Annotated in this window: 53 protein-coding genes (1 of these 53 only partly in view); 20 read left to right on the plus strand and 33 right to left on the minus strand. The window is 63.0% G+C overall.

The genetic code is table 11. The features are described from left to right. The 6 genes from R1T44_RS12745 to R1T44_RS12770 form a co-directional block, all read left to right on the plus strand. Positions 1 to 441, plus strand: the end of a protein-coding gene (locus R1T44_RS12745) for a TauD/TfdA family dioxygenase (protein WP_054556214.1). Its footprint begins 729 nt before the window's first position; the window shows 441 of its 1,170 coding nt (coding positions 730-1,170); its start codon lies beyond the left edge, outside the window; its stop codon occupies positions 439 to 441. Then, positions 441 to 1,040: an HD domain-containing protein gene (locus R1T44_RS12750; protein ID WP_054556215.1), complete on the plus strand. Its 600-nt coding sequence runs from the start codon at positions 441 to 443 to the stop codon at positions 1,038 to 1,040. The genes R1T44_RS12745 and R1T44_RS12750 overlap by 1 nt, the downstream gene beginning before the upstream one ends. 255 nt (positions 1,041 to 1,295) lie before the next feature. Next, on the plus strand, positions 1,296 to 1,622 hold the full coding sequence (locus R1T44_RS12755; RefSeq protein WP_317292136.1) for a gamma-glutamylcyclotransferase family protein: 327 nt from the start codon (positions 1,296 to 1,298) through the stop codon (positions 1,620 to 1,622). A 177-nt stretch (positions 1,623 to 1,799) separates the two neighbouring features. Beyond that, positions 1,800 to 2,276 (plus strand): GFA family protein, encoded by a 477-nt coding sequence (locus tag R1T44_RS12760; RefSeq protein WP_317292137.1) that lies wholly within the window; start codon positions 1,800 to 1,802, stop codon positions 2,274 to 2,276. 285 nt (positions 2,277 to 2,561) lie between these two features. Then, on the plus strand, positions 2,562 to 3,545 hold the full coding sequence (locus tag R1T44_RS12765) for a LysR substrate-binding domain-containing protein (RefSeq protein WP_165873978.1): 984 nt from the start codon (positions 2,562 to 2,564) through the stop codon (positions 3,543 to 3,545). 76 nt (positions 3,546 to 3,621) lie between these two features. Next, complete coding sequence (locus tag R1T44_RS12770; RefSeq protein ID WP_215823137.1) at positions 3,622 to 3,951, plus strand: gamma-glutamylcyclotransferase family protein; 330 nt, start codon at positions 3,622 to 3,624, stop codon at positions 3,949 to 3,951. 133 nt (positions 3,952 to 4,084) lie between these two features. On the opposite strand, the gene R1T44_RS12775 is transcribed toward R1T44_RS12770, so the two are convergent. Next, positions 4,085 to 4,960 carry a LysR family transcriptional regulator gene (locus R1T44_RS12775; RefSeq protein WP_317292138.1) on the minus strand — a complete coding sequence of 292 codons (876 nt, stop codon included), beginning with the start codon at positions 4,958 to 4,960 and terminating at the stop codon, positions 4,085 to 4,087. A 257-nt stretch (positions 4,961 to 5,217) separates the two neighbouring features. On the opposite strand from R1T44_RS12775, the gene R1T44_RS12780 reads away from it, so the two are divergent. After that, a complete protein-coding gene (locus tag R1T44_RS12780; RefSeq protein ID WP_043333918.1) occupies positions 5,218 to 5,733 on the plus strand; it encodes a lactoylglutathione lyase family protein in 516 nt (171 codons plus the stop codon). Between the two features lie 156 nt (positions 5,734 to 5,889). Here the strand turns inward: R1T44_RS12780 and R1T44_RS12785 are convergent, their stop codons facing one another. Further along, positions 5,890 to 6,135, minus strand: coding sequence for a hypothetical protein (locus tag R1T44_RS12785; protein WP_043333917.1), 246 nt, complete (start codon positions 6,133 to 6,135; stop codon positions 5,890 to 5,892). A gap of 447 nt (positions 6,136 to 6,582) precedes the next feature. Continuing rightward, on the minus strand, positions 6,583 to 6,708 hold the full coding sequence (locus tag R1T44_RS12790; protein ID WP_263643033.1) for a hypothetical protein: 126 nt from the start codon (positions 6,706 to 6,708) through the stop codon (positions 6,583 to 6,585). 350 nt (positions 6,709 to 7,058) lie between these two features. On the opposite strand from R1T44_RS12790, the gene R1T44_RS12795 reads away from it, so the two are divergent. Next, positions 7,059 to 7,754 carry a haloacid dehalogenase type II gene (locus R1T44_RS12795; protein WP_213114751.1) on the plus strand — a complete coding sequence of 232 codons (696 nt, stop codon included), beginning with the start codon at positions 7,059 to 7,061 and terminating at the stop codon, positions 7,752 to 7,754. 224 nt (positions 7,755 to 7,978) lie between these two features. Here R1T44_RS12795 and R1T44_RS12800 read toward each other — a convergent pair whose 3' ends face one another. Further along, a complete protein-coding gene (locus R1T44_RS12800) occupies positions 7,979 to 8,728 on the minus strand; it encodes an IclR family transcriptional regulator (RefSeq protein WP_197738678.1) in 750 nt (249 codons plus the stop codon). A gap of 118 nt (positions 8,729 to 8,846) precedes the next feature. Between R1T44_RS12800 and R1T44_RS12805 the strand changes: the two genes are divergently transcribed. The 4 genes from R1T44_RS12805 (at position 8,847) to R1T44_RS12820 (ending at position 12,805) form a co-directional block, all read left to right on the plus strand. Beyond that, the gene (locus R1T44_RS12805) at positions 8,847 to 10,439 is read left to right on the plus strand and encodes an MFS transporter (RefSeq protein ID WP_317292139.1); all 1,593 of its coding nucleotides are present in this window, start codon (positions 8,847 to 8,849) and stop codon (positions 10,437 to 10,439) included. A gap of 87 nt (positions 10,440 to 10,526) precedes the next feature. Then, complete coding sequence (locus tag R1T44_RS12810) at positions 10,527 to 11,555, plus strand: HlyD family secretion protein (protein ID WP_317292140.1); 1,029 nt, start codon at positions 10,527 to 10,529, stop codon at positions 11,553 to 11,555. A gap of 156 nt (positions 11,556 to 11,711) precedes the next feature. After that, positions 11,712 to 12,302 (plus strand): alcohol dehydrogenase catalytic domain-containing protein, encoded by a 591-nt coding sequence (locus tag R1T44_RS12815; RefSeq protein WP_317292141.1) that lies wholly within the window; start codon positions 11,712 to 11,714, stop codon positions 12,300 to 12,302. An 8-nt stretch (positions 12,303 to 12,310) separates the two neighbouring features. Next, the gene (locus R1T44_RS12820) at positions 12,311 to 12,805 is read left to right on the plus strand and encodes a zinc-binding dehydrogenase (RefSeq protein ID WP_317292142.1); all 495 of its coding nucleotides are present in this window, start codon (positions 12,311 to 12,313) and stop codon (positions 12,803 to 12,805) included. Between the two features lie 109 nt (positions 12,806 to 12,914). Here R1T44_RS12820 and R1T44_RS12825 read toward each other — a convergent pair whose 3' ends face one another. The 6 genes from R1T44_RS12825 to R1T44_RS12850 all read right to left on the minus strand — a co-directional run bounded on the left by R1T44_RS12825 (position 12,915) and on the right by R1T44_RS12850 (position 17,258). Then, positions 12,915 to 13,283 carry a Lin0512 family protein gene (locus R1T44_RS12825; RefSeq protein ID WP_317292143.1) on the minus strand — a complete coding sequence of 123 codons (369 nt, stop codon included), beginning with the start codon at positions 13,281 to 13,283 and terminating at the stop codon, positions 12,915 to 12,917. Beyond that, positions 13,280 to 13,693 (minus strand): Lin0512 family protein, encoded by a 414-nt coding sequence (locus tag R1T44_RS12830; protein ID WP_317292144.1) that lies wholly within the window; start codon positions 13,691 to 13,693, stop codon positions 13,280 to 13,282. Before R1T44_RS12830 ends, R1T44_RS12825 begins: the two co-directional genes overlap by 4 nt. 51 nt (positions 13,694 to 13,744) lie before the next feature. After that, positions 13,745 to 13,915: a hypothetical protein gene (locus R1T44_RS12835; RefSeq protein ID WP_317292145.1), complete on the minus strand. Its 171-nt coding sequence runs from the start codon at positions 13,913 to 13,915 to the stop codon at positions 13,745 to 13,747. 192 nt (positions 13,916 to 14,107) lie between these two features. Continuing rightward, positions 14,108 to 15,331, minus strand: a complete 1,224-nt coding sequence (locus tag R1T44_RS12840) for an ABC transporter substrate-binding protein (RefSeq protein WP_317292146.1) — start codon at positions 15,329 to 15,331, stop codon at positions 14,108 to 14,110. After that, positions 15,328 to 16,179: an ABC transporter ATP-binding protein gene (locus R1T44_RS12845; protein WP_153636179.1), complete on the minus strand. Its 852-nt coding sequence runs from the start codon at positions 16,177 to 16,179 to the stop codon at positions 15,328 to 15,330. Before R1T44_RS12845 ends, R1T44_RS12840 begins: the two co-directional genes overlap by 4 nt. After that, complete coding sequence (locus tag R1T44_RS12850; protein WP_317292147.1) at positions 16,176 to 17,258, minus strand: FecCD family ABC transporter permease; 1,083 nt, start codon at positions 17,256 to 17,258, stop codon at positions 16,176 to 16,178. Before R1T44_RS12850 ends, R1T44_RS12845 begins: the two co-directional genes overlap by 4 nt. A 457-nt stretch (positions 17,259 to 17,715) precedes the next feature. On the opposite strand from R1T44_RS12850, the gene yghX reads away from it, so the two are divergent. Then, positions 17,716 to 18,603 carry a YghX family hydrolase gene (yghX, locus tag R1T44_RS12855; RefSeq protein WP_317292148.1) on the plus strand — a complete coding sequence of 296 codons (888 nt, stop codon included), beginning with the start codon at positions 17,716 to 17,718 and terminating at the stop codon, positions 18,601 to 18,603. 190 nt (positions 18,604 to 18,793) lie between these two features. Here yghX and R1T44_RS12860 read toward each other — a convergent pair whose 3' ends face one another. Then, a complete protein-coding gene (locus R1T44_RS12860; RefSeq protein WP_317292149.1) occupies positions 18,794 to 19,879 on the minus strand; it encodes an endonuclease/exonuclease/phosphatase family protein in 1,086 nt (361 codons plus the stop codon). A gap of 379 nt (positions 19,880 to 20,258) precedes the next feature. Between R1T44_RS12860 and thiM the strand changes: the two genes are divergently transcribed. After that, positions 20,259 to 21,086, plus strand: a complete 828-nt coding sequence (thiM, locus tag R1T44_RS12865; protein ID WP_317292150.1) for a hydroxyethylthiazole kinase — start codon at positions 20,259 to 20,261, stop codon at positions 21,084 to 21,086. Then, complete coding sequence (thiE, locus tag R1T44_RS12870) at positions 21,076 to 21,699, plus strand: thiamine phosphate synthase (protein WP_317292151.1); 624 nt, start codon at positions 21,076 to 21,078, stop codon at positions 21,697 to 21,699. The genes thiM and thiE overlap by 11 nt, the downstream gene beginning before the upstream one ends. Positions 21,700 to 21,828: 129 nt before the next feature. On the opposite strand, the gene eat is transcribed toward thiE, so the two are convergent. From eat to R1T44_RS12890, 4 genes are all read right to left on the minus strand, one after another. Beyond that, complete coding sequence (gene eat / locus R1T44_RS12875; RefSeq protein WP_024952616.1) at positions 21,829 to 23,247, minus strand: ethanolamine permease; 1,419 nt, start codon at positions 23,245 to 23,247, stop codon at positions 21,829 to 21,831. A gap of 73 nt (positions 23,248 to 23,320) precedes the next feature. After that, entirely contained in the window at positions 23,321 to 24,181 is an 861-nt protein-coding gene (gene eutC, locus R1T44_RS12880) for an ethanolamine ammonia-lyase subunit EutC (RefSeq protein ID WP_317292152.1), read from the minus strand. Next, positions 24,178 to 25,584, minus strand: coding sequence for an ethanolamine ammonia-lyase subunit EutB (locus R1T44_RS12885; RefSeq protein ID WP_317292153.1), 1,407 nt, complete (start codon positions 25,582 to 25,584; stop codon positions 24,178 to 24,180). The genes eutC and R1T44_RS12885 overlap by 4 nt, the downstream gene beginning before the upstream one ends. 177 nt (positions 25,585 to 25,761) lie before the next feature. Beyond that, positions 25,762 to 26,694, minus strand: coding sequence for a MurR/RpiR family transcriptional regulator (locus R1T44_RS12890; RefSeq protein ID WP_317292154.1), 933 nt, complete (start codon positions 26,692 to 26,694; stop codon positions 25,762 to 25,764). A gap of 166 nt (positions 26,695 to 26,860) precedes the next feature. Between R1T44_RS12890 and R1T44_RS12895 the strand changes: the two genes are divergently transcribed. The 3 genes from R1T44_RS12895 (at position 26,861) to R1T44_RS12905 (ending at position 30,369) form a co-directional block, all read left to right on the plus strand. Next, positions 26,861 to 28,189, plus strand: a complete 1,329-nt coding sequence (locus R1T44_RS12895; RefSeq protein WP_317292155.1) for an aspartate aminotransferase family protein — start codon at positions 26,861 to 26,863, stop codon at positions 28,187 to 28,189. A gap of 65 nt (positions 28,190 to 28,254) precedes the next feature. Continuing rightward, positions 28,255 to 28,827 (plus strand): carboxymuconolactone decarboxylase family protein, encoded by a 573-nt coding sequence (locus R1T44_RS12900; RefSeq protein WP_317292156.1) that lies wholly within the window; start codon positions 28,255 to 28,257, stop codon positions 28,825 to 28,827. A gap of 285 nt (positions 28,828 to 29,112) precedes the next feature. Further along, positions 29,113 to 30,369 carry an NAD(P)/FAD-dependent oxidoreductase gene (locus R1T44_RS12905; RefSeq protein WP_317292157.1) on the plus strand — a complete coding sequence of 419 codons (1,257 nt, stop codon included), beginning with the start codon at positions 29,113 to 29,115 and terminating at the stop codon, positions 30,367 to 30,369. A gap of 14 nt (positions 30,370 to 30,383) precedes the next feature. On the opposite strand, the gene R1T44_RS12910 is transcribed toward R1T44_RS12905, so the two are convergent. From R1T44_RS12910 to R1T44_RS12985, 16 genes are all read right to left on the minus strand, one after another. Continuing rightward, entirely contained in the window at positions 30,384 to 31,490 is a 1,107-nt protein-coding gene (locus R1T44_RS12910) for a glycosyltransferase family 4 protein (RefSeq protein ID WP_317292158.1), read from the minus strand. 660 nt (positions 31,491 to 32,150) lie between these two features. Continuing rightward, positions 32,151 to 32,630: a hypothetical protein gene (locus tag R1T44_RS12915; protein ID WP_317292159.1), complete on the minus strand. Its 480-nt coding sequence runs from the start codon at positions 32,628 to 32,630 to the stop codon at positions 32,151 to 32,153. 17 nt (positions 32,631 to 32,647) lie between these two features. After that, on the minus strand, positions 32,648 to 33,814 hold the full coding sequence (locus R1T44_RS12920; RefSeq protein WP_303595465.1) for a glycosyltransferase family 4 protein: 1,167 nt from the start codon (positions 33,812 to 33,814) through the stop codon (positions 32,648 to 32,650). 193 nt (positions 33,815 to 34,007) lie between these two features. Continuing rightward, complete coding sequence (locus R1T44_RS12925) at positions 34,008 to 35,126, minus strand: hypothetical protein (protein ID WP_052384903.1); 1,119 nt, start codon at positions 35,124 to 35,126, stop codon at positions 34,008 to 34,010. A gap of 8 nt (positions 35,127 to 35,134) precedes the next feature. Further along, complete coding sequence (locus R1T44_RS12930; RefSeq protein ID WP_317292160.1) at positions 35,135 to 35,932, minus strand: glycosyltransferase family 4 protein; 798 nt, start codon at positions 35,930 to 35,932, stop codon at positions 35,135 to 35,137. Positions 35,933 to 36,046: 114 nt separating this feature from the next. Beyond that, the gene (locus R1T44_RS12935; RefSeq protein ID WP_131432407.1) at positions 36,047 to 37,036 is read right to left on the minus strand and encodes a phosphoribosyltransferase family protein; all 990 of its coding nucleotides are present in this window, start codon (positions 37,034 to 37,036) and stop codon (positions 36,047 to 36,049) included. Positions 37,037 to 37,179: 143 nt separating this feature from the next. Further along, complete coding sequence (locus tag R1T44_RS12940; RefSeq protein ID WP_107336372.1) at positions 37,180 to 38,304, minus strand: glycosyltransferase family 2 protein; 1,125 nt, start codon at positions 38,302 to 38,304, stop codon at positions 37,180 to 37,182. Further along, entirely contained in the window at positions 38,298 to 39,767 is a 1,470-nt protein-coding gene (locus tag R1T44_RS12945; protein WP_284892063.1) for a lipopolysaccharide biosynthesis protein, read from the minus strand. The genes R1T44_RS12940 and R1T44_RS12945 overlap by 7 nt, the downstream gene beginning before the upstream one ends. Then, positions 39,758 to 40,597 carry a WbqC family protein gene (locus R1T44_RS12950; protein ID WP_317292161.1) on the minus strand — a complete coding sequence of 280 codons (840 nt, stop codon included), beginning with the start codon at positions 40,595 to 40,597 and terminating at the stop codon, positions 39,758 to 39,760. Before R1T44_RS12950 ends, R1T44_RS12945 begins: the two co-directional genes overlap by 10 nt. A gap of 2 nt (positions 40,598 to 40,599) precedes the next feature. Then, positions 40,600 to 41,742 (minus strand): DegT/DnrJ/EryC1/StrS family aminotransferase, encoded by a 1,143-nt coding sequence (locus R1T44_RS12955; protein ID WP_054556247.1) that lies wholly within the window; start codon positions 41,740 to 41,742, stop codon positions 40,600 to 40,602. Between the two features lie 178 nt (positions 41,743 to 41,920). Beyond that, on the minus strand, positions 41,921 to 43,231 hold the full coding sequence (locus R1T44_RS12960; protein WP_225996327.1) for an exopolysaccharide biosynthesis polyprenyl glycosylphosphotransferase: 1,311 nt from the start codon (positions 43,229 to 43,231) through the stop codon (positions 41,921 to 41,923). A 55-nt stretch (positions 43,232 to 43,286) separates the two neighbouring features. Further along, positions 43,287 to 45,506 (minus strand): polysaccharide biosynthesis tyrosine autokinase, encoded by a 2,220-nt coding sequence (locus R1T44_RS12965; RefSeq protein ID WP_317292162.1) that lies wholly within the window; start codon positions 45,504 to 45,506, stop codon positions 43,287 to 43,289. A gap of 90 nt (positions 45,507 to 45,596) precedes the next feature. Further along, positions 45,597 to 46,715, minus strand: a complete 1,119-nt coding sequence (locus R1T44_RS12970) for a polysaccharide export protein (RefSeq protein WP_054556249.1) — start codon at positions 46,713 to 46,715, stop codon at positions 45,597 to 45,599. Positions 46,716 to 48,350: 1,635 nt separating this feature from the next. Continuing rightward, the gene (locus R1T44_RS12975; protein WP_317292945.1) at positions 48,351 to 49,460 is read right to left on the minus strand and encodes a glycosyltransferase family 4 protein; all 1,110 of its coding nucleotides are present in this window, start codon (positions 49,458 to 49,460) and stop codon (positions 48,351 to 48,353) included. A 119-nt stretch (positions 49,461 to 49,579) separates the two neighbouring features. After that, entirely contained in the window at positions 49,580 to 50,761 is a 1,182-nt protein-coding gene (locus R1T44_RS12980) for a glycosyltransferase family 4 protein (RefSeq protein ID WP_317292163.1), read from the minus strand. Beyond that, positions 50,758 to 51,810 carry a glycosyltransferase family 2 protein gene (locus R1T44_RS12985; RefSeq protein ID WP_317292164.1) on the minus strand — a complete coding sequence of 351 codons (1,053 nt, stop codon included), beginning with the start codon at positions 51,808 to 51,810 and terminating at the stop codon, positions 50,758 to 50,760. The genes R1T44_RS12980 and R1T44_RS12985 overlap by 4 nt, the downstream gene beginning before the upstream one ends. 700 nt (positions 51,811 to 52,510) lie before the next feature. Here R1T44_RS12985 and R1T44_RS12990 point away from each other — a divergent pair. Further along, positions 52,511 to 53,272, plus strand: a complete 762-nt coding sequence (locus tag R1T44_RS12990) for a sulfite exporter TauE/SafE family protein (RefSeq protein ID WP_054556253.1) — start codon at positions 52,511 to 52,513, stop codon at positions 53,270 to 53,272. After that, a complete protein-coding gene (locus R1T44_RS12995; RefSeq protein ID WP_317292165.1) occupies positions 53,272 to 53,598 on the plus strand; it encodes a hypothetical protein in 327 nt (108 codons plus the stop codon). The genes R1T44_RS12990 and R1T44_RS12995 overlap by 1 nt, the downstream gene beginning before the upstream one ends. Before the next feature lie 125 nt (positions 53,599 to 53,723). Here the strand turns inward: R1T44_RS12995 and glmS are convergent, their stop codons facing one another. Both glmS and R1T44_RS13005 read right to left on the minus strand, forming a co-directional pair. After that, a complete protein-coding gene (gene glmS, locus R1T44_RS13000) occupies positions 53,724 to 55,670 on the minus strand; it encodes a glutamine--fructose-6-phosphate transaminase (isomerizing) (RefSeq protein ID WP_317292166.1) in 1,947 nt (648 codons plus the stop codon). Positions 55,671 to 55,877: 207 nt separating this feature from the next. Continuing rightward, positions 55,878 to 57,224, minus strand: a complete 1,347-nt coding sequence (locus R1T44_RS13005; RefSeq protein WP_153636201.1) for a UDP-glucose dehydrogenase family protein — start codon at positions 57,222 to 57,224, stop codon at positions 55,878 to 55,880. Positions 57,225 to 57,671: the final 447 nt, after the last annotated feature.

A 57,671-nucleotide genomic window follows, 5' to 3' on the forward strand; every position in this document is an offset into this window, starting at 1 on the left:
GAAGGCTATGAACTGCTGCGCACCACGCCGGTCGGCTTCCGCTTCCTGGATGCCGGCACCGAGCTGACCACGCGTCGCTGCGTGATTCGCGAGAATTCCGATGGTGAGCCCATCGGCGTCAACTACAGCCCGCGCCTCGATCATCTGCCGCACATGTCGCTGGAAAACACTCGCCGCTACCATCAGGCCCGCCAGCGTCTGGGGCAGCTGTTCCAGGACCCGGCCAACGAGATTCGCTTCCAACTCGAATCCGGAGAGCTGATGATGTTCGACAACACCCGCGTGCTGCATGGCCGTACGGCGTTCGACACCAATGAGGGGCACCGCCACCTGCAGGGCTGCTACATGGACAGCGACGGCCCGCGTGAGCGCTTCGCCACGACCCTGATGCGTCAGCGTCAGCAGCAGGCACAACAAGAAAACCGTGAGGAAATGGCGTAATGGATCAGGTTTCATTCACCCAGATGAAGGACGGCACCGCAGAAGACTATGCGTTGCTCGAGCGTCTTGAAGACCAGTTCAATGAAGGGCTGGTGGAGCGTCTCAAGCTTGCCCTGCGCAAGCTCGATGATGGCCTGAGCGGCTACAAGGTCAGCCGTCTGGAGCATTCCCTACAGTCAGCGGCGCGCGCCGAAGCCGATGGCGCCGATGACGACCTGGTCGTCGCCACCCTGCTGCATGATCTCGGCGATGAGCTGGCGCCCTACAATCACTCGCAGCTGGCCGCCGCCATCATTCGCCCGTACGTGCGTGCCGAAGTGACCTGGATCATCCATCACCACGGCCTGTTCCAGAAGTTCTACTACGGTCACTTCTACGGCGAGGACCGCAACGAGCGCGAGATCTACAAGGACCATCCCTGGTATCAGAAGTGCGTGGATTTCTGCGAGCGTTATGATCAGGCGGCCTTCGATCCCGACTACCCGACCCCGCCGCTGGAGCACTTCGAACCGGCACTGCGTCGCGTCTTCGCGCGCAAGCCCTTCGATCCGGACGTGATCGGCGAAGAGCCGGCCGGCGGTTTCGACAGCCGCGTCTGAGCGTGTGAAGGCGGGGGCGTGAAACGCGTCTGACCTGCTCCGCCCCCCGCTTGACCATTGCCCTCACTGGCCCGCCCAGTGGGGGCAATCTGGTTTATGGGCGTTGCGTTGAGTGCTTCACGTCAACAAGGGGTTGAACCTCGCCACTCAACCTTCATCATCATTGGCTAACGTCAGCGTCAATGAAGACGGTGCCGGTACGGCCGTCTTTCCCTCGCGGATCATCCCCCCTTCCCCAACCCGACAGGCAGACGCATGGAACATCTCTTCATCTACGGTCCACTGGGCCCCGGCGGCCTAAACGAACATGTCATCGCCAATATCGATGGCGAATGGAGCCCGGCCTATCTACGCGGCCGACTGGAAAACACCGATCACGGCGATGAGCACAACTTCCCGGGGCTGGTCGTCGACAACACGGGCCAGGTGATACGCGGCCACGTGTTCTCCTCGGCGCAATTGCCCGAGCATTGGGATGCTCTCGATGACTTCGAGGGCCCCATCTATCAGCGCACCGTCACCACCGTCATTCTCGATGACAACCGTGAACTCGAGGCCTATGTCTACGCCCTGCCGCAGTGAGACTCAAGCGCGGCAGGGATAGCGATTACTGGCTCGTGGCAAGAGATGGATGGATCGTGGCAAGTGATGAATGACGGCCCGCCGCCTTGCGCCCGGATGGAGTAACATTGCCCTTCGGGCGATGCATGGCCAGTCAGCGCCAGCGCCCTCATTCATGCATCACAAGGGAGATTCCTCATGCAGCTTGAAGGTTCCTGCCACTGCAAGGCCGTCACATTCCAGCTCGAATCGCCGCACCCCTATCCGTATCAGCGCTGCTATTGCTCGATCTGTCGCAAGACGGCGGGCAGCGGTGGCTACGCGATCAATCTGGCGGGCGATGCCAACACCCTGAAGGTGGAAGGCCGGGACAATCTCTCCATCTATCACGCGGTGACCAACGGGGTCGAAAGTCCGGCGGAACGCCACTTCTGCAAGCGCTGCGGCAGTGCGCTGTGGCTCTACGATGCCCGCTGGCCGGAGCTGATCCATCCTCAGGCGGGGGCGATCGACACCCCGCTGCCAGTGCCGCCGGAACATGTCCACATCATGCTCGACAGCAAGGCCAACTGGGTGGAAGTCGCGCACGAAGCGCGTGATGCTCATCATGCCGAGTATCCCGAAGAGAGCATTGCCGCCTGGCATGCGCGGGTTGCCGAGCGCGATACCGACTGATATCAGCCGCGCGTCAATCAGGACCAGCGAAGCCTCGATCAGGATCCGATGCGACGCTGGTCAGGATCCGTTGCGACCTCATGACCTGATCCGCCGGGCTGAGCGTTGATGTCATTCGCTGCGTCGCGTATAAGTGCCGCCTATACAAGGCGGCACTCCTGTTCGTATCCGGTGGTTGCTGGCTGATGCCCTCTCATGTCATCACTCGGACAGTCTCCCGAGCCATCAGCCAGGCCGGACAGTACGACAGGAGCGCCGCGACAGCGCATCACAGTGAGGACTCTCGTGCCGGCCCGAAAGACAAGCTCCCCAGCGCCGCTGGAAAGCGCAAGCCCTCTGGATGACCTACCCTCCCTGCGCGGGCTGGTCGCCTTTGACGTGACGGTCCGTCTGGGGTCGATGACGGCCGCCGCCAGTGAGCTGGATACCACCCAGCCCACCATCTCCCAGCGCATCCGCGCGCTGGAGGAGCACCTGGGCCATCCGCTGTTCGATCGCCAGGGCGGCCGGCTGATCCTTAACCACTACGGCGAGAGCTTCCATGCCGAACTGGCAGGCGGGCTTGGCAAGGTATGCAGCGCCGTCACGGAAGCACGCCGCAAGGTGCACAAGCCGACGCCGCGCATCACCATCGCCGCGGGCGCCGGTTTCGCGCATGTCTGGCTGCGTCCGCGCCTGGAGCGGCTGGAACAGGACTTCCCCGACTGCCACTTCACGCTGCTGCCGATCGATCGCGATGAAGACCCGCAGATGCAGCAGGCCGACATCGCGATCCGCTTCGGCCCGCCGCTGACGGGCGATCATCGCGATACGCTGGTGGTCGCGGAGCGCGCCTTCCCGGTCTGCTCCCCGGACTACGCCCGGCGTCATGGGCTCGAGAAGGGGCTGGATGCCGAGGCGCTGTCGCGTATCACCCTGCTGCATCTGGACATGCGCGATACCCGCTGGCTGGACTGGGCCACCTGGTGTCGCCACGCGGGGCTGCCGGTGCCGCGCCTCGACAAGGCCTTCCCCTACAACAACTTTCCGCTGACGCTCAATGCTGCCGTCAATCATCAGGGCGTCGCGCTGGGCTGGAGCCACGTCATCCAGGACCTGCTCGACAACGGCTCGCTGATCGCCCTGACGCCGCATATCTCGCGGGACCGCCACGGCTATCGCATGAGTGTCCGCCATCCCAACAGCGCCGTGATCCAACCCATCACCCGCTGGCTGACACGCGAATTTTCCGGCCTCGAGATTCCGGGGCCTACCTCAAGGCAGCCGTGAACGGCCGCAAGCCCTCGCTCCGTCCGGCGCGCGCCACTGAGACAGGCTTCACCCCCGACGAACGACAGAGACTCCCATGCAGCATCTATTCATCTACGGCACCCTCGGCCCGGGCGGCCCCAACGAACACGTCATGCTCAACATTGGCGGCAGCTGGACACCCGGCACCCTCAAGGGCCGGCTGGAGGCAGCTGGCTGGGGGGCTGAGATGGGCTTTCCGGGGCTGAGACTGGATGAGGCGGGCGACACCATCCGCGGTCACGTCTTCTCCTCCGACAACCTGGCCGATCACTGGCAAGCGCTGGATGATTTCGAAGGCAGCGAATACCTTCGCCAGCCGGCCACGATCACGCTGGAAGATGGCAGCACCCTGACGGCACAGGTCTACGCGCTGAGCCAGCCGTGAGCTGCTCCATGAACTGTTTCATGAACTGCTCCATAAGCTGATCAGTGCGCTGATGCCCGGCGTCGCTGCCTGAGTGTCGAGGTCTGAGCGCTGATGCCCGGCGTCGAGGTCTGAGCGTCAATGCCTCGGCGCGCTACAGCGACACCTTCAGATACTCCAACACCCGTCTGGCGCGCGCCGAGAGCGGCCATTCCGCTCGCGTGAGCAACCATAGGGTATCGACCACCTCCGTGCTGCCCTCAGGCGGCGGCACCACCCGGATGGCCTGATGATCAGGGAAGGCCTCGCGGGCATGGCGCGGCACGACGCTGAAGCCCAGCCCGCGGGCGACCGGCTCCAGAATCAGGCTGATCTGGTTGGTGGAGCCACTGCGCGGCAGTGAGCTGATGCCCGGATTGCCCGGGAAGCGCCGACTCAACAGGCGCGAGGCCATGTCCTGGCCATCCGGGTGATCGATGAAGCCCAGTGTCTCGAGATCCCCCCAGTCATGGATCTCGACTCCCTCCGGCACCACCAGTTCGAGGGGCTCACGCGCCCACTCCGTCACACTCAGGCGCGGGTCATCCGGCTTGAGCGTGACGACCCCCAGCTCGAAGCGATTCTCCAGCACGGCCTCCACCACCTCGCGCGTCGGCGCGAAGCGATGGTGGACATTGAGGCCCGGCGACTCCTGCTGAAGCGCCAGCAAGCGCGGATAGATCGCCAGGCCAATGCTGCCCGGCGTGATCAGCCGAATGTCGCCATGACTGTCTTCATTGCCCGCCAGCCGCTGGGTCAGGCGCTGCTCGGCGGTTTCCATCTCACGCGCGAAATCCAGCAGTGCATGACCGGCCGGCGTCAGTTCGATCTTGCGCGGATGACGGATCAACAGCGTGCCCAGACGGGTTTCCAGCTGGCGCACATGCTGACTGACGGCGGCCTGGGTCAGATCGAGCCGCTCCGCGGTACGCGTGAAGTTGCCGACACTCACCAGGGTGCGAAAGGTGCGAAGCCATTGGGGTTGCAGCATTCAAGCTCCTGGAGGCTGGAAGAATCAGGGGGCAGAGTCAGGGGGGCAGAGTCAGGGGGCAGAGTCAGGAAGTCAGCCTCAGAGGAGTAGCATCAGCAAGACTGCGACGGAGACCCCCTACCGCCATAAGCAAGTCTTATCATTATCATAACAGCCACGTAGTTTTCATTATTGCTCATGACGCCCAAGATGGCTTCCAACGTCACGCAGGCAGTGACCGAGCCATTTCCTTCACGACTCACATATCGAGGTGACTCATGAGCAACGAAAAGAACACACCGTATCCGCGCACCTTCTCCCACATCGGCCTGTCCGTCGGTGATGTGGAAGCCGCGGTCAAGTTCTACACCGAGGTGCTGGGCTGGTACGTGGTGATGGAGCCGACCACCATCACCGAAGATGACTCCGCCATCGGCGTGATGTGCAGCGATGTCTTCGGTCCGGGCTGGGGCAGCTTCCGCATCGCCCACCTGTCCACCGGCGACCGTATCGGTGTCGAGATCTTCGAATTCCCGAACCACGAGACGCCGGAAAACAACTTCGAGTACTGGAAGACCGGCATCTTCCACTTCTGCGTCCAGGACCCCGACGTCGAAGGTCTGGCCGAGCGCATCGTCGCCGCCGGCGGCAAGCAGCGCATGCCGGTACGCGAGTACTTCCCGGGTGAGAAGCCGTTCCGCATGGTCTACATGGAAGACCCGTTCGGCAATATCCTCGAGGTCTATAGCCACAGCTATGAAATGACCTACGCCGCCGGTGCCTACCAGAACTGAGCACGGCCGCAGACGTCAGATACAACAAGGCCCCGCCATGGCGGGGCCTTGTTGTATCTGACATTCATGCTCGAGACATCCCGACAGGAACCTCGAGAGCAACACACGATGACCTTTAGTCGGAGCGAGCTCAGCGAAAGCTCACCCGCTCACGCCTCAGTGGATGACGGGCATGCTGCGCACACGACGGTAAAGACTCTGACTGGCGAGTTCCGGACTGAGCAAGGCAATCCGTGCCTTCTGCACTGCAAGCTCACGCTGCAACAACGACCAGGTGCCGATGAACTCGGCACACTCACCACAGTGCACCAGGTAATCATCAGAGCGCTCATGATATTGGTAATCCATGCTCAGGCAGTTACATACCGGGCAGGACAGAACGGCGTTGGCTTTCTCATCCATGATTCGATTCCCTGAAGCCACACTGATTGAATTCACGGCAATGATCACACGCGTTCAGGTAACCATTACGGTGTGAACATCCCTCATACTCTGTAAAACCCGCTGAACTCACACTATCCATGATGTGATATCTGTACAACTCTCACTTGTGGGCGACATTTCTCGAAACGTTAACCAGTGGTAACTTGCTGGCGTGTTCAGCACGTTGATCTCATCGCGACTCGCCAGTCACCATGACCGCGACGAACACCCCGATAGCAAATCACTTCTCCATGATTACACAGCGATACGCAAGACTACATTCGCTGACCGATGACGTGCCGGCTTCAGACTCGCGAAACCGCAAGGCGCGCATGCCCTGCAGGTTCTGTCGCCAAACGGGCATGAAAAAACCCACCCTGGAGGGTGGGTTTTACGTGAATCCCTTCGGCTGTCACCGCCAGCAGATCATTTCATCTTGCGCGCCGAATCATCCTGCTCGATACGGGTCAGTAGCTTGTCAAAGACGCCAGTCGCCAACAGCACAAAGGTGACGGCCAAGCCAAGCCCCATCCAGATAGCGATATTGCTCATTGTCCCTTACCCCTGCTGTTTTCTTGGTTTTTTCAGCCCTTCTGCGACGCAATATGGCGTAAATTCAATGTTTGTACAACATTTGATCATGAAAATATCGACCGCCGTCTGGCGCTGAGACTGCCGGTGCCATTCCAGACCTCTGACCGGCGTCATCACACTGCCAACGGCCATGATTTGAGCAATCGCTCAACAACGGGTAGTCTTGCGTCATGAAGAAAGTGACGCGGGCTTGCCAGCGCTGATTCCTTGGCGCTGATCCGCTGGCACTGCCCCCCTGACGCTACTCGTCGGCCTGCTACCTCGCTTCGCGTCCACTGCATGTCTGAAATATCACCCCAGGAGTCACCATGTCTGACACGACCTTTCCCGACGTACTGGTATTCGACGTCAACGAGACACTGCTCGACATCACCACTCTCTCGCCGTTGTTCTCACGCGTGTTCGGTGATGAAAGCGTGTTGCGCGAATGGTTCGCACAGCTGGTGCTGTACTCGCAGACCATGACGCTCTCACAACGCTACACCCCCTTCGGTGCGCTCGGCGTGGGCGCCCTCAAGATGGTCGCCGACATCCATCAGGTCAGACTCGCGGATGACGATATCGAGGAGCTCAAGTCGCGCATGGCCGAGATGCCGGCCCATCCCGATGTCGCCCCGGCGCTTGAGCGCCTCAAGCAGGCCGGTTTCCGTCTGGTGACGCTGACCAATTCCCCCGCAGGCGCCTCCCCGACGCCGCTGGAGAAGGCCGGTATCAGCGAGGCCTTCGAGCAGCACTTCAGCGTCGACAGCGTCAAGCAGTTCAAGCCGGCGCCGGCCACCTATCAGCATGTCGCCGAGCAGCTCGAGGTCGAACTGGGCGACATGTGCATGATCGCCTGCCATGTGTGGGACACCATCGGTGCCCAGGCCGCCGGCATGCAGGGCGCCCTGCTGACGCGCCCGCACAATGCCGTGCTGCCCGCCGAGAATGTGCCGGCCCCTGACTTCATCGCCGCGGAGCTGATGACCCTGGCGGACCAGCTGATCGCGGCCAGAGAGGCCTGAGCGAGCCCTGGCCTCTGAGCTCTCTTTCTAGACTCTCTTTATAAACTCTCTTTCCAAGCTCAGTTTCTCAGCTCTGTCTCTGAGTGCTGCCTCGTAAATAAACGCCGCTCGCCCCATTCGGGTGAGCGGCGTTGCTGTGCCTGCCTTCCTGTTCGCCCTCTCCACTATCTCGCCGTTCGATCAGCCGCCGCACATGGCAGCCTTGCTGCCTTGGCGGGACGCCCTCACTTGAGTGAACGAAAGGCCTTGAGCATCTCGTCACGGGTCGCCTGCAGCGCGGCCTGAATCTCCGCCCTGCGCTCGCTGATGCGCCACGAGGGGCCGACCACGGACACGGAGTAATGGCCCTGGCTGGTCTCCAGGCCGATTCCGATCGCGCCAACTCCCTGCATATGCTCGTCCTCATCATGGCCGATGCCGGTGCGACGCACCTCGGCCAGTTGCGTCAGCAGTGCCGGCATCGCAAGGGTGTTGTTCGTGTAGGCCGTGAGATCCGTCCCCAGCAGGCGCTCCACCTGCTCGTCCTCGAGATGCGAGAGCAGCACCTTGCCGCTGGCTGTCGCATGCAATGACAGGAAGTTGCCGGCCATCGGCGATACCCGCAGCGGCAGCGGCGACAACACCGAGTGCAGTATCAGCAGCTCGTTGCCGCTCAGACTGCAGAGCACCACCGTTTCCTCGGTGGTGCCGCTCAACGCCTCCAGAAACGACTTGGCATGCGTGGTGATATCGAGCTGGCTATGGCGCGCCAGCCGCATCAGCGCAGAGCCGAGCCGTATCCCGCCATGGCCGTGGATTTCCAGCAGGTCTTCCTGGGCCAGCGCATCGACCAGCCGCTTGACGGTCGAGCGCGGCAGATCGTTCCTGGCGGCGATCTCCCCCAGGCTCATGCCCTGCTCACTGCCTTCCAGACTCTTGAGAATCGCCGCCACCCTGGCCACGACCTGCACGCCACTACCTTCTCTTGTGGACACAGACACAACTCCTTAACAAGCTAACTACCTGCCTAACGAAACCACCAAGTGGTACAGTGTACCGCATAACGAGACACCCAAGGTGTCTAGCGCTTCACCTCAAAACGGGAACTCTACAGTGGCCGCTCCTCAACCCTTCAATCTACGACTCGCACTCGGTCTTGTGGGCATTCTGCTCGCATCACTGATGTCCGGTGTGGGAGAGCGTGTCACGCAGACCGTCCTGACGGATGTGGTCGGACACTTCGGCTTCTCCCACGATGAGGGCAGCTGGCTGACCACCCTCTACAGCGCGGCGGAAGTCTCGATGATGCTGCTCGCCGGTTGGCTGGCCGTCACCTTCAGCCTGCGCCGCTTCGCGATCGGTGCCTGCCTGTCACTGGCCCTGTTCTCGCTGCTGGTGCCCCTGGCCGACAGCTTCCCGCTGATGGCGGGGCTGCGCGTTGCCCAGGGCCTGGCCTCCGGCAGCATCCTGCCGCTGCTGATGATGTCGGCGCTGCGCTTCCTGCCGTGGCACAGCAAGCTCTATGGCTTGTCGGCCTATGCGATGACGGCCACCTTCGGCCCTTATCTGTCGGCACCGCTGGCCGCTCTCTATGGCGACCTGGGCGACTGGAATCTGGTGTTCTGGGAAACCGCGCCGGTATGCCTTCTCGCCGCCGCACTGGTTTCCTGGGGCCTGCCGCAGGACCCGCTCAAGCTGGAACGCTGCAAGCAGTTCGACTGGCTCGGTGCCTTGCTGGGCGTCACCGCCCTGTGCGCGCTGGTCGCCGGCATGACCCAGGGTGAGCGACTCGACTGGGGCAACTCGCCGTTGATCGTCGCCCTGCTGACCACGGGCGGGCTGGTCTTCGTGACCTTCCTGATCCATGAGTGGTTCCACCCGATGCCACTCTACAAGCTGCAGCTGCTGGCACGCCGCAACTTTGCCTTCGGCATCATCACCCTGTGTACCTTCATGTTCCTGACCCTGGCCGCCGGCACCATTCCCGCCGCCTTCCTGGGGGAAGTGCAAGGCTATCGCCCCATGCAGCTGTTCCCGGTCATGTTGACCATGGCCCTGCCGCAGCTGCTGCTGGCACCGTTGGTGGCGGCGCTGATCAATCGCAAGAGCGTCGACAGCCGCCACGTGATGGCCACGGGCCTGGTGTTGATCCTGATCAGCTGCCTGCTGGGCTCGCAGCTCACCAGCGACTGGAATCGCGACAACTTCTATCTCATCGAGGTGCTCAACACCCTGGGCCAGCCGATGGTGGTGGTACCGCTGCTGATGAATGCCACCGGGGCGCTCAGCCCGCTGGAAGGGCCGTTCGCCACCGCGATGGTCAACTCGCTGCGCGCCCTGTTCACGGTGGTGGCCTCCACGGTCTACGGAAGCTTCCTCGTCACGCGTGAAGCCCTGCACACCACTCGCCTGGGCGAGGCACTCGGCCTGCAGGGCAATCAGCCCGCCGGACTCATCCAGGTCGATGCGGCAAGCGATATCACCACGCGCATCTCCGAGCAGGCCTCCGTGATGAGCTATGCGGATGCCTACCTCGCCATCATCCCCTTCGTGGTGGCGCTGCTGATACTGGTCATGGTGCTGCCGATCCGCGCCTATCCGCCCCAACCGGCGCCGGCACCGGCACCTCAACCAGAGCCAGCACAGCGCTCTCAGTCTCAGCCCCCTCAGTCTCAGCTCCCTCAAGCACAACCCTCCGGGGCATAGACACAGACAAAGCCGGCGGCTGCCCGCCAGCCAGGATTCAGCCACTCCCCCCCTTCTTCGACATAGACGACGAGATACGACACCGACATGAACAAGACACGTACCACCCTACTGTTGAGCGTTCTGGCGCTCCTGCTGGTCGCGACCTACGCGGGCCTCTACTGGAAGGGCCACGATGGCCGCGAAGCCACCAACAATGCCTATGTGCGCGCCGATAGCGTGATGGTGACCACACGCGTCGCGGGCCAGATCGACAAGGTGCTGGTGGAAGACAACGAAGTGGTCAAGGAAGGCCAGGTCCTGGCCACGCTGGATGACCGCGATTACCAGGCCTCCCTGCACTCCGCCCAGGCCGATCTCGCCGCCCAGCAGGCAGCGGTCGGTGACCTGGATGCCAACATCGAGCGTCAGCACGCCGTCGTCCAGCAGTCCATCGCCGAAGTGAAGTCCACCCAGGCCTCGCTGCGTTATGCGCGCAATGATGCCAAGCGTTACCGCAGCCTGCGCATGACCAACGCCGCCTCCCAGCAGGACAAGGAAAAGGCCGATGAACAGCAGGGCATCTGGGAAGCCAATCTCGTGCAGGCCCAGGCGGCTCAGCGCTCGGCGGAAAAGCAGATCGGCGTCCTTGAAGCCCAGCGCGTGGAAGCCCTGGCCGAGGTCGAACGCTCGCGTGCAGCGCTCGAGCAGGCAGAATTGAACACCGGCTATACCGTCATTCGTGCGCCGAAGGACGGCATCGTCACCCAGCGCTCACTGCGTGTCGGTGCCTACGTGCAACCGGGTGATTCGCTGCTGGCCATCGTGCCGCACAAGGAAGCCTATGTCGTCGCCAACTATCTCGAGACCCAGATGGCCGAGATGGAGCCGGGCCAACCGGTCGAGATGACGCTGGATAGCCTGCCGGGCAAGACCTTCACTGGCCATGTCGACAGCATCGCACCGGCCTCCAGCAGCGCCTTCTCGGCCGTGGCCAGCGAGAACGCCACCGGCAACTTCACCAAGATCACCCAGCGCATGCCGGTCAAGATCGTGTTCGACCCGAACCAGCCCGACTTCGACAAGGTACGCATCGGCATGTCAGTGATCGCCCATGTCACGACCCAGCAGCCCTGAGCGACTTGCGACAGTCCTGAACGACGCTAGACAGTCCTGAACGACTTGCGAAAGCCCTGAAACAGTCAAGAGAACTGTCCCGAACGGCACGCCGCCCAACGACGCCCCTGAAGGTTGCCGCTACGCCATCACTCGATCATCAAAGGGATCAGCACCATGAAAATTCGCGCCGCCGTCACCGCCACCCAAGGCCAGCCCTTCGACCTCAAGGACGTCGAACTGGCGTCCCCCAAGGGTGACGAGATTCTGGTACGTGTCGTGGCCACCGGGGTCTGCCATACCGATGCCGCCGCACGCGACCTGGGCATCGCCCCTTATCCGATCGTGCTCGGCCATGAAGGTGCCGGTGTGGTCGAGCAGATCGGTGACAATGTCCGCGACATGGAAGTGGGCGACCATGTGGTGCTGTCCTTCGCGCACTGTGGCCATTGCAGCCACTGCCTGACCGGACACCCGACCGTCTGCGAGCGTGGCGGTGAGCTCAACTTCGGCGGTGTGATGGATGATGGCGGCAAGCGCCTGAGCTGTGACGGCCATGACGTCGCCACCTTCTTCGGCCAGTCGTCCTTCGCCACTCACGCCGTGGTCAGCGAGCGCAAGCCGTCAAGGTCGACAGCGATGTCGATCTCGCCCTGCTGGGTCCGCTGGGTTGCGGCATCCAGACTGGCGCCGGCACCATCCTCAATCGCCTCAAGCCGGGCTTCGGTGACAGTCTCGTCGTGTTCGGCTGTGGCGCCGTGGGCCTGAGTGCCGTGATGGCGGCCAAAATCGCCGGCTGCAAGAACATCATCGCGGTCGACCTGCACGAGAGCCGTCTGGAGCTGGCCCATGAGCTGGGCGCGACCCACAGCGTCAACGGCAAGACCGAGGACCTGGTCGGCGAGATCAAGCGCATCACCGATGGCGGCAGCGAATTCTCCCTCGAGACCACCGGCGTGCCGATGCTGGTGCGCAGTTCCCTGCAGGTACTGCGTCCGCTGGGCACCTCTGCCATCGTCGGCCTGACCCACGATGTGACCCTGGACGTGCACCACGACCTGATGGCGGAAGGCAAGTCGATGATCGGCGTGATCGAAGGCGACGCCGTGCCGCGCGTCTTCATCCCGCGTCTGGTCGGCTACTACAAGGAAGGCCGCTTCCCCTTCGACAAGCTGATCCAGATGTATGACTTCGATGACATCGAACAGGCCTTCGCGGATTCGAAATCAGGCCTGACCGTCAAGCCGGTGCTGCGCATCAGCTCGCTGTAATCAGCGCCTGCGCCACCTGACCTAAACCGCAAAGCCCCCGTGCGTCACTGACGCACGGGGGCTTTCTTCGTTGGCCGACACGACCTCAATCAGCACGCTCGCGCATTGCCTATGACTGACACAGCTGCCAGGCGTCGTGGTCGATATCGAGCATGGCGGCGATGGCGGCCGAGGCGATGACATGCGTCTGGCCACTGACCTCGTCATGCACATTGAGACCGCCCTGCACCACAGTCACCTCGGCGCGCCCACGGGGAAGCTCGCGCGCCACCGCGTCCACATCCACGGCGTCCGGCTCCTGGACCGCGATGGTGACCTCGACGCGCATCTGGTGGTGATCGATGCCGAGTGACTGGAACATCACGATGGAGGAATGATGCAAGGCGTCATGCACCGCACGGCAGGCAGCCTTGGTGTAGTCCATGCCGTAGAGGTCATTGCCGGTGCCCATCTCGAGAATGATGCGTTGCTCGCTCATGACTGACCTCCTGCCGACTGCCCGGCCGCGGAAGAAGTGGGCGCCGCACCGGCGGCCGCCGCGCCGGTGGCCGCCATGTCGAATGACACGATGATGGCGACATTGGCGATCACGCTGACCCCGCTGCCATCCGGCTTGGCGACGTCCAGCCCGCCCTTGACCACGCGCACACTGGGCTGACCGTAGGGAAAGATGCCCAGCAGGGCATCACTGTCGACCTTGTCGGGCTGCTGCACGCCGATCTCGACCTCGATCAGCATCGCCTCCTTGGGGAAGCCGAAGGCGTCCGCCACGTTGAGCGAGTTGTGCCACAGGGCATCGCGGATGCCACGTGCCGCCGCCTCGGTGTAGTTCTGGCTGCGAATGGAGGTGCCCATGCCGAACTGGGTCACCATGCGTGTCTTGGCCACATTACCCCCTGATTTCCTGTCACGGAAAAGACGTACCACTCGCGCCGCCTATCAGCGCGGATGCTTGAAAAGCCCGATCACCCAACCTATCCCGCCCAGCAGCAGGGCACCCTGCCAATCTCCCTGGAACAGCTCGATCAGCGCCAGGACGATTGCCACCAGCTGCGCACTGCGCACCGGGCTGACCGTCACTGTGGGCTTGCGGTCATCCTGCTCTGACATGGGCCTCCCGTCGCTGGCCCGATGTCTTCATCAGGCGATGACACCCTCGGGCGATGCCATCGTCGGGCGATGACTACGCCGAGCGATAACATCATAGGACGATGACAACGTCGCCCCATCGTTTCAGGAAAGCCTCAAGTAGAAAATACGACTTCCGTCCCCGAGCACCTGCAGGCACCAGCCCCGATCAGCTCATTGGGGCGTGTCAGGCGCCTCAAGCGCCAGCTGGCCCCAGAAGTGGCCGCTGCTGCGCGACAGCGTCGGGTCATTCATCAGGTAGGCAAAGGTGGACATGGGGTCGAGGTCGCCAAAGGTCTCTGGGTGCAGCCAGCGCGCGATGGCCTCCAGCGCGACGATGGCATAGGGCCCCTGGTGGAAGCCATGCCACAGCGCCATCACCCGGCCCTGTTTGACGGCATCCAGCGACTGCCAGCCGGGCAGTGTCTGCACCATGCGCGCAAGATCGCGCTGGATATCCTCACCCGAGATGCCGATGCCGGCACGCAGGCCATCGCCCTTGGCCCACTGACCACCGGTATTGAGAATCGCCTCGGGCGGGTGTGCCAGCACCCACTCCTTGCTGAGGGTGGCACCGCTGACCGGCGCCAGTTCAGCGGCCAGATTGCGCCCGCCAGCCCGCGTGACCAGGTCCGCCACGCCGTTGTGCAGATTGGTACGACAGCAATCCACCTTCACGCCCGGTGCGATGTTGATCAGCACACGCGGCCGTTCGGCTATCGTCGCCAGACGTTCGTCAATCAGCGCCAGATGCGCCGCGATGGTGTCATCCACCTCGCGGGCACGTGCCTCGACGCCGAGCACCTCGCCCAGCAGGCGCACGCTGACCGGAGCATCCTGCAGCGGATGGTGATTGAACTCGACATACAGGTAGGGAGTGCCGACCTCGTCCAGCAGCGCCGCCAGCGGCGAGCCTTCGATACGCGAGCGCTGGGAGAGATCGAACAGCACCAGGTCCGGCGTCAGCGCCAGCAGGGCCTCGCCCTCGAGGCTCGGGGTCGAGGCGCGACTCAGCGCTGGCAGCGTGGCAAGTTGCGGCCAGCGCGTCTCGAGACGCTCGGTCATCGCCGGGTCAAACACCGCCAAGGGGTAGGCCCAGCCGACGATGCGCTCAAGCGGCGCATCCAGCAGCGTCAACAGCGCATACAGCTGGCGCGGCTGGGCCAGGAAGATGCGCTGCGGTGAGGCCGCAAGTGTCACCTCGCGCCCGGCGAGATCCGTGACCTGACGCGGAAAGCTGGCCTGGGTCTGCCCCTTGGCGGCCGGCTCGGTGGCTTGGGCAAGGTTGCCCGGCGCGCTCGAGAAGGCGCCTGCGAAGACACTGGCGAGTGCCAGCAGACAGGCGCCTGCCAGTCTTCTTGGCTCGCTTCTGGGCTCAGTCTTGCGCACCGCCATCATCGTCTGGCTCCGGCATCGCGCGTGATATGGCCAATGTCGGCGTGGGCCGAATCGGCGACGCGGTCGGTGAGCACCACCGGATGGCCCAGCGAGCAGCTCTCGATACGCGCCTCGATACCGTAGGCCTCACGCAGATGCTCGGCAGTGATCACCTCCCGCGGGGCCCCGGTGGCCAACAGGCCGGAGGGCGCGAACAGGATGATCTGATCACAGAAACGCAGCGCCAGATTGATGTCATGCAGCGCGATCAGGCAGATGGCCTGCTGCTCCTGCACCACACCGCGCACGCCTTCGATCAAGGCCAGCTGCCAGCGCAGGTCCAGCGCACTGGTCGGCTCATCCAGCAGCAGCAGTTGTGGCTGGCGCACCAGCGCCTGGGCGAGACCGACCATCTGACGCTGACCACCGGAGAGCGTGTCCATGCGCCGGAAGGCCAGCGAATGCAGCGACAGGCGCGCGAAGACCTGCTCGACCAGCGAGTCAGTGGCCTCGCGGCTCAGTTCGGCACGCGCCGCGCGACAGGCGCTGGCCACGGCTTCGTAGGCGACCAGACTGGTCGGCTGCGGCAGCGTCTGCGGCAGGTAGCCGACATGGCGCATGCGATTCGCCCCGTGCAGCGACGACAGCGCAAGCTCCCCGAGGTGGATGTCGCCCTTGGCCGGACGCATGCCGGCAATCGCCTTGAGGAAGGTCGACTTGCCGACCGCATTCGGCCCGAGCACACCGACCAGTGAGCCCGCCGGCAGCGGTGGCAGATCGAGTTGATCGAAGATCATGCGCCGCTGATAGCCGGTGGTCAGCTGCGAGATCTTCAAGGATGCTTGCGAATCAAAGACGTGATGGCTCATCCCTGCCCCCTGCGCTGTCCGAGCAGCAAGGCGAGGAAACAGGGGATACCGATCAACGAGGTCACGATCCCCACCGGCAGCACCAGTCCGGGTACCAGCGACTCACTGGCCGTCGCGGCCAGGGACAGCACCAGCGCCCCCGCCAGCGCACTGCCGGGCAGATAGAAACGGTGGTCTTCCCCCAGCGCCAGACGCGCCATATGCGGCCCGACCAGACCGATGAAGCCGATGGTGCCGACAAAGGCCACCGCCACTGCCGCCAGCAGACTGACGCGCAGCAGCGCCGTGCGGCGCAGGCGAGTGACCGGCACGCCGAAGCTGCGCGCATGGTCTTCCCCGGCACGCAGCGCTGTCAGCGCCCAGGCACGCCGCATGGCGAAGGGCAGGCAGACGACCAGCACACTGGCGATGATCGCGACTCGCTCCCAGGAGGCTTCCGACAGGCTGCCCATGGTCCAGAACACCAGCTGTTGCAGCGCATCGGGACTGGCCACGAACTGCACCAGCGCATTGACGGCGTTGAGCACGAAGACCAGCGCGATGCCGAACAGCACGATGACCTCGCGACTGGCGCCATACAGCGAGGCCACGGCATCGATGGCCAGAATCGACAGCGCCGCGAACACGAAGGCCATCAGCGCGATGGTGTAGCTGGGCGGCAGCCCCGGCAAGGCGACATCCAGGATGATGACCAGCGAGGCGCCAAGCGTCGCCGCGGCACCCACGCCCAGCGTGAAGGGGCTGGCCAGGGCGTTGTTGAGCACGGTCTGCATCTCGGCGCCCGCAAGCCCCAGGGCTGCACCGACCAGCGCCGCCATCACCGCCGTCGGCAGACGAATCTGCCAGACGATGGCTTCATTGATCGGCCCGTACGAGCCGGGATTGAAGAGTTCGCCCAGCAGATCAGACAGCGCGAGATCGGCAGGGCCGGTCATGATGTCGCCAAGGATGGCCAACAGCAGTGCCAGGCCCAGCGCAGCGAGAATCACCACACGTTTCCAGGCGAAGCGCCGGTATTGCTGGGCGAGCGTAGGCGACGACTCAGGCGCTGAGGCCTGAGCGTGCGCGGGGGGAGACATCGGACTTTTTTCAATCACCAGCAAGGTCTGCCACTAGGAGGAGGAAGTGAACTTCCATGCATCAGGGCCCACCGGAGCCGCCAGGCAGCTCGGCTATCAGCATGAATCATGCGCAGATGATAATGATTGACGCCTGCAGTCACAATGCGCACGGTCGCGACTGGCGATATGCGCGACTCGGCTCACGTCCATTCAACCCAGCCAGGCGGTGCCGCCAGACCTTCCTACACCAGTGCTTCCCACACCCGCCCTGCTCACGCCTGCCCTGTTCAAATCCGGCTCACGTCCGGCTCACGCACGCTTCGGCAAATACCTGACTCGGCAAATACCTGACACAGCCAATGACATACCCGGAAAATGACAGACTCGGTGAACAGGCCGGCAAAAACTTGGTAGCGTCATGGTGGGTTGCTATGTTCAAGACTCGCTCGCCCCTTCTCTTGCCCAGGAGTCTGACATGGCCCGCCTCACTGCAAAGGATTTTGCTCCCGAGTTGCTGGAGCTGTACGACGGATATGTGCATGGCAACATCACTCGCCGCCAGTTTCTGGATCGCGCGGCGGCCTTTGCCGTTGCGGGCATGACGGCCACCTCGATTCTGGCAAGCTTGAGCCCCGACTACGCGCTGGCTTCCCAGGTCGAGTTCACGGACCCCGACATCGTCGCCGAATACATCACCTACCCGTCCCCCGAGGGCCACGGCGAGGTGCGCGCCTATCTGGTGAAGCCCGCCAAGGCCAGCGGCCCGCTGCCGGGCGTGGTGGTGGTGCATGAGAATCGCGGCCTCAACCCCTATATCGAGGACGTGGCGCGCCGCGTGGCCAAGGCCGGCTATATCGCGCTGGCCCCGGATGGGCTGAGCTCGGTGGGCGGCTATCCGGGCAATGACCCCAAGGGCAAGGAGCTGCAGGCACAGGTAGACCCTGAAAAGCTGATGAACGACTTCTTCGCCGCCATCGATTACCTGATGAGCGAGGACCGCACCACCGGCAAGATCGGCATCACCGGCTTCTGCTATGGCGGGGGCGTCTCCAATGCCGCCGCCGTGGCCTATCCGGAGCTTGCCTGTGCCGTGCCCTTCTATGGCCGCCAGCCGCGCGCCGAGGAAGTCGCCGCCATCAAGGCCCCGCTGTTGCTGCACTATGCGGAGCACGATGAGCGCGTCAATGCCGGCTGGCCCGCCTATGAAGCCGCGCTGAAGGAACACGACAAGGTCTATGAGGCCTACATCTACCCGGACACCCACCACGGCTTCCACAACGACTCCACCCCGCGCTATGACGAAGAGGCCGCCAAGCTCGCCTGGGACAGAACCCTTGCCTGGTTCGAGAAGTATCTGAGCTGACCTCAGGCGGCACCAGGAAGACGGCCTGCCCGCCTCAAGACGACGAAGCCAGCCATCACGCTATGCCCGTGATGGCTGGCTTCGTCATTTTCGAGTGAGACCGAGACTGATCTCTTCAGGCTCAGGCCTGATCAGTTCACAACAGGCCTGTTCAGACTGGCCTGTTGAACAGACCCGCTCTAAACACAGCTCAGCTGCACAGCATGCCGCTGGCGACGATCTCGCTGAGCGTACCCTTGCCGATGCCGCTGATGCGGGTCAGCTGACCGCTGGAACTCCACGGACGCTGACGGATGATATCGGCGGCGCGTGCCGGCCCGATATTGGGCAGGCGATCCAGCTGATCGGCGTTGGCGGTATTGAGGTCGATACAGGTCTGACTCGCCGAACTGGAGGCGTTGGATGCACGACTGGCCACCTCTGTGCCCGCCGCCTGCGGCTGGCCGCCGTCCAGCGGCAGCAACGCCAGTGTCTCGCCGGTCACCGACAGATAGATCGGGGCGTGATCGGAGACATCGGCACGCGCCGCCTCATGACTGATACCCAGATAGTCCGGGAAGCGGAACACATCGCCGCTGGCGCTGGGCCATTCGCTCGGCACATACCAGATATTGTCGTAGAGCGAGGCATAGCGGCCATCGGTCTTGGAGAGCGTCGTCGCGCCCTCGGTGATCAGCGGGCGCAGGCCGAGGGTACGCAGGTCTCCCCACGCAGGCTCATCCGGCGCCATGTTGAAATCGCCCATGATGATCGCCGGGGTGCCGGGCGAGATTTCCTTCATCAGGTCGTAGATATCCGCCAGCGCACGGATTTCCGGCGCGCGATCCGCCTTGCTGTCGCCATAGACGATATGCACGTTGGCGGCGCTGAAGGCCCGCCCGCTGTCCTTCTCGACGAAGGTGGCCAGCAGCGGCTCGCGCGAGAACACATCCTCGGGATCGAGATAGACGGTAGCCCCGCCCTGATAGGCGATCGACTTGTCGCGATACAGATAGGCGTAACGCTCGGTATAGGTGCTGCGCCCTACCGCATGGCTGACCAGGCTGTCCCACTCATCGCCGGTCAGCGCCTCAAGCTGCTGCTCGAGCTCGCTGACGACCTCCTCCTTCATCACCTCCTGCAGGCCGATCAGGTCCATATGACTTGCCACCGCCGCGACCTGCTCGAGATGCTTGCCGTTGTTCCAGCCGGCATGCTTGAGATTCCAGCTGGCGATCACCGCATCCGCCTGACTGCTGGCCGCAGCGCCCAGCAGCACGGGCATCGTCAGTGCCATCACCACCCTTCTGGCGATGCGCTCAAGTCGTGAGCCGCCAGACGGCTGCCGTCCGCGCGGGGGCTTGCTGCTGTTGCCAGCGATATCCAGATGACTGCTGCTCGTATTGCTGACGCTACCGCGCTGACCTATCCGTATCACTGCGTGACCCTTGACTGATGACTCGTACACAAAAGACCGTAAGAGACTGTATCTTATGGACTTGTCGTCAAGGTTTATAGAACCACGATATTATTTATTATCCTTTGCGCGACTCTTGATAGATGACAGAGAGCTAGCGCGCCACGCCACCGTCAGCGCCGGACCTTGCCACTTGACCTTTCAGCGCCAGCTTTTACTCTCGAGCGCTGATGCTTCCTTTCTCCAGTCACGAGATCCCATGACCCCATCGTCGTCCCTTTCTCCCGGCAGTCTGCTGAATCAGCTGCGCCAGACCACGCCGCTGGTGCACAACATCACCAATCATGTCGCGATGACGCCGACCGCCAATACCCTGTTGGCCATCGGCGCCTCGCCGCTAATGGCGCATGCGCAGCAGGAAATTCAGGAGATCTCCGCCATCAGTGCGGCGCTGTCGATCAATATCGGCACGCTGTCGCCCAGCTGGATCGAGGCCATGCAGCTGGCCGCGATGTGCGCCCACCGCGATGGCAAACCCTGGGTGCTGGACCCCGTCGGCATCGGCGCCTCCAGCCTGCGCCAGTATGCGTGCCGCGCGCTCTTGGAATATCGCCCCAGCGTGATTCGCGCCAATGCCTCCGAAGTGCTGGCGCTTGCCGGTGAGATGAATCAGGGTCGCGGCGTGGACAGCGGCGATGACGGTGAGGATGCGCTGGAGCGCGCCAGTCGGGCCGCCGTCGCGCTGGCGCGCGCGCAGAACTGCGTGGTGGCGATGACCGGCCGTGTCGATGTCGTCACCGATGGCCAGCAGCAAATCACGGTACAGGGCGGCCATGCGCTGATGGGCCGCGTCACCGCCATGGGCTGCGCGCTGAGCAGCGTGGTCGCCGCCTCCCTCGCCGGGCATGACGACACCCTGCACGCCACCGCCGCCGCGCTGGCCTGTTACGCCGAGGCCGGTGAGACGGCGGGCCAGTCGGCGCAAGGCCCGGGCAGCTTCGTGCCACGCTTCATGGATGCCCTGTATACTCTCGACGCCGATTCCACCCCGCTAGCCTCTCGTCTGGAGCTGACCGATGTCACTTGATCTATCCCTTTACCTGGTCACCGACCCCGCGCTGTGCGCAGAGCGCGGCCTGGAAGCCACCGTGATGGCCGCCGTGCGCGGCGGCGTCAGTGTCGTGCAGCTGCGCGACAAGCACGCCAGCGACGAAGAGATGATCGCCCAGGCCATCCGCCTCAAGGCGCTGCTGGACGAGTACGAGGTGCCGCTGATCATCAATGACCGAATCGAGGTCGCGCTGGCCAGTGGCGCCGATGGCCTGCACATCGGTCAGAGCGATGGCGACCCGGTCGAGGCGCGTCGCCGTCTCGGCGAGGACGCCTTGATCGGCCTGTCGGTCCAGACGCTTGAGCAGCTTAAGGCCGTCGATGTCGAACGCATCGACTACCTCGGCCTCGGCCCGGTATATGCCACCCCGACCAAGCCGGATCATGCCGCGCCGCTGGGCATCGAGGGGCTCACGCAGCTCGTGCGCTCAAGCCCGCTGCCGACGGTCGCCATCGGCGGCATCTCGCTGGCCAATGCCGGCGAAGTCTTGACCAGCGGCACCGACGGCCTCGCCGTCGTCTCGGCGCTGTGCAGTGCCGAAGACCCCGCCGCGGCCGCCCAGCAATTCCTGGCGCAGTATCCTTTCTGATCAAAGATGAGCTGAACTGAACTGAGCTGAATCGCTCGGATCGATCCGAGCCTGCCAGTCACGACAACGCCCGCCATGGTCAGCCATGGCGGGCGTTGTCGTCTTTGCTACCTGAACTGCTTGAGCGGATCAGCTGGCCGCCAGGTCACTCTCGGCATTCGCCACCAGCGCGAACTCCTCCTCGGCGGTCTTCGCCACCAGCCGATGACGGCTGAAGATGGCGTAGTAGGCGATGCCCACCACGAACAGCACCAGGGTGTAATTGAAGGCACGCGGATCGAAGGCATAGACCCCGGTCAACGCGATCAGCGAGAGCACCAGCGCGATAGCGGACGTCACGATGCCGCCCGGCGTGCGATAAGGCCGTGCCAGCGCCGGCTGACGCAGGCGCAGCAGGATATGGCTGGCCGCCATCAGCGCGTAGGAGACTGTCGCCCCCACCACCGCCATGCCCAGGATCAGATCGCCCTCGCCGGTCAGCGAGACCAGGAAGCCGAAGATGCCCGGCACCACCAGCGCCCAGGTCGGCGCCTTGCGCTTGCTGGTCAGCGACAGCGTCTTGGGCAGATACCCCGCCCGCGACAGCGCGAAGACCAGACGGCTGTAGCCATAGATGATCGAGAAGAACGACGCCACCAGCCCCGCCAGGGCCAGCACATTGACCAGTGTCGCCAGCCCCTCGCTGCCGGTCGCCTTGAGGGCATCCACCAACGGCACGGCGCTACTGCCGATTGCCTCGGCACCCGCGGCACCGGCCAGCAGGAAGACGACCAGCACGGCGGTGAACATCAGAAACAGCATGGCGCCGATGATGCCGCGCGGGACATCACGGGCCGGGTTGCGCGATTCCTCCGCCGCCAGCGGCACCCCTTCCACGGCCAGAAACAGCCACATGCCGAAGGGCAGCGCCGCCCAGATGCCATACCAGCCATTGGGCATGAAGTCGCTGGCCCCCCAGGCATCGGTGGGTGCGATGTCGAACAGACGACTGCTGTCGAAGTCACCGATCAGCGCGACGGCGGTGGCGATGATCGCGAACACGGCCAGGCCGCTGATCACCATCATCACCTTGAGCGCCTCGCCGACCCCCGCCAGGTGAATGCCGATGAACACCAGATAGAAGATGGCGTAGATGATCGGGCCATTGATGCCCAGCAACGACTCCACCGCGCTGCCGATGAAGATGACGATGGCCGCGGGGGCCAGCGCATATTCGATCAGCACGGCAAGGCCGGTGAGGTAGCCGCCTGCCGGCCCCATCGCCTGGCGGGCGAAGCTGTAACCGCCGCCGGCGGCCGGAATGGCCGCTGACATTTCGGCCAGCGACAGCACGAGCGCCAGATACATGATGCCCATCAACAGTGCGGCGATCGCGAAGCCGCCCCAGCCCGCCTCGCCGATGCCGAAATTCCAGCCGGCGAAATCGCCGGAAATCACGTAGGAGACCCCGAGGCCCGCCAGCAGGACCCAACCTGCCGTCCCTTTCTTCAATTGGCGCCTGGCCAGATAGTCCTGCTCATTCGTGTCGTGATTCGTGTCGCGAGTCATGGTGCCGCCTTGTATGCCTCAGGCATTTGTCATTGTTGGATCGGGAGATTCCCGCTGCTGCGCTGCCGTCCCATCAGGACAGCAGGAAGTTCTGGATACCTGTGCCGTCTTCCAGCGCCGTCTCGCCGCTTCTGTCCTTGAGTCCCACGCCGGTGAGGCCGAGCTTGTGTGCCTCACGCAGCAGATAGTGCAGACGCTGGGCGGCCATGGCGAAGTCGAGCCCTGCCGGACGCACGTTGGAGATGCAGTTGCGGCTGGCATCGCTCAGGCCGACGCGCGGCTGCCAGGTCAGATAGAGCCCGAGGCTGTCCGGAGAGCTGAGGCCGGGACGCTCGCCGACCATCACCAGCACTGCACGGGCATTGAGCAGCTCACCGACTTCATCGCCGATCGCGACCCGCCCCTGCTCCACCACGCTGATCGGTGCCAAGGACCAGGCATCCGGCCCGTCTTCTGCCAGCGCCTCCAGCAGTGCCGCGATGAAGGGCGCGGCATTGTTCTGCACCGCCAGAGACGAGAGCCCATCGACGACCACGATGGCCAGATCGGCAGGCTGGGCGTCGAGGGCGGACAGCTGCTGACGCGAATCCTCATCGAGACGCCGCCCGTAATCAGGGCGTTGCAGGTAGGTGGTGCGATCCACGGCGCGACTGTGCAGTCGCTGGATCTGCGGAGCATGCTCGAGCGCTGTGAGCTGGTTGAGGTCCTCGATCAGTCGCGGAATCTCCAGCGGCAGGTGGACGGCGTCCTGGGCGCGGGCGTGCGCCAGCTGGAATTCCAGCGAACGATTGGTCGGCAGACTGATGCCGGCACGGCCAAGGCCGATGCGCGCATCCGTGAACTGGCCAAGCCGCTGCCAGGGATTGGGCGTGACGATGGCATCGGGTTCGAGGCTGCGCGAGACCGCATCAGCAGAGGACTGGTCATGGCTCATGCGCCTCCTCCTGTCACCTGACGCAGTGAATTGGCGAAGCGGTCGGGCATTTCGCTTGGCAGTGCCTGGGTGGCGACATCGGTGAAGATCTGCATCTCCTCGAGCCAGGCGGCGAATTCCGGCGCCGGGCCCAGGCCCAGCACCCGCCGTGCATAGAGAGCATCGTGGAAGGAGGTGGTCTGATAATTGAGCATGATGTCATCCGAGCCGGGGATGCCCATGATGAAGTTGCAGCCCGCCACCCCGAGCAGCGTCAGCAGGGTATCCATGTCGTTCTGATCGGCATCGGCATGATTGGTGTAGCAGATGTCGCAGCCCATCGGCAGGCCCAGCAGCTTGCCGCAGAAGTGGTCCTCGAGGCCGGCGCGGATGATCTCCTTGCCATTGAACAGATACTCGGGGCCGATGAAGCCGACCACGGTATTGACCAGCAGCGGCGAGTACTTGCGCGCCACCGCATAGGCGCGCGCCTCGCAGGTCTGCTGGTCCAGGCCGTGATGGGCATCGGCGGACAGCGCACTGCCCTGGCCGGTCTCGAAATACATCACGTTGTCACCCACCGTGCCGCGCTTGAGCGACAGCGCAGCCTGCTGCGCCTCCGCCAGCACGGAGAGCTCGACACCGAAGCTCTCGTTGGTGGCCTGGGTGCCGCCGATGGACTGGAAGACAAGATCCACCGGGGCACCCTGCTCGATGCACTCGAGGGTATTGGTGACGTGGGTCAGCACGCAGGACTGGGTGGGGATCGCGTACTTCTGGATCACCTCATCCATCAGACGCATCAGCTTGATGCTCTGGGCCACGTTGTCGGTGGCCGGGTTGATGCCGATCACGGCGTCGCCGTTGCCGTAGAGCAGGCCATCGAGAATGCTGGCCGCGATGCCGGTGACGTCATCGGTGGGATGATTGGGCTGCAGGCGGGTCGAGAGGTGGCCGCTCTTGCCGATGGTATTGCGAAAGGCGGTGACCACCTCGCACTTCTTCGCGACCAGAATCAGGTCCTGATTGCGCATCAACTTGCTGACCGCGGCGGCCATTTCGGGGGTGATGCCGGCGCGCACCTGCGCCAGCACCGCGGGGGTCGCGAGGTCACTCAGCAGCCAGTTGCGGAAGTCGCCGACGGTGAGATGCGCGATCGGCAGGAGCGCCACCGGATCATGCTCATCGATGATCAGGCGGGTGATGTCGTCCTGTTCGTAGGGAATCAGCACGTCTTCGAGGAAGGTCTTGAGGGGTAACTCCGCCAGACACAGCTGAGCGACGACTCGCTCCTCGGCGGTTTCCGCGATCACGCCAGCAAGACGATCTCCGGAGCGGGCGGGCGTCGCCTTGGCCATCAGCTCGGCCAGATTGGCAAAACGATGGACCTGACTGCCCAGGGTGTAACGGTACTCGCGGCTCATGGGAAATTCCTTGCCCTGACGGATGTCATTTCATATCAGTCGTTTTGCAGGAATCACGCCAATCTCCCTCCATGCCTCTTTGGTCCTGTATGCGCCTTGAAGCCGCATTGCGTAGGCCTGCGCTCGCACCACCGTGGTGCATGACCGCGTTCCCCTCGGTGCAGTGAGTCGCGGGCATCAGCCGCGTGCGCCCCCCAGCTCCTTGATGATCGCCTCGCGCTGCTTGAGCGAAGCCACCCCGGCATCGCCCAGCTTGCTGGCCACCTCGCTGAGCAGTCCTTCGGCGAGAAACATGAAGGCGCTCATGCTGTTGCTGTAGAAGAGGCTGTGATTGGGCACATGGAAGCTGTAACGCGCCAGCGGCTCCAGCGGAGAGCTGGCCGAATCGGTCAGCGCGATCACCTCGACACCACGCTTCACCGCCACCTCGGCGCAGGCCACCACGCTTGGGGTGTAGGGGAAGCAACTGGCCACCACCAGCACGTCACCGGCCGACAGCTGGGCCAGTGCATCGGCCACACCCTGACGACTGGCATCCAGCGGTGCCACGTCCGGGCGCAGCATGCCCAACCCATAGGCCATGAACAGTGCCAGGGAATTGAACTGACGCATGCCGTGCAGGCGCACGCGCGGCGCCTCGGCCAGCAAGGTGGTCGCGGCCTCGAAGGCCGCGGCGTCCACCCTCTCCAGCATGCTGAGGATGTTGGCGCTCTCCTGACGCCCCAGCCGCGCTAGCTGGGCCATGGCGCTGCTATCGGCGTCTCGCGCCAGCAGCTGCGAGGCCTGCTGGCTGTAGAAATGCTCGCCATCCGTCACCGCCTGGCGAAAGACATCCTGAAACCTGCTGAAGCCCTCGTAGCCCAGCCGCTGGGCCAGACGCGAGAAGGTCGAGGCGTTGACGCCGGTCAGCTCCGCCAGCTGGCTGATGGAAGACACCGCCGTGCGTTGCGGGGACTCGATCAGCACCGCCAGCACGCGCCGGGAACTCGCGCCGAGACGAATCTCCACCTCACGACGATCGATCGCCGCCAGCAACTGCTTCAACCCCTCCAGGGTCTCCGGCGGCGAGTCAGGGGATGCGGGCCCGGGGGCTCGGGAGGATGGGGGCATGGAATACCTCCTTGGCAAGGGACAGGACAGATGGCGGCAACGGTAGCATCTCTGGCCGGTCGAGTCCGAAGGCACAAGCGACCATGTGCAATTATTTATTGCACAATCCATAAATGCACTACATATTTGCATTCAATGTTCGCACCCCTGCCGCCACGGAGCCCGCATGAGCCACGTACTGCATCGCAACCTCAATCAGGAGTATCCCACCGCCGTGAAGGGCGATGGCCCCTACATCGTCGATCGCGAGGGTCGCCGTTATCTGGATGCCAGCGGTGGCGCGGCCGTGTCATGCCTGGGGCACAGCGACGAGGCGGTGGCGCAGGCCATCAAGGATCAGGTCAGCCAACTGGCCTACGCGCACACCTCGTTTTTCACCAGCGACCCGATGGAGCAGCTGGCCGACTTCCTCATCGAACGCGCCCCTGCTGGACTCGACTCCGTCTACTTCGTCTCCGGCGGCTCGGAAGCGGTCGAGGCGGCACTCAAGCTGGCCCGTCAGTATTTCGTCGAGATCGGCCAGCCCCAGCGCAAGCATCTGATCGCGCGGCGCCAGAGCTATCACGGCAATACGCTGGGTGCGCTGGCCACCGGCGGCAACGCCTGGCGGCGTCAGCAATTCGAGCCGCTGCTGATCAACGTCAGTCACGTCAGCCCCTGCTACGCCTATCGGGACCAGCAGCCCGACGAGACGCCCGAGGCGATGGGCATTCGTCTCGCCGCGGAGCTTGAAGAGGAGATCCTGCGCCTGGGCGCCGACAACGTGATGGCCTTCGTGGCCGAGCCGGTGGTCGGTGCCACCCTGGGCGCCGTCACCGCGGTACCGGGCTACTTCAGACGCATCCGCGAGGTCTGTGATCGCTACGGCGTGCTGCTGATTCTCGACGAAGTGATGTGCGGCATGGGACGTACCGGCAGTCTGTTCGCCGCCGAGCAGGAAGGTGTCACGGCAGATCTGATCACCATCGCCAAGGGCCTGGGCGCCGGCTACCAGCCGATCGGCGCGACTCTGGTCAGCCAGCGCATTCGTGATGCCATCGCCAATGGCTCCGGCTTCTTCCAGCACGGCCACACCTATATCGGCCACGCCACCGCCTGTGCCGCGGCGCTGGCAGTCCAGCAGACCATCGAATCCCGCGACCTGCTCACACGCGTCAATGTCCTCGGCGAGGGGCTCAAGGCGCGCCTGAACGAGCGCTTCGCGCATCACCCCCATGTCGGCGACATCCGCGGTCGCGGCCTCTTCCAGGGGCTGGAGCTGGTGGCGGATCGCGATTCCAGAAAGCCCTTCGACGCTTCCCTCAAGCTGCACGCGTGGCTCAAGAAGGCCGCCATGGCCGAAGGCCTGATGTGCTATCCGATGGGCGGCACCCTCGATGGCCGCCAGGGCGATCATATCCTGCTGGCACCGCCGTTCATTCTGCAGGAGTCGCATCTGGACGAGATTACCGCCAAGCTGGGGCGTGCCATCGATACCACCCTTGCCAGCCTGTGACGGCTCAGCTGCAGGTGCATTGCCTACCTAACGATCTTTGAATGGATTTGAATGGAGTGACTTTCATGGCGATCACATCGCGCCTGACCGAACTGGATGACGCCAGCATGAGCACGGCTCAGCGCGAGGTACTGGCCGAGATTCTCAGCGGCCCGCGCGGCAATCTGGACGGCCCCTTCCTGGCCTGGATCCACAGCCCCGAGCTTGCCAATCATGCCCAGCGCCTCGGCGCCTTCTGCCGCTACGCCACCGGCCTTGAGCTGCGCCTCAGCGAGCTGGCGATTCTCACCACGGCGGTGTGGTGGAAATCACAGGCTGAATGGCAGATTCACGCGCCGATTGCCGAGCAGGCCGGCCTCGCGCCCGAGGTCATCACGGCGCTGCGCGAGGAGCGTGAACCCGCATTTGAACAAGACGATGAGCGGCTGATCTATCGCGTCACCCGCGCGCTCTACACCGAGCGGCGCGTCGATGATGCCCTGTACGCTGAGGCCGTCGCGATGTTCGGCGAAACCGTGGTGGTGGAGCTGGTCGGGGTGCTGGGTTACTACGCCTTGGTGGCGATGACGCTGAATGTCTTCGCCGTCCGGCGCGGTGATGACATCCCGCTGCCCTTCGAGGAGCCGAGCCGATCTTGAAACGCGTGTCTTGAAGGACCTGGATTGCGCCACGCCCGGAACGCTTGAGTACGACACGCCCGGTGACAGCGCGCTTGCCGAGCTGTCGCCCGCGAGGCATGCTCGAAAGGCTCCCTGCTGCGCCCCGGCCACCCCCGGGGCGTGCGTCATTGCGGCGCGAATACCTCGATGAAGACGCTTCGATATCGACGCCAGGATGGCAACACCTCGATAACAACACCTCGATAACAACACCTCGATAACAACACCTCGATAACAACAAGATGACCACAAGGTGAGCAATCAATGAGTGATAGCGAACACACGGAAGTGGCGGTGATCGGCGCGGGCGCCGTGGGTGTCGCCTGCGCCCTGTGGCTGCGGCGCAGCGGCCACGAGGTGACGATGATCGAACGTGAAGGCATCGCCAGCGGCACCTCCTTCGGCAATGCCAGCACCCTGGCGGATTACGGCTGCCTGCCCATCGCTCGCCCGGAAATCTGGCGCAGCATGCCGTCGCTGCTGCTGTCACCTGACTCGCCTTTCGTCATCGACTGGAAATGCCTGCCCAGGCTCTCGCCCTGGTTGATGCGCTTCATGGGCCAGTGCAACGCCACTCGCTTTCGCGCCAACAGCGAGATACTGGCCCAGCTGCTCAGCCATACCTACACGGACTACCAGCCGCTGCTGGACGATGCCCCCGCCGCCGCCGCGATGATTCAGCGCAAGGGCTGTCTGTATGCCTACGGCAAGGCCGAGAACCTGCAGGCCGCACAGGGCGATATCCGACTGCGCGACCAGCTCGGCATCCACCAGCAAGTGCTGACGGCGGACGAGCTGATCGCGCTGGAACCGGCCATGGAAGGCCACACCGCGGGCGGCGTGCTGTTCCCCTCCTCCTGTCACCTCGATGACCCGCAGGTGTTCATCGACACCCTGGCCACCCCGCTGCGCGAAGAGGGCCGGATCGTCAGCGCCGAGGTCACCCGCCTGAGCCGACAAGCCTCCGGCATGCTGCTGGAGTACGCCGATGGCCGGCGACTCATGGCGGACAGAGTGGTGCTGGCAGCCGGGGCCTGGTCGGCACATCTGGCGCGCCAGATCGGCGACAGGATTCCGCTGGATACCGAGCGTGGCTATCACATCGAATTCGATCTCGAGCACTCACCGCTCAACCGCCCGACCTGCCCGGTGGAAAGCGCCTTCTACATGACGCCACTGCACAGTGCCGAGGGTGCGCGCCTGCGCGTGGCCGGCACCGTGGAGCTGAGCTCGCTTGCGGGGCCGGCCAACCCGGCCCGTTTCGACTATCTGGAAAGCCGGGTGCGCAAGGTGCTGGGCATTGACGCCCCGGTGGCCCGGCGCTGGCTCGGCTTTCGTCCCACCCTGCCCGATTCCGTGCCGGTGATCGGCCCGTCACCCAATGAGCCACGCGCGATCCATGCCTTTGGCCATCAGCATATCGGGGTGACACTGGCAGGCGTGACTGGACGCCTGGTCAGCGAATGTTTAGCCAAAGGCTCACCAGAGTGGATCGCGCCCTGCTCTGCGGCCCGATTTTGACACTCTGGGAGGATTCACGAGGCATCCGCGATGCGGGGCCGCCCCGAGGTCAGGCGCTCCAGCAGCTGCTGCCACTCGCCGCACAGGGTGTCCGCATCAAAGCGCGCGGCATTGTCGCGTGCCAGCAGGGACATCTCGCTGCGGCGGGCTTCATCCGTGATCAGATCACGGATCTCGCGCGCCAGAGCCTCATCGTCCTCGACATCCACCAGCACGCCGCTGCCGCCGGCCAGGATTTCGGCAGGCCCGGTCTCACAGTCTGTCGAGACCACCGGCAAGCCGAAGGATTGCGCTTCCAGCAGGGTCATCGGCAGCCCCTCCCAGCGTGAGCTCATCACGTACAACGCCGCCCGCTGATACTCCTTTTCCACCTGTGAGGTGCGGCCCACGAAGACGACGCTGTCACTCAGGCCCAATGTCCAGGCCTGGGCCTTGAGGTCATTTTCATCCTCGCCCCAGCCGACGATGCGCAGCCGCCAGTCAGGGTGGACCGACACGACCTTGTGCCAGGCATTCAGTAGCACATCGAAACCCTTCTGCTCCGTTAGGCGCCCGACGGCAAGCACGGTACGCGACGCTGCGTCCTCTTCGCTGGGCTTGGGGAAGTGCGGCACCGGATTCCAGATCGCGCCGACCTTGTCGCGAATGCGATAGCGCGCTCGCCAGGCCTCGGCATCCCGCTCGGTGAGCACCACGATGGCGTCGGCCAGGCGCACGGCGGTCGAGCGCCCCACCGAACGCAGGCGTGAACCATGATCGGTGGCGAGATTGAAATGCTCCCAGCAGATGATCCGAGCGCGCTGGAACGGGGCCCACGGCGCACAGAAGGCAAACAGGATCGAATCCACCAGCACCACCACATCGGCCTGTTGATGGCGGACCTTGGTCAGCAACGCCGAACTGATGCCCAGCGAGCGTCGGGCCCCGCCTCTGGCTTCCTTCAGATTCAGGCAACAGGTCGTGATGCTGTCCTCTAGGGAAAACGAACTGGTTGCTGGCCCGAACAGACTCGCGATCATCACCTCATGACCCGAGCGCGCCAGTCCGCTGGCGATTTCGCATGTGACACGTTCCGTGCCTCCGTCGCTGGAAAGATTACCGACGACAAACAGAATCTTCATTGGCTCATGCGCTCCACAGGGAAATGCTCGCCGCGAGGCACCCGACCGCAGGCGCGATATCGCCTTGCTTGATCGAAATGCTCAACTACGGCGCAGAAAAAACCCGCCACCGACGAGGGTCGATGGCGGGAGATAGGGGGTATGACATGAAGCGGTGCGATCTAGTGCAGAACGCTAATGCAGAATGCTAGCGCAGGAACGGTTGCGCAAAACGGCTGACAGCAAGGCGACCGGCGGCCACCACGTCTTTACCGCTTCATGAAGAAAAATGCCTCAGGCATTTTTTGGAAAGACGGTACGTCAGAAAGACAGCACGTTTAGAAAGAAAATGCGCCAGCAAGACAGCGCGTCAGCAGGACAACACGACAAGAGGAGCGTGCGCGGTAAGCGGGCACGGGGAGCTAGTACGGAAAGCGAGCTCGAAAAGCGAGTTCGAAAAGCAGAGTGGCAAGCGACTTGAGCGCTGAACGAACACTGCCAGGCATCATGCGAGATGCCAGCTCAACGCGTCTTGCCCACCCCCACCTTCTGAGAAGCACGCTTGTCCTGAATCATGGTGAGCGTACAACGCGCGCCGTGGCATGGGTGATGAAAAGATAAATCCAATGCCGGCGCGCCAGGCTCAGCTCGATAGCTCAATGCTGGCACCTGAAGACAGGATCAGCGGCCAGCCATCGGGTGCGACGACTCAGCGTCCTGCTGGCTCGTCCGGCTGGCAGTGATGGCCTCAGTCGAGACGCGATGGATGATGCCGCAGTCTTCACAGTGATAGAGCGGCGCCTTGCCGGCCAGTCGCTGCCACCAATGGCGTTTTACGCGATGTACGCTGGCGCCCCCGCATTGGGCGCAGAAACGATATCCACTCATGACGACATTCTGCTCTCTGTTGATGGTGTTCACGGGCATCCTTCCCTTTGATGACGATCGATCGCGTTCCAGCGAGACGGCCTGTTCAGCGACACGCGGTGTGCCATTGCCAGAAGAAGCACTGTCCCGACCGATTGAGCTCTCCAGGCAGGCGCCTGTCACTCTCACTCGCGGGGCCATTATGCGCGTTAAATCCAGCAGCAGTTCCTGATATTTACCCAACTGTCGAGAACGATTTTCTTCATCTTTCTGACGAAAATCCAACGGTGTCAATGTGTTAGCGTCCCGCCTCAGGCGGTAGCGAGTACTGACTTACGCAACTCGATATCCAGTGTGTGCTGCAGACAGCCCAGATAGGCACGCACCACGATCTGCTGATCAAATTCACGTTCGATACGCACGCGTGCGGCCTGCCCCGCCTCCATCAATGCCGCATGCGGCATGTCCAGACAGCCCTGCATCTGCTGCTCAAGAGACTCGACATTGGCCGCTTCGCACAGCCAGCCAGTGACGCCGGGGTTGACTGAGCTGCGACAGCCCGGCACATCACTGACGATCGCCGGACGCCCCATCGAGGCCGCCTCCAGTACCGTGCGCGGCATGCCTTCCCGGTATGACGGCAGCACCAGCACATTGGCCTCGGCCAGGAAGGGGCGTACATCCCGCTGTTCACCCAGGTAGTGCAATATGCCGCGCTCACGCCAGGCAGCGATTTCCTCATCGCTGATCGCGGTGCGATTGCTGATTCCCGACGGGCCGATCAACCAGAAGCGTGCCTGCGGATAACGCTCATGCAGACGCTCAGCCGCCGTCACGTATTCCCGCACCCCCTTGTCGCCGATCAGGCGTGCGACCATCACGAAGGTCAGCGGTGGCGTCTGCGGCTGCGGCGCAAAGGCGAAGCGTTGCGGGTCGATACCGGCGCCGGGCAGCACGACAGACGGCGTGGACTTCTGCAGCCCGAGGCGCATGAACAGGCGTTGGTCATCGCGGTTCTCGAAGAACACGCAACGCGCGCCACGGTTGGCGAAGCCATACAGCGCACGCACGCGACGAAACAGCCAGCTGTCGTGTATGAAGGCGGTGCCCAACCCCGAGACGTTGTTGGTATAGGGAATCTTGAGTAGCCGACAGGCCAGCCCCGAATAGACATTGGCCTTGATGGTGAAGTTGAGAACATAGCGCGGCTTGAGTTTCAGCAATGTCCCCAGCAGCGCCAGCAGACTCTTGCCCTCACCGATCAGCGAGGTGCCCTTGCCTTCCATGCCCAGCGCACGATGCTCGACCCTGAGCTCGTCCACCAGGTACTCGCTATGCGCATCGGTGGGCGCAAGGCACACCACGCGATAGCCCGAGTCACGCAGCCCTTCGATGACGCCGCGATGGAAGTTGTAGAGAAAGAACGACGAGTTGGAGACCAGCACCACCGTGGAGGGCTGTGCGTCACGTGTTGGCATGGGGCATTCCTTGCGTGTCATGCGAAGAAGAACATGCGCGAGCATGAGCCCGCGCGACCGGAAGCATCCGGGAGAGAAACCTTGAATAAGGGGAGCCATCGACAAGAGAAACGATCGAGAAGCGACACCAGCGCGAAAGGAAAGGCGTCGTGGCTCGGTCCAGCAGCTCGATCCAGCAACTCGTTCCAGCAGCTCAGTCCAGCAACGCAGGCCGGCGTTGCTGCTGCCACAGACGCACCAGCCCTGTGTCATGCGCCATGCACACCACATAGATGACCAGGAACGGGAAGCGATAGCGCACCGCGGTGCCGTAGTTGAAGACGACGAGTCCATAGATGGTGAAGGCGCCGATCAGATACAGCAGCCAGAAGAGCGTCTTCTCGCGCTGGACCTGCCAGCACTTGAGGGTCAGCCAGACAAGGAAGGCGACCACCAGCAGGTTCTCTCCCGACTGGATCAACTGCAGCGCATTGGCGGCTTCCCAGGGCAATGGCTTGATCAGGAAATAGAGCGCGCCCTGGATTCCCGTCACCACGAAGTCCCCGAAGCCCTGAATCACCTCCACATCCTCGATCTTGCCGCCATCCTCCAGATACATGGCCGCGCGGAAGAAGTTGATCTGGTCCACCGCCAGCGGATAGATGACCAGCACACTGGCGGCCAGCCCGACCAGCAACCAGCAGAATCGCTTGGTCGACAGGCCCTGACGGCTGACGTCGTAGAGGAGATAGATGCCGAGGAAGATCAGCATGATCAGAGCGTTCTGGAACTTGATGATCCATAACGGCAGCAGGAAGATCAGCGCCCACATCGGCCGGCGTTCGATGGCCAGCAGGAAGCTGCCGAGCATGAAGCCGGTGACCAGGGTATCGCGCAGGCTCAGTGAGCTGTAGAGCACCAGGCTCGGGTAGCACAGCACGAACAGCAGTACCGCGTGGGAGATGATGCCGCGGCGAATCAGCACCATCAGCGCGCCGATATAGAGGAACTTGTTGAAGAAGCCCAGGCTGGTGATGGTTTCCGCCAGCGGCAACGGCAACAGCGCCAGAAATCCCGATGAGACCGAGACGGTCAGGGAGTGGTCCATCGCTCCCCAGTCCATGCTGCGCATGGCCAATACCTGCTCCCAGTAGCGGAACTGGTCCGGCATGTATTCGGCATCGAACAGCACATTGTTCAACAGGTACGGCACCGCACTGCTCAGACTCAGGATGATCGCGACATTGCGCGTCACCCAACCACGCAGAAAGCCCACCATCACCAGTACCAGACAGACGAGCAGGTTGGGCAGGTCGAGCAGAATGTGTTCCATGGAAAGACTTATTCTCGTGCGCCGCTGTTGGCCAGTTCGGCCTGCAGACTGGCGGATGACATGAGGGGCGCAGACGCGCCGGTATCAGCGCTGGTGGCCTGCCGACTCACCACGCCAGAGGTATCGAGGGACGGCGAGGACTGCGCGAGGCCAGCCGCAGCTCCCCCACTGCTGACCTGCCAGCTTTGGGACGAGAAGGGTGACGCGCCCTCGACCTGGGCTGCCGACAGCATCAGCGACAGGCACTGCATCAATTGATGCTCGCTCAGCGCGCCCGTCTCCTCATCAGGGGCCAACGGCAACGTCACGACGCGCGCTGCCTCGATGCCGCCCTCGTGGCGTGCCTGGCAGCCGGCTTCATCGCTTTCGACCAGCACCAGTGCCGCATGCGGATACTTGAGCGCCATCCGGCGCCTCAGGCCCCGCGCCTTGCTGCCCGCCGCCACCAGTTCACTGGCCGGTGTCACGGCATGATGCGCAATCACCGGCACGCGCCAACGATCCAGACGGCGCGCCTTGAGTGCATTGAGGTTGGCTTCCAGACCGCTGGACAACAGGACACATGGGCGATGACGCGCCAGATAGCGCGTCAGGGCCAGCACGCCCGTCAACTCAGTGTGCACGCCCAGCTCTACCAGCCGCACCCCATGGGCCAGACCTTCGATCAACTCCTCATGGGCCTGGGGCACGATGAGGTCCACCTCGTGACCCAGGCGCGTCAGCCCCGCCGCCAACGCCAGCATCTGGCGAGTCTCGAGGGTCATCTGCCGTGCCACGACCAAAAGCGCCATCCGATGCGTCTTCATTGCCACTCCTTCGCCAGTGTTAGCCTTGAGCCAGGCTTGATCGAGTCAATTCACGATGATCGCCATGCCATCTGCACATGGCGATCGACGTCAGCCCCACTTCCTTCGGTGCGTTCAGGCCAGGCGCTGATAGACACTGCGCGCCTGGCGGGCCAGCGGCGCCGGCAACCAGGTCACGACCCGGCGCGCCATGCGCTTGAACGTGCACACCAGCACCTGGCCCTTCTTCTGCGCTGACATCGAGGCCCACTCGGGGGTCATCATCTGGTGGGCGTCCACGCAATAGACGGGCCTGCCGGTCATGCGCGTGATGTTGGTGGCCTGCCCCACTTCGCTTTCGATGAACAGGCGACAGCCGGAGTCACGGTAGTAATCCGCCTTGTGACTCGAATGGCGATTCTGACGCAGCCGCTCTTCCTTGCTGGGCAGGTCGAGCATGATCAGGTGGTCATACTCGACACCGTGCCGGGCCAGCCAGGCGGTCGTCTCGGGACGATATTTTTCCAGCCGATTGGTGACCAGCGAGTGCACACGGTAGGTCGGGATATGCAGAGGTGCCGCGTTGGTCAGGAAGTCGCGATAGCGCGGGCCGTCATCGTTCTGCTCAGGCGTCGGATCGAGGCACAGCACGCCATCGATATCCAGGCAGCTATCGGCCAGCGCCGGGTGATGAAACAGATTCCACTGGAAGGCACGCGGGTGTTCCAGCTCGACCAGATACATGTCCACCCCCACCACCGGTGCCGGGTTGGCATAGATGACGCAGGTGGTGATGTCACAGGGGCATTCTTGCGGAATGCGCGCCAGGGAGGCCTTGAGCGAGGCCCCACTGTTGAAACTGTCGTCGACCAGCAGCACACGCTGATTTTCCCAGGCGCTCTGCGCCGCCCCCCGGACCTTGCGCGTCATCCCCTTGCCGGGCGAGCCGTTGGCGATGAAGGTGTCGAGATCCGTGCAGGCCCGATTGAGCATGGCGCTGATCATGTAGGCCGGCACCATTCCACTGCGCGGGATTCCGACGATCAGATCGAAATTCCCGGCCTGCAGGCGCGACAACTGTCTGGCGATGTCCGAACTCAGGTCGGCGTAACTGCGATAATTCATGTTGCGGTCCCCTTGCGACTCACGACGGCCCAAGGCCGATATCCTTCGCGCTTTTGTGTGTTGCAGCGCTTTTTTGATGTCATTGACGACGTCCTGTCATCAAACGCTTCTCTCGCCCTCATCCCCCAGATAACCGGGGGCTTTCAGGCGCTTTTACGCTTCTGCACTGCGCTGTCGGATGTCACACGACGGCGACGAGTGCCTATCAACCTGGTCATCACATCCTGACGCACGAGGCGCAGCAGCCGACTGCGATCCATGTGCGAAAGCAGCGCGACCCCCTGGCGGAAGTTGGCCAGGCGCTGCATGGGGCTCGCGGGCGCCATCACGTACTGCTTGAAGTAGTGATAGAGCGGGATATACAGGCTGTCGGAATGCGGCATATGCCGGGTATTGGCATGAAAGACGTCGATGGCCGAGATCATGTCGCGCTGATAGCGCTGTTCGGCCTCGCTTTCCTGCTGCTGCGATGTCCAGGAACCCTTGGCATTGCGGCGATAGACACAGGCAGCATCTTCGTAATAGAGAGTCTCGCCTTGCAGTGCCATGTAGGACTGCAGGAAGAAGTCCATGATCGGGGCGCCGCGATAGGACGCCATCATCGCGTCGACGGTGGCATCGACGCGTCGGAAGCTGAAGGCCGGTGACGGAATGGAGGCGCCGCGCAGCCCGATCACCGCCTCGGCAGAGATCTTCTTCACGCTATCGGCATAGCGGCAGATGAGCGAATGCTCGCCGGTGGCTTCATTGAATTCCAGCGCCGGGTGGAAGCAGACCGTCGCCTCGGGATAGGCGTCGAACAAGGCGACCTGACGGGCCAGCTTGTCGGGTTTGATCCAGTAATCATCGCCTTCGCAATAGGCAATGATGTCGCCACGCATCACCGGCATGCAGAAGGTGATCGGCCAGATATGCTGCGAGTACTGGTTCACGTCCTGCAGGATCGGCCGCACGATGTTCGGGTAACGGGCCGCATATTCCTCGATGATTTCCCGCGTGCCATCCGTCGAGACATCGTCATGCACGACGATCTCGAACGGAAAACGCGTGCGCTGCATCAGGAAGCCATCCAGCGCCATGCGAATGTAGTCGCCATGATTGAAGGCGAAGCACATCACCGAGACGCGCGGGGCGCTGAGATCGCCCTCCCACTCGGCCATGATGGCGGCTTCCTCGGCGGGCGCCGGCGGTACAGGCAAGGGGCCTGACTGCGGTGTGCCATCCATGAGGGGCGTCGCGAGTGCCCGGGCATAACTCAGTTCTAACATGCAGTATTCCCCACTTTCCGTTGTGAAAGACGCTCCTGGATCCAGCCGGCGCCGTACTGCCAGGCCGCGAAGCGCAGCCAGCAGGACAGCAACAGATAGGCCGCCCCTGCCAGCAGGCCTGATACCACCAGCACCACCGGTGCCGGCCAGATGGCCAACAGCGCAGGCACGGCCCACCAGGTCGTGCCCGCCACCGCGCTGGCCAGCAGCAGAGCCGGCAGGAAGTCGGCCAGCTGCTCGCGGATGCTGTAGTTGATCAAGTCCCGCGAGAACCAGGCATTGGGGATGTAGGACACCACCGCCACCACGATCTGCCCGATCAGGATCGCCATCACGCCATGGCGCCAGGTCACCGCAAGCACCGCACAGATCAATACCTTCTTGACGATCTCGAGCCCGAGGAACAGGTCCGAGCGCCCCTTGACCTTGAGCACATTGAGATTGAGCGTGCTCAGGGGATACATGACGGCCGCGATGCACATCAGCTGCAGATAAGGCACCGCCGCCAGCCACCGCTCGGGCAATAGCGTCAGGAACAGCGGCTCGGCCAGCGCCGCCAGCAACAGCATCGCCGGGAACAACAGATAGACCATGACCTGCAGGATCTGACGATAGGCACTCTTGAGGCGCACCGGATCCGCCTGGATGCTCGCCAGCGCCGGGAAGGTCACGTTCTGCACCGCCGTCACCAGCTGATTGATCACCAGCTCCTTGAGACGCTCGGCGAAGAAGAACAGCCCCGCCACCGAAGCGGAGAACAGCTTGGCGATCAGCAGCACATAGAGATTCACGAACAGCACATCCAGCATGCGTGACAGGAACATCTTGTAGCCGAAGCGGAACATCGCCTTGAACGACACCACATCGAATTCCCGCCGCGGCCGCCAGCTGCCCCACCACCACATCAGGGCGGTAGTGACCAGCGCCGCCGTCAACATCTGCCCCACCAGTGCCCAGACCCCGAAGCCCAGCCAGCCCAGCAGCACTGCCACCCCGCCCGACACCACGCTGCCGGGAATGCCAGCCTTCATGCGCGTGCGAAAATCCAGCGCACGGTTGAGCATCGCGCCCTGAATGACCTCGAAGGAATTGATCAGCACCACGATGCCGCCGATACGCACCAGCACGATCAGGCGTGGCTCGGCATAGAAGTCGGCGATCAGGGGGGCGCTGGCATACAGCAGGCCGTAGGCCAGCACCCCGAAGGCGATATTGCTGAAGAAGGCGGTGCTGGCATCACGCGGCCCGAGGGTCGGCATGCGCAGAATGGCCTGCTGAAGACCGGAATCCATCATGGCCGAGGCGATGGTCAGAAAGACCAGCACCATCGCCAGCAACCCGAAATCTTCCGGCACCAGCAGCCGCGCCAGCAGCAGCGTGACCAGACTGGCCATGCCACGCCGCAATAGCTGATCGGAGAAATTCCACAGAATGCCGATGGCGGTCTTGTTGCTCAGTGACACGAGGCGTGGCCCCCCTGTTGCGAGTGGGTGGAGACATCGCGCGCCAGCGGCCCCGGCACAGGCGCCGTGTCACCCGCAACATTGCCCGCGGCACGCAGCAGCTCCGGGTCTTCCGGCAGCAGCTGGTACTCGGCGAGTCTGTCGCGCGTCTCGCCCGGTGAGCACCACATCAGCATATCGATGATCGACAGGCCGGCGACGAACTCCGCCTGACGCCCCGAGCGACGCGAATCAAGCGGTGTCTGGCAGTAGTCACTCGGCTGGCTGGCGAGGAATGACGGCGTGATGCCATTGGCCGCAAAGGGCGCCGCCTGGTAGAGCTTGCGGCCGCCGATGCTGTTGATGTAACCCTCGGCCCCGCGCATCAGTGACATCTCGATCAGACGGTCCTGGGCCTTGAGACTGCGATCGTGCTCAAGCTCACTGGTGAGCAGAAAGCGACACTCCAACCCCAGGTAGTCACACACCCGCTCGAAGCTGTACTTGCACAGCGCCCCGATGCGGCGGTCTTCATGCTGGAACACCGCCTGCAGCAGCGGCATGACCTGTGCGTAATACGGTGCCTTGGCATAGGCGTGATGCAGCGTGGTCAGCAGGCTGTCCGGTGTCGGGCCGAAGACGAGTTCGCTGATCAAGCGGTTGGGCGACGCCTTGGGCACCGACAGCGTGAAGCGATGCGCCTTGCCGCCCAGCAGCACATTGTTGCGATGGATATAGCCACGCGGAATGAAGGCGACATAGTCGTAGACGAGAAACTCGTCACAGGCATGCATCAGCTGGAAATAGCCGATATGCGGGAACAGATAGGGCTGCATGATCGCGATGTTCATGATCAGGCGGCCTTGACGTGGCGATTGACGATGATGCGCACCGCCCCGAGGATCTCGCTGACCTCAAGCCCCGAGTAGAGCGGCAGACACAGGATACGACTGGCGATATCGGTGGAATGCACGATCTGCGGGGTGATGACATCCTCGTCCTGCAATTCGGCGGCGGGCCGCCCGAGGAAGGACAGCGATTCCAGCGACGGGCAGAAGTAACGTCGTGCCAGATAGCCTTCCTGCTGCAGACGCTGCATCACCTCGAGCAGCATGCTTTCGCTTTCGAGAATGATCGGGAAGTAGGCGTAATTCAGGCTGGCGCCGGTCTGGCGGGTCTGCAGCTGGACATTGCCGCGCAGCGCCTGGGCATAGGCATGCCAGACCAGCGCCCGGCTCTCCAGATTGCCTTCGATCTCATCCAGCACGCACAGCCCCATCGCCGCCTGGAACTCATTCATCTTGGCGTTGATGCCCAGCTCCTCGATGCACTCCGGGCCGGTGATGCCGAAGTTGATCAACTTGCGGGCGCGTTCCAGGTCTTCCTTGCGCTTGAAGATGATCGCGCCGCCTTCGATGCTGTGGAACAGCTTGGTGGCGTGGAAGCTCAGGGTGCTGGCATCGCCATGTGACAGCAGGCTGTTGCCGCGATAGGTCACGCCGAAGGCGTGGGCACCGTCATAGATGACCTTCAGATCATGCGCCTCGCCCAGCGCATCGATGGCCTCGACATCACAGGCATTGCCGAACACGTGCACCGGCACGATGGCACGGGTGCGTGGCGTGATGGCCGACTCGATGCGTGCCGGGTCCAGACACAGGGTATCGGGGTCGATATCCGTGAATACCGGCTGCATGCCCTCCCACTTCAGGCTGCTGGCGGTGGCGATGAAGGTGAAGGGCGTGGTGATGACCTCCGCCGATTCGTACTGGCCCGGCATCTGGGCGATGCCCAGCGCGCGATAGGCGATCTGCAGCGCCAGGGTGCCATTGCTGACCAGCAGCAGATTCTCGACGCCCAGATAGGTTTCCAGACGTCGAGTGAGCTCCTGCTCGAGCGGGCCGTGGTTGGTCAACCAGCGCCCCTCGAAGATGGAATCCACATAGCGGTCGAAATTCTCCCGCTCCGGGAAGTAGGGACGCGTCACCGTAATCATGATATCGACTCCTTTCGTACATCAGATGAAGGTTGGCTCTGACAGCAGACGAGTGCCGGTGCAGCGCGTTCGCTGCCGGGTTCCTCTGGCAGCGACTCGCTACACGTTTCAGAGAAGTGCCGCACACTCGCCTGCGGAGACACTCGTCTACAGACGTCTACAGAGAGTGCAGGCCCGCTCAGCGCGAGCCGTTGCCGCTGATCACGATCTTGATGGTGCGGATCACCACCAGCAGATCGAGCCAGAAGGAAAAGTGCTTGATGTAGAAGAAGTCGTATTCCAGCTTGCGGATCATGCCTTCCACTTCAGCGGCGTAACCCTGCTCGACCTGCGCCCAGCCGGTGATGCCCGGGCGCACGACATGGCGGTAGTGGAAGAACGGCACGTCCTTGCGATACCAGTCGGCCAGATTCATCGACTCGGGGCGCGGGCCTATCAGGCTCATGTCGCCCTTGAGCACATTGAACAGCTGGGGCAGCTCATCGAGACGGCACTTGCGGATGAAGCGCCCGACTCGCGTGATGCGCGGATCACTGCCTTCCTGGGTGAAGCCCGCGCCCTTCATGCCGTCATACATGCTGCGGAACTTGTAGACGGTGAAGGGGCGGCAGTGAAAGCCCATGCGCGGCTGGCGGAAGATCACCGGCCCGGGACTGTCGAGGCGAATCGCCAGCGCCGTCAGCAACATGACCGGCGCCAGCAGCGGCAGCATGAGCGCGGCGACGGTGAAGTCCATCCAGCGCTTGATGACCTCATAGTCTTCCCGCGGTGTCAGCGAGCCGAACTCGTTGGCGTAGAGGTGATCCAGCAGTACGCGACCGGTGATCATCTCGTGGGCATGGGTCGCGTGATAGACCGGAATACGGTGGATGGTGCAGTCGGCCAGGAAGCTCTCCCACTCGCTGGGCAGCTCACCGCGCAGGTCCGCCACCACGCCGTCGATACGCGGCAGGCCGACCAGGTCAGGCCCGCGCAACGACAGCCACTCGACGCCCGGGCGGGTGCACAGACTCGGCGCCTTGCCGTAGGGCACCACCGCGAAGCGCATCCGGCGCAGTCGGGTGTCGATGTAGTAGTAGGCCGTGCACAGGCTCACCGCGAGCAGGAAGGACAGGCCGACCTGGTGACGCGAATACTCAAGCCCCAGCACGCCCAGCACCATCATCAAGGTCAGATAGGAGATGACGATCGCCGGCACGACGTAGAGGTAGGAGCGCGTGCCCGGCAGGCGGGACAGGCGATTGACCGCCGTCACCGACAGGGTGTAGGCCACGCCGGTGCCGAGCAGGGCATGCCACTGATCATCGCTGGTCAGCCACCAGTGGGTGTCACCCTGCATCAGCTGGTTCAACCCTGCCTGGTACAGTGCCGGCGCGATGACCACCACCAGCATCCCGAAGATCAGCTGCAATCGCTTGCTGGCCAGCAAGCGCTCGTAGTGATGCGAGTAACGCCGCTGGTGCTCCATCGACAAGGGTATACCGCTCATCGTGCTTACCTCCTCCGTGATTCAAGCGTCATGAGAGCTGCCAAGCGAGACGATGTCAGGCGTAGCTGTAGTTGTAATAACCGTAGCCATGCTTGTCGCCAGCTTGCGGTTCGATGGCATTCAGGATGGCGCCCTTGACGTGAATGCCATTGTTCTCGAGCTTCTTGCGTGCATGCTCGAGTTCGCGCACCTGGTTCATGCCAAATCGCGCCACCATCAGACTGGCGCCGACGTGACGACCGATGATCAGCGCTTCGGTCACGGCCAGTACCGGCGGCGTGTCGATGATGATCAGGTCGTAACGCTCACCGAGTTGCTCCAGCAGCTCGGCGAAATTGGGCTGCATCAACAGCTCCGACGGGTTGGGCGGCGCGACGCCACGGCCCAGGAAATCAAGATTGTCGATGCGCGAGTGATACAGCACGCTGTCCAGCGGACTGGCACCGCTGAGCACATCCGACAGACCGCCCTGCTCGGAGGTACGCTGGAAGGCGTGATGCAGGTGGCCGCGGCGCATGTCGGCATCGATCAGCAGCACGCGCTGACCGGCCTCGGCACTCACCGCCGCCAGATTGAGGCTGACGAAGCTCTTGCCGATGCCCGGACTCGGCCCGGTGAACATCACCGACTTGCGGCGATTGTCGAGCAGGGCGAAGTGCAGGCTGGTGCGCAGGCTGCGCAGAGCCTCGATACTGATGTCCGACGGCTGGGAGGTGGCCAGCACCCCCTGATAGATCTCGCGGCCGCCCTTCTCGCCCTTGAGGCGCACGCGGCGCATCATGTTGTGCTGCTGCGGCGACAGCGGCACCGTGGCGTAGACGGGCAGGTCCAGCGCCTCGATCTGCTCGGCGGTGTCGATGCCCTTGCGCATCGCATGACGCAGCAGCGCGGCCAGCGTGCCCAGCATCAGGCCAATCATGCAGAACACGGCCAGCATCAGGGACGTCTTCGGCGAGATGGGCACTGGCTGCAGCACTGCCGGGTCCAGGATGCGCACGTTGCCGACGGTGCCGGCCTTCTTGAGGCGCACTTCCTCGCGCTTGTTGAGCAGCGCGACATAGATTTCCTGGCTGACGGTGACATTGCGGTTCAGGTTGAGCGCCTCGCGCTGGGCGGCCGGCAGTTGCTCGGCCTGCTTCTGCACGCGCGCCTTCTCCTGATTGAGCGAATCACGACGTGCCACCAGCGCCCGATAGGCCGGGTGCTCGCTGGTGTAGGCACGGGACAGCTCGGCCAGGCGCAGCTTGATCTCGGTCAGCTGATTGTCCAGCCCGACGAGGTTCTCCATCACCTGCTGACTCTCGGCGGTCAGATCGACCGAGTCGCGACGGCGGCGATAGTCGTTGAGTGCCGATTCCGCCTCATCGAGCTGGCCACGCAGCGTCGGGATCTGGTCGCCCAGAAAGCCGAGCTGATTGTCCGCCTCGGCGGATTCCCGCTCGATGTTCTGCTGCAGGAAGACATTGGTGATGGTGTCCAGGGTGTTGACGATGGCGGTCTGGTCACTACCTGACAGGCTCAGCGTGACCACCCCGGTGTCGGTGCCATTGCGCACGGCGGTGAAGCGCGACTTGAGCGAATTGATGGCGCTCAGGTCCGAGATGCTGGTCAGCGTGAAACGTGCACCGGGTTCGGCTGACAACTCGCGCACGAAGACCTTGATGCCCTCCGCCAGCGCGTTCTCGCCCACCTTGCCATCGACGATCGGCTGACCCTCGGCATCCAGCAGGCGGTAGCGCTCATCGCCCAGTACCTCGAGGGTCAGCGTCTGCTGTTGCCACGGACCACTGAGCTCGAGCGTGGTGACCTTGAGGGTGTCATCGCCCCAGGCGTAGTCCTGCCCGCCGAGGCTTGCCGGCAGGCGCAGATGGCGGTTGGAGAGCCAGTCACCGATGACCGGGTAACGCACCGGAGAGACCACGATATTGAGGCGCTCGCGGTCCACGGCCTGGCCCAGTACCAGTCGTGAGGCGAGAATTTCCAGCTCATCGCTGGTGCTGCTCTCGTCGCTGCCGGTCGCCTGACCGGCCAGCGGCCCCAGCAGGCTGGCGCTGCCGCCCTTGTCCTCGATCTGGATCAGGGAATCGGCCAGGTAGATGCGCTGCTGGCTACCGACGAGATAGATGCCCAGGAGGGTGAACAGCAGCGTGCTGCCGATCAGCCACCAGCGTCGATGCCAGAGCAAGGCGAGAATGGTGCTGAAATCGAGTCGGCGCGTGGTGTCCTTGCCAGGCTGTGCAGAAGAGGATGGCATGGGAGAGGTGTACTGATTCATGACGCCGCCTTGAGTAAACGATTCAGGCCCGGCAGGCAGGTGATACGGCAGGTCGCGACGCGACCTGCCATGCGGGAGTGGGACATGACCTCAATCCTCGATGTCATCGATGACCGAGACGAAGGCCCCGGTACTGGTCACGGACGGCAGCAGCTGGCTCAGCACACGATTCCAGCGGCTGACCGGCGCGGCGGTCACATAGACCACATCACGCGGTTGCAGCGGGAAGCGCGCGCCCAGCATCAGCGAGGTCGCATCCGAGATATCGAGAATGAAGACCGTGGCCAGCTTGTCGGACTCCGGCGAATTTTCACGCACCACGAAGACGCCTGACGGATTGGCGCGGTCCTCATCGACCCCGCCGGCCCGCGACAGCGCATCGGTGAGGCTCAGACGTTCATTGCCCACCGGCATGTTGCCGGGCTTGAGTACCTGACCGAGCACGAAGACATTCTGGTCTTCCGCCACCGGCACATTGATCACGTCGCCATCCTTGAGCAGACGGTTCTGACGCATGTCGCCCTGCTGCAGCAGCTGATAGAGACTCAGGTGCTCCTGCTGGCCGTCGCGCGTCAGCGTGATGTTGTGGGTATTGGCCAGTGCCGTGACCCCGCCGCTGGCACTGATGGCATCGATCAGGGTCAGCGGAACATCCGTGACCGGCACGAAGCCTGGCTCGGTCACGGCGCCACTCAGGTAGACGCGCTTGGAGCGGAATTGCGCCACCGAGACATTGACCTGCGGCTCGGTGATGTAACGGGACAGCCCCGCGACCAGCGCGGCGCGCACCTCATCCACTGTCATGTCGCGAATGTTGATGCGCCCGACATAGGGGTAGAACAGCGTGCCATCCGGCTGGACGATGTAGGTCAGTGCCTCGACCGTCTGACGCTGCACACCGCTTTCCTGAGCCAGGTCCAGCGGCGTGCTCAGATTGATGGCCAGAATGTCGCCGCCGCCCACGCGGTAGACGTACTGCTTGATGTCATCGACCAGCTCAGGCGGCGCGGGAGCGGTCTGGGCGGGGCGTGCGCGATAGTTGGAGATCAGCCCGGGGGTGATCGGCGTGACTTCCACCTGGTCGGTCAGCGGCGCGACCTCGGCTTCATAATCCATGTGCCCACCGGGCGCGAAGGCACACCCGCTCATCGCCAATACCACGGCGGCAAATGAGAACGCCCGGAGCGTCGTTCTGACCGGTATATCCATATCCTGTCTCTTCCCCTGTGATCCTGACCGCTACCGCCAGGCGCTGTTTCGGCACGCTACCGCCCCGAGGAACTGGCGTTCTCCCCTGCTGCCGATAGCGGCGCCCTGTTGGCGTACATGTCATCTGTCATGGAGTGGTCACGCCTGCCCTTCGATACCCCTGCGATATCACCGGACACACGTCAGGCATGTGTCCATGACACATGCCCATGACCGAACTCCGAAATGGAACGTTTATTAGTATTTTAGTAATTCACTACCAGGCATCTAACACCTGAAACATATTGCATTGATCGACTTTCTCATCAATCAAGACAACATGACTCATTTGATTAATCGATACTTATAAGATTGATCGCACCAACATTACTGATTACTTCTTTCTTGCACTTTTATTGACATTTCTGTTCAAGCGACTCGTTGCTTGAACCTGTCAGGAGCCACTGTCGAAAGAAGGTTTATGCCGCCCCTTCAAGCAGGCGAGACCTGCCGATCTCGTTGGCGAGTCAGCTGGCACGGCAGCGTCAGAACGGGATGAGAATTCATGCCCGCATGCATTCCATGGAGAGGTGCGATGATTGAGGTGCAACGCTCGATCGCCCGGATGCGCCTGCGCCATCTGCCCGACCTGGCAGGTAGCGCGACCTCGAATGAGGCGACCGCCCAATGCCCCGCAAGGCAAGGGACACGGCCGCTGGCGCGTAAGGCACCGACGACTTCTTCAATCACGTCCAATATATCAAATCCATTTAATACAATGTGTTACTGACATTCTCTGCCTGAGCTGACGCACTATCCTGTACGTCTGTGGCAAGCTCGGGTCTGACTGACCACCCAGCGGCAATGACCCCGACCCCAGACTCGACCCCGGGACTTGATGCCTTCTCATGAGGCATTTCGCCGTACCCGGTGTCGCCCGCTGGAGCGGTACCTCTCCCCGCCTGACTGCCCATCTGCGAGGCCCGGCCTGCTCTTGTCTCGTGCTTGTATCGCGCTTGTGTCGCTCGACTCCTGCACATGCTGTCGGCATGCCCTGACCATGCCCGACGACCTCGATAGGCCGTGACATGACGCACGTCGCAGCGAAGAGAACCTGGTGCTTTACCGGCGACGTCTGATTCGCCAATAAGCGACATTACTGTCCCCTCTTCAACAGGGCTGATAATAAATCAATTGACTTCAACAGCAAGGAATTGTCGGGTCGTCGAGACGATTGTACTGGCGGTGGTAACTTTAAGCTGTTTCCCCTAATCCTCATCATTGGCAGTCAGGTACCCGACAGACGACAGATTACCCTTAGCGCATCTAATGCATATTGCGAAATCAAACTACTTTAATTTAGCAACAACTCATCATCTGACTCACCTCCGCAGAATGAGAAATCCCAACTGCACTTTGCACGGGCCCCACATACGCTCCGCATATCCCTGGATACGCCCCGCAAACGTTTAGCAGATACCGCGCAGATACCTCGACCACGCCTGGGCACGCCCCAAAGACGAAAAGGCCAGAGAGTGTCAGCGACACCCCCTGGCCTTTCCAATGGCGATCATGAGCGACGCGACGTGGCCGCCTTTCCTCAACATGCCTTTCCTGAACATGCCTTTCCGTCACTTGGGTATCCGCTGCGGACACTCAGGGCGTCACCTCCAGCCCCGAGGTGTCCTGCGCCGGTTGGTGGCTGCCATACAGCGCCAGATGCCCGCTCAGGGCGGTATCGATGTGATAACTGGCCCCGTAACGGCGCGCGTTGCGGGCGAAGGCACGCCGCAATTCAGCATCCCCCACCAGTCGCCCCAACGCCTCGGCATAGCGCTCAGGCGTGTGCTGGTCGACCACCAGGCCGTTGCCGACCCGATGCACCACCTCGGCACAGCCGCCGACATCGGTGACCAGCACCGGCAGGCCACTGAGCGTCGCCTCCAGCAGCGAGATCGGCAGCCCTTCCCAGGCGGATGACATGATGAAGGCATCGGCGCTGGCCAGCAGCCCCGCCACATCCGAGATATTGCCCAGCAAGCTGACCTCATCATCGAGCCCGAGCGCCTCGATCTGCGCCATCAGCTGTGCCTTGTGCGGGCCCTCCCCGGCGATCCTGAGCGTGAACGCCAGGCCCTGCGCCTTGAGTCTGGCGCAGCTTTCCAGCATCAGGGGATATTGCTTGGCATCGGTCAGACGTCCGATCGCCGCCAGCTGCACCGGGGCCTGCTGATTCGCCTCGCGCCAACCACTGGCCTTGAGACGCGCGCCGGAGACGGCGTTGTCGATCTGTACCACCGGACGCGCCGCAATCGGCGCCAGCTTGTCGGTGCAGGCGCGACAGATACCGACGTAGGCCGTGACGCGACGATCAAACAGCCGGAACATCCAGGCCGGCGCGCCCAGTTCGATGCTGTGCACCGTCATCATCACCGGCAACTGGCGCGGCAACCCAAAGGCGAACATCAGTGCGTAATACAGGTGGCAGTGCACCACATCCGGCGCGAAGCGCGTCACTTCCCTGCGCAACCTCGTCGCGCCTCGCCACGGGCGGCGGCGTGTCTCGATGCCCAGAAACGAGTAGCTGACATTGCCGGCGCTCAGCTGGCTCAGAAAGCGATGCTCGTATTCGAGGTCACGGCCACATTCCGCGGCGGTTTCCAGAAAGGTGATATGCACACTGTGGCCAGCGGCCACCATCGCCAGACTCAGGTCCTTGACGTAGACCTCGGCGCCGCCAGAGGCGGGAGTCGAGATGACATGCATGATTCTCACGGCGATAGCCTCCTGCTGTCGTTCATGAAAAAAGTGAGGGCGGCTGCCCTCACTTGTCTGTCCACTGGCTGTCTTGCCTACCACCCTCATCCAGGCGGTCGTCATGCCGATCAGATCACCTTCAACAGCGCCGGGGCTTCCAGTCCCTCAAGCATCGTGCGCCAGCTGGCCTCGACGGTATTGCGCGAGAAGCGGTCCAGGCCGTAATCCACATTGGCGCGCAACCTGTCGAGCACCGTCTCATCTCCCAGCACCTCATCAAGCTGACGGGTCATGGCTTCCACATCGCCCTGCGCGACCAGATAGCCATTGACGCCATGCTTGATGATCTCGCCCGGCCCGGCCGGACACGCGAAGCTGACACAGGGCACGCCACAGCTCAGCGCCTCGACCAGCACCAGGCCAAAGCCCTCGAAGCGCGACGAGAGCACGAACAGATCCGCCGCGGCGTATTCGCGCCGGATGTCCCGGCATTGGCCCGGCATCTGCAGCTGATGGGTGATCTTCAGGCGCTCGGCCTGCGCCGCCAGGGCATCACGCTCTGCGCCCTCGCCGACGATGCGCAAGACCCAGCCATCACGGGTCGCCTCAGGCAACGCCGCCCAGGCCTCAAGCAGCAGATCGAAGCCCTTCTGCGGCTCGAGGCGGCCGACGGCCACCGCCACCCTGGGCGACCTGGCGTCTCGCAAGTCCGCCACCTGCTCAGCACTGCTCTCACGGCTCTGCAGCGCCTGACGCTCGGCAACGACATGCTCCAGCGGATTGAGGTTGGGCACCACGCTGAGTCGCTCGCGCGCGGCTGGATGCAGACGCTCCCAGTACTGGCGGTCTTCATGCGACAGCACCACGATGCGGTCGGCGCGATGCGCCGCCAGACGCCGCGCCGTATCACGGCGAGCAATGCCGAGATCCGAGGTGGCATTGAAGTGCTCCCAGCACAGGTAGCGCGTGCGGCGACAGAGCAGCGTCGGCAGCAGGAAGGGCAGGAAGCCGATGCTCTCGACCACCACCACCACGTCCGGGCGCTTGCGCAGCACCACCCACAGCAGGCGCAGGAACAGCCACAGGCCGCGCGCAGCGCCCAGATGCGAGCGCCCGGGATAGAGTGATTCGTGCACGATATCGTCATGCAGCGGATAGGGACTCTCCGCCGGGCCATATTCGCTGAGAATCTCGACCTGATAATCGCCACTGGCGGCCAGCATGTTGGCGGTATCGGCGCAGGCACGTTCGGTGCCGCCGGTGCGTGACTGGGCACCGGTATAGAACAGGATATGTTTATGAGTGCTCATGAGGCGTATTGGCTCCGGCGGACAAGTTGCCGGGACAATGCCGGGCTCACTGCATAGCTCATCAACAGCGCCTGCTCCTTCAGCGAGAGCTGGCGCAGAGATGACCAGGACGCTTGTCGCACCTGATCGAGCACGACCTTGCGCACCCGCGAATCATCCGCCGTCTTGTTGATCGCCTGGCGCATGATGAAGCTGACGCCGACGAACCGCAGGCCGCGGATTTCCAGCAGGGCCATACCATGAGTCGCGGCGAAATGCTCACGATAATGCTCCGCGAAGACCCGCCAGCTGCGGTGGAACTTGTCCAGCTCCTGGTTGCTGAACGGCTTGCGCGTCAGCGAGCCGTCACTGCGCTTGTCGAAGTAATACAGCACCTCTGGCAGATACAGTACGCGCTCTGCACGCCCGAACAGATCCAGGTTATAGAGGCCATCCTGCGACACGGGCAGATCAGGGAAGCTCAGCGAGCAGGCCAGATCGGCGCGGATCGCCTTGCCCCAGGGAGACGACACGATGGTGTCATGCATGAAGTCACGAAAGGCCCGAGCCAGCGGGCGCTCTTCGGCCTGCTGGCAGAATGCCAGGCTGTCGTGATCGCCCTTGGGGCCTTGCAGGCAGTAGCGGAAGACCACCGCCTCGGGCGAGTCGAACGCCTCGATGCGGGCCTGCAGAATATCCAGCGCGCCAGGCGCGAAATGATCATCGGCGTCACAGAACAGCACATAGCGGCCGCTGACCAGGCTCAGACCATGATTGCGCGTGCCACCCGGCCCCATGTTGTGAGGATTGCGGCGCAGAACCAGCCGCCCGGGGATGTCAGGCGTCTCGCCGGGCGGCGTGGACACTGAGGATTGCTGCTCAATTTGCTGCTGCGCCTGTCGCTCAGCCCACAGGAATCCATCATCCGTCGAGCAATCATCAATGATGATGTGTTCATAGGATGCCTGGTTGTCACGCAAGCTGTTGATGCAGCGCGCAAGACCATCCCCTGAATTGTGATTTGGCGTCACGATGGAAAAGTAAGGCGACTTCCCTGTATAGCGTCCCATGCCCTGCCTTCTTTATTGTTCACTGTCGTTGACCAGCACAGCCGACCAGCGCCCTCGAAGCAGAGCACACACTGCACTGAAGAGTGGGTCAGTTCTTGCGACTGACTTTTATTCGCAATTTCTTGGATTTTAGTGCTTGAGTCCCGATCATCCGACAGGAGCTGATCCTGCACTGAAGATGACAGGTGAACGGCGTCACCCTGAGGAGTGGACACTGGAGGGATGTCCGCTCGTGAGAAAGGTAGAGGCAGAAAGTGCCAGAAAGTGGCAGCAAATGGCGACACTTCCTGACCCGCCGTTGACCACAGACTAATAATCCCCCTCAGCCCAAACAAGCTGCGCTGTCGCCAAAAGCCGAAATCATGAGCGTTTATGCGCCAATCCTCCGGCAACTCATGCCAGATACTGATAATCAGTGACTACTGAAATACGCCCCGCCCACTGAGCCAATTGAGCCAGCACGACCAAAGCCGTCATGCCCGCGGCCTTATGTGACGCACATCAACGTGAGCACTTTGCGCGAGTGTCATACTGCCAGAGCGCGATGCAGGCTATGATGGCAGACATTGGTCGGCCTCCCCGTACGCGCACGGCGCCCGCTCTCAAGCTCCCTTGCCTGCCAGTGCCAGGCCTCGCGCATGCTGGAGCCAGCGCCGCCCCGCCCTTTCTGTTCTATCCCCCCCTTGCCCACGGAGACTTCATGGAGCCTTGGCAACTTGTCGCCATCATGATGAGTCTGGCACTCGCCAGCTATATCCAGACCCTGACCGGTTTCGCCTTCGGATTGATCGTGATGGGTCTGCTGGCGACCCTCGATGTGCTGCCCATCGAGAGCGCCGCATTGCTGTGCACTCTGCTGGGCCTGTTCAACAACGGGATGGCCATGCGCGGGCACTGGCGAGAGATCAATCCGCGCCTGGCACGCCGCCTGCTGGTCACCAGCCTGCCAATGTTGCCGGTGGGCTATTTCCTGGCGGTCTGGCTGGGCAGCGAAAGAGCCCCCCTGCTGGGCATGTTGCTGGGCATCGTCATCCTGATCGCCTGTCTCGCCCTGCTGGCTCAACCGGGCCCGCGTGCCACGACATCGCCACGCTGGCACTTTCATACCGCGGGTGTGCTATCAGGCCTGATGGGGGGGCTGTTCGCGGCCAATGGCCCGCCTCTGGTGGTCGTGCTCTATCGTCAGCCGATGACCCTGATCGCCATTCGCTGCACGCTATTCGGTGTCTTCATCGTCACCGGCATCGTGCGCATGGGCCTCAGCATCGCGGCCCCGGGGCGTATCGGCGACACCCTGCCCCAGCTGCTGCTCGTGGGTCTGTCAGGCGCCCTCGTCGTGATGCTCTTCACCGAGCTGGCGCGTCGCTTCCCGCCGCCCTTGAGTGACAATCGTCTGCGTCAGGTCGCCTATGCCATTCTGCTGGTCTCGAGCGTCAACCTGATCATCAAGGGCCTGATCTGATGACTCAGACTCCACCAGCCCAGGACGCGACTGATCCAGCGGGCGATGAAGGCTTCATCGAGTTGTCGGAGAGCACGATTGACGCCATCAAGGCGGCGGGCAGAAAGCTCGATGAGGACGTGCAGGCGGGGCGCCTACCTGCGGGCAGCTCACGCTGGATGATGGCACCGTCGGGGGAGCGTTTCTGCATTCGCCATTCCGGCCCAGCCATTGATGAAGAGACTGATGAAGGCCCTGATGACGAGTCTGAGCCAGACGCCGACATGTATCGCCAGTCACTGGTGACTCGCTGCTGGCAGTGTCTGCTGGCGCGCGTGAAGCGCTGACGGGATTTCCCGAGGCCAAGCCCTCGAGAAAGCTCGCGATAAAGCCCTCCATACCGCTTGCAACAAGAAAGGGACTGCCCATGGGCAGTCCCTTTTGTTTGCTTCATGGCCTCAAGCGCGGTCGATCACTCCACCGTGACACTCTTGGCCAGGTTGCGCGGCTGATCGACGTCGGTGCCCTTGAGCACGGCGACGTGATAGGAGAGCAGCTGCAGCGGCACCGCGTAGACGATCGGTGCGAGGAAGCGACAGACGCCCGGCACGGTGACGACGTGAACGCCCTCACCGGCCTTCAGGCTGACTTCCGGGTCCGCGAACACGAACAGCTGACCGCCGCGGGCGCGAACTTCCTGCAGGTTGGATTTCAGCTTTTCCATCAGGTCATCCATCGGCGCGACCGCCACCACCGGCATGTCTTCGTCGATCAACGCCAGCGGGCCGTGCTTGAGCTCTCCGGCCGCGTAGGCTTCGGCGTGGATGTAGGAGATTTCCTTGAGCTTGAGCGCCCCTTCCATGGCGATGGGATACTGGCTGCCACGCCCGAGGAACAGGGTGTGGTGGCGGTGCATGAACTTCTCCGCCAGCTGCGCGATTTCCCCATCCAGCGCCAGGGATTGCTCGATCACATGCGGCAGGTCCTTGAGACGCATCAGCAGCTGACGGCTCAGCAGGTCATCCGTCTGACCATCGCCCTTGGCCTGACGCAGCGCCAGGGTGGTCAGCATCAGCGCTACCAGCTGGGTGGTGAAGGCCTTGGTGGAGGCAACCCCGATTTCCGGCCCGGCGTGGGTCAGCAGTGACAGGTCGGATTCACGCACCAGCGAGCTGCCCGCCACGTTGCAGATGGCAAGGCTTGCCAGATAGTGACCAGCCTGCGGGCCTTCACAGTTGAGCTTCTGGATGTCACGCAGCGCCGCCAGCGTATCGGCGGTCTCGCCGGACTGGGACAGGGTCAGGAACAGTGTCCCCGGCGCCGCGACGCGCTCGCGATAACGGAATTCCGAGGCCACCTCGACCTGAGCCGGAATGCCGGCGACCTCTTCCAGCCAGTAACGCGCCACCATGCCGGCGTGATAGCTGGTGCCACAGGCGATGATCTGTACCTGACGCACATCGGCGAACAGCTGCGTCAGGCGTGCCACATCCACGATCTGCTTGCCTTTATCGGCCCCATTGTCTGCCGCGAGGAAGGAGTGACGCGAGACATCGAAGGCCTCCAGACGCACGCCCTGCGGGTCCAGTCGCTCCGCCAGCGTGCGCGACAGCACACGCGGCTGCTCCATGATCTCCTTCATCATGAAGTGGCGATACTCGCCCTTGCCGGCGGCTTCGACGCTGTGTTCGTAACGCACCACTTCACGCGTGACCGGCGTCAGCTCATCGCGGTCGCCGGTACGTTCCAGCACCTGGATACCCGCCGGCGTGATGGCGACCATGTCACCTTCATCGAGATAGATGAAGCGATCGGTGACCGGCAGCAGCGCCAGCGGGTCAGAGGCGATGAAGTGCTCATCGATCCCCACGCCGACCACCAGCGGGCTGCCCTGACGGGCACCGACCAGCAGTTCGGGGTTGCGCTGCTCCATCACCGCCAGCGCGAAGGCGCCATCGAGACGCGCGGTGACCGCGTTGACGGCTTCCGGCAGTGCCAGGCCGCTGCACAGTTCGCGATCGACCAGGTGCGCGACCACCTCGGTGTCGGTCTCGGAAGTGAAGACATAACCGGCGCCTTCCAGCTCGCCGCGCAGCGCTTCGTGGTTCTCGATGATGCCGTTATGGACGACGGCGACCCGCTCACTGGAGAGATGCGGGTGCGCATTGTGCTGGGCAGGACGCCCGTGGGTCGCCCAACGGGTGTGCGCCACGCCGATGGCGCCGGACAGCGGCGCCTCACGCAGCTCGTCTTCCAGCGCACGCACCTTGCCCACGGCACGCGCACGACGCAGTTCACCGGCAGGGTCGATGACCGCCACGCCAGCGGAGTCATACCCGCGGTATTCGAGGCGATGCAGCCCCTCGATCAGAATCTTGCTGATATCACGCTGAGCCAGACCGGCAACGATGCCACACATGAGAAATTCCTCTACTGCGTGCCACCCTCATGGAGAGCGTGGCACGACTGAATGGATGTCTTTCAGGGAGTGCGTACGCAGATCAGGTACGCGTGCTGAATCTTTCAGCGACGTTCAATGCCTGCTTGAGCCTTGATGTCTGAGCACTGACGCTTGAGCATTGACGTTTGAGCACTGACGCCCGGGCTGTGATGCCAAGCGGCAAGCTCAAGCCTGATTCAGCAGCAGGGTGTCACCGCGGCCGACCGCATAGTACATCAGGCCAGCGGCCTTCATGGCGGCAGGCTCGAACAGGTTGCGGCCATCGACCACCACCGGGAAGCCGAGCTGGGACTTCAGCCACTCGCCGTCCAGGGTGCGGAATTCCTTCCACTCGGTGCAGATCACCAGCGCATCGGCACCCTTGACCGCCTGCTGACGGTCCGCGACCAGCACCAGCTCATCGCGCTCGCCGTAGATGCGGCGGCATTCCTTCATGGCTTCCGGGTCATAGGCCTGCACGGTCGCGCCAGCCGCCCACAGCGCTTCCATCAGCGTGCGGCTCGGCGCATCGCGCATGTCGTCGGTGTTGGGCTTGAAGGCCAGACCCCAGACGGCGATGGTCTTGCCCTTGAGGTCGCCATCGAAGGCCCGCGACAGCTTGTCGAACAGGGTGACTTTCTGGCGCTTGTTGACGGATTCCACGGCGGTCAGCAGCTCGGCTTCATAGCCGATCTGGCTGGCGGTACGTGCCAGCGCCTGGACGTCCTTCGGGAAGCAGGAACCGCCATAGCCACAGCCCGGATAGATGAAGTGGTAGCCGATACGCGGGTCACTGCCGATGCCGCGACGTACTTCCTCGATGTCCGCACCGAGGCGCTCGGCCAGGTTGGAGATCTCGTTCATGAAGCTGATCTTGGTCGCCAGCATGGCGTTGGCGGCGTACTTGGTCAGCTCGGCGGCGCGCACATCCATGAACATCAGCTTTTCATGGTTGCGGTTGTAGGGGGCGTAGCATTCGCGCATGCGCTCACGCACCGCTTCGGAATCGGTGCCGACCACGATGCGCGCGCCACGCGTGAAGTCGTCCAGCGCCGCGCCTTCCTTGAGGAATTCCGGGTTGGAGCAGACATCGAAATCGACGCTTGCACCACGGTCCTTGAGCACGTCCTTGACCCGCGCCTTGACGCGGTCTGCCGTGCCCACCGGCACGGTGGACTTGTCGATGATGACCTTGTAGTCATTCATGTGCTCGCCGATGGTGGTGGCGACGGACAGCACGTACTTGAGGTCGGCGCTGCCGTCTTCATCCGGCGGCGTGCCCACGGCGATGAACTGCAGCACGCCATGCTCGACGGCTTCACGCGCGTCGGTGGTGAAGCTCAGGCGACCGGCTTCCACGTTGCGCAGCAACATGCCTTCCAGGCCCGGCTCATAGATGGGAATCTCGCCCTGCTTGAGACCCTCGATCTTGGCGGCGTCCACATCCATGCACACTACGTCGTGGCCGACGTCGGCCAGGCAGGTACCCGTGACCAGACCGACATAACCGCTTCCAAAAATCGTGATCTTCATTGATGTCATCCTTGCTGGCCTTGTCGCCAGATCGTGTCGTGATACTCAAAGTGAAACGAGGCAATGGCGGCAGAATCTCGTGCACATCTGATGGCTTTTCAGCGGCAATCGAGGCGGACTCCAGGACATTTCGCCGTAAAGTCCTGTTCCCTCAAGACTCCCTCATGACTCCCTCGGGTTTCCCTTGGGTCTCTCTCAAGAGATGTCTTCGTAGGCGGAATTTCCCGCCTTCATTGGCCGAAAATGAAATGCCGACAATGTCCTGTGCAAGAGGATCAACCCCCATTGAACAGCGATATTTCGTGACAGCAGCGCGAGGTTACCCAACCCACGGGCCAGAAGGCTCGCAGGTGATTGCAGGTAGACTGCAGCTAGCTCGCAGGAAAAAGACGCGCCGCTTGAGTCAGTGACGGGCAATCATCACTGCCCGAAGTGTGGCTCTTTTAT

It is taken from the genome of Cobetia amphilecti, assembly GCF_032923285.1.
GTDB lineage: Bacteria > Pseudomonadota > Gammaproteobacteria > Pseudomonadales > Halomonadaceae > Cobetia > Cobetia amphilecti.

Coding starts and splice junctions, on each gene's coding strand:
- R1T44_RS12895 (WP_317292155.1), top strand. CDS start 26,861: ATGAGCCACGTACTGCATCGCAACCTCAATCAGGAGTATCCCACCGCC.
- R1T44_RS12780 (WP_043333918.1), top strand. CDS start 5,218: ATGAGCAACGAAAAGAACACACCGTATCCGCGCACCTTCTCCCACATC.
- R1T44_RS12910 (WP_317292158.1), bottom strand. CDS start 31,490: ATGAAGATTCTGTTTGTCGTCGGTAATCTTTCCAGCGACGGAGGCACG.
- R1T44_RS12860 (WP_317292149.1), bottom strand. CDS start 19,879: ATGGCACTGACGATGCCCGTGCTGCTGGGCGCTGCGGCCAGCAGTCAG.
- R1T44_RS12985 (WP_317292164.1), bottom strand. CDS start 51,810: ATGGGACGCTATACAGGGAAGTCGCCTTACTTTTCCATCGTGACGCCA.
- R1T44_RS12850 (WP_317292147.1), bottom strand. CDS start 17,258: ATGTCTCCCCCCGCGCACGCTCAGGCCTCAGCGCCTGAGTCGTCGCCT.
- R1T44_RS12825 (WP_317292143.1), bottom strand. CDS start 13,283: ATGAGCGAGCAACGCATCATTCTCGAGATGGGCACCGGCAATGACCTC.
- R1T44_RS12760 (WP_317292137.1), top strand. CDS start 1,800: ATGCAGCTTGAAGGTTCCTGCCACTGCAAGGCCGTCACATTCCAGCTC.
- R1T44_RS12935 (WP_131432407.1), bottom strand. CDS start 37,036: ATGAATTATCGCAGTTACGCCGACCTGAGTTCGGACATCGCCAGACAG.
- R1T44_RS12840 (WP_317292146.1), bottom strand. CDS start 15,331: ATGATGGCGGTGCGCAAGACTGAGCCCAGAAGCGAGCCAAGAAGACTG.
- R1T44_RS12900 (WP_317292156.1), top strand. CDS start 28,255: ATGGCGATCACATCGCGCCTGACCGAACTGGATGACGCCAGCATGAGC.
- R1T44_RS12920 (WP_303595465.1), bottom strand. CDS start 33,814: ATGCCAACACGTGACGCACAGCCCTCCACGGTGGTGCTGGTCTCCAAC.
- R1T44_RS12995 (WP_317292165.1), top strand. CDS start 53,272: ATGACTCAGACTCCACCAGCCCAGGACGCGACTGATCCAGCGGGCGAT.
- R1T44_RS12845 (WP_153636179.1), bottom strand. CDS start 16,179: ATGAGCCATCACGTCTTTGATTCGCAAGCATCCTTGAAGATCTCGCAG.
- eat (WP_024952616.1), bottom strand. CDS start 23,247: ATGACTCGCGACACGAATCACGACACGAATGAGCAGGACTATCTGGCC.
- glmS (WP_317292166.1), bottom strand. CDS start 55,670: ATGTGTGGCATCGTTGCCGGTCTGGCTCAGCGTGATATCAGCAAGATT.
- R1T44_RS12960 (WP_225996327.1), bottom strand. CDS start 43,231: ATGAGCGGTATACCCTTGTCGATGGAGCACCAGCGGCGTTACTCGCAT.
- R1T44_RS12955 (WP_054556247.1), bottom strand. CDS start 41,742: ATGATTACGGTGACGCGTCCCTACTTCCCGGAGCGGGAGAATTTCGAC.
- R1T44_RS13005 (WP_153636201.1), bottom strand. CDS start 57,224: ATGAAGATCACGATTTTTGGAAGCGGTTATGTCGGTCTGGTCACGGGT.
- thiE (WP_317292151.1), top strand. CDS start 21,076: ATGTCACTTGATCTATCCCTTTACCTGGTCACCGACCCCGCGCTGTGC.
- thiM (WP_317292150.1), top strand. CDS start 20,259: ATGACCCCATCGTCGTCCCTTTCTCCCGGCAGTCTGCTGAATCAGCTG.
- R1T44_RS12885 (WP_317292153.1), bottom strand. CDS start 25,584: ATGAGCCGCGAGTACCGTTACACCCTGGGCAGTCAGGTCCATCGTTTT.
- R1T44_RS12755 (WP_317292136.1), top strand. CDS start 1,296: ATGGAACATCTCTTCATCTACGGTCCACTGGGCCCCGGCGGCCTAAAC.
- R1T44_RS12890 (WP_317292154.1), bottom strand. CDS start 26,694: ATGCCCCCATCCTCCCGAGCCCCCGGGCCCGCATCCCCTGACTCGCCG.
- R1T44_RS12905 (WP_317292157.1), top strand. CDS start 29,113: ATGAGTGATAGCGAACACACGGAAGTGGCGGTGATCGGCGCGGGCGCC.
- R1T44_RS12820 (WP_317292142.1), top strand. CDS start 12,311: ATGGCGGCCAAAATCGCCGGCTGCAAGAACATCATCGCGGTCGACCTG.
- R1T44_RS12930 (WP_317292160.1), bottom strand. CDS start 35,932: ATGAAGACGCATCGGATGGCGCTTTTGGTCGTGGCACGGCAGATGACC.
- R1T44_RS12940 (WP_107336372.1), bottom strand. CDS start 38,304: ATGTTAGAACTGAGTTATGCCCGGGCACTCGCGACGCCCCTCATGGAT.
- R1T44_RS12795 (WP_213114751.1), top strand. CDS start 7,059: ATGTCTGACACGACCTTTCCCGACGTACTGGTATTCGACGTCAACGAG.
- R1T44_RS12965 (WP_317292162.1), bottom strand. CDS start 45,506: ATGAATCAGTACACCTCTCCCATGCCATCCTCTTCTGCACAGCCTGGC.
- R1T44_RS12970 (WP_054556249.1), bottom strand. CDS start 46,715: ATGGATATACCGGTCAGAACGACGCTCCGGGCGTTCTCATTTGCCGCC.
- R1T44_RS12770 (WP_215823137.1), top strand. CDS start 3,622: ATGCAGCATCTATTCATCTACGGCACCCTCGGCCCGGGCGGCCCCAAC.
- R1T44_RS12990 (WP_054556253.1), top strand. CDS start 52,511: ATGGAGCCTTGGCAACTTGTCGCCATCATGATGAGTCTGGCACTCGCC.
- R1T44_RS12980 (WP_317292163.1), bottom strand. CDS start 50,761: ATGAGCACTCATAAACATATCCTGTTCTATACCGGTGCCCAGTCACGC.
- R1T44_RS12775 (WP_317292138.1), bottom strand. CDS start 4,960: ATGCTGCAACCCCAATGGCTTCGCACCTTTCGCACCCTGGTGAGTGTC.
- R1T44_RS12975 (WP_317292945.1), bottom strand. CDS start 49,460: ATGCATGTCATCTCGACTCCCGCCTCTGGCGGCGCCGAGGTCTACGTC.
- R1T44_RS12785 (WP_043333917.1), bottom strand. CDS start 6,135: ATGGATGAGAAAGCCAACGCCGTTCTGTCCTGCCCGGTATGTAACTGC.
- R1T44_RS12815 (WP_317292141.1), top strand. CDS start 11,712: ATGAAAATTCGCGCCGCCGTCACCGCCACCCAAGGCCAGCCCTTCGAC.
- R1T44_RS12750 (WP_054556215.1), top strand. CDS start 441: ATGGATCAGGTTTCATTCACCCAGATGAAGGACGGCACCGCAGAAGAC.
- R1T44_RS12810 (WP_317292140.1), top strand. CDS start 10,527: ATGAACAAGACACGTACCACCCTACTGTTGAGCGTTCTGGCGCTCCTG.
- R1T44_RS12835 (WP_317292145.1), bottom strand. CDS start 13,915: ATGTCAGAGCAGGATGACCGCAAGCCCACAGTGACGGTCAGCCCGGTG.
- yghX (WP_317292148.1), top strand. CDS start 17,716: ATGGCCCGCCTCACTGCAAAGGATTTTGCTCCCGAGTTGCTGGAGCTG.
- R1T44_RS12950 (WP_317292161.1), bottom strand. CDS start 40,597: ATGAACATCGCGATCATGCAGCCCTATCTGTTCCCGCATATCGGCTAT.
- R1T44_RS12790 (WP_263643033.1), bottom strand. CDS start 6,708: ATGAGCAATATCGCTATCTGGATGGGGCTTGGCTTGGCCGTCACCTTT.
- R1T44_RS12925 (WP_052384903.1), bottom strand. CDS start 35,126: ATGGAACACATTCTGCTCGACCTGCCCAACCTGCTCGTCTGTCTGGTA.
- eutC (WP_317292152.1), bottom strand. CDS start 24,181: ATGAGCCATGACCAGTCCTCTGCTGATGCGGTCTCGCGCAGCCTCGAA.